A 57671-nucleotide genomic window follows, 5' to 3' on the forward strand; every position below is an offset into this window, starting at 1 on the left:
CCGTCCACAGATGACAGCACCTCATCGAGAGCGTCAGAACGTTCGATGATGCAGGGCGGCGGATTTGGGCCCGCTATCTGGACGAGGCCAGAACGGCGTCTTGATGGTCGATGTCCAGTCTTGATTAAACGGACGATATAGTCCATTTAGAGGCATGGCCCGTAAACGCACAGAGCGGAGCGACGCCGTGCGCCACCGCGAGCAACGGCGCTGACAAGTTAACCGGTCTGAGCAAAAACCAGACCTCCCCTTGCCGATTTTAGACCATTTGCGTCGCTGCCGACCAAGCGGTTTCGGCCTGACGTCGCAGTACGCGAAGACCGGGTCGAGAAATCAGATGCGGTTGAAGATTAAAGGCGTTGTAGATTGGGCCGTGGCTGGAGAGAAATCGTTGGGCCGAACCTTGGCTTTTGAACCTCTGCTGCTTTCGTTCTCGTCGACGAATGACGAGGTGAGAATTCTCGGCCCGATTGTTCTCACGCATCCCACCCGGCTGGTGACGCCCTTGAAGATGCAGGTCTTTTATCGCCGCACGATACGAGGCCAGTTTGTCCGTCACTATCGCTTCAGGATGAATGCCGGTGTTGCGAAGTAAGCGTCGTAACAACTTCAAAGCCGCGTGCTTATTACGTCGCTTTTGAACCAGCACATCAAGCACTTCGCCTTCGTCATCAACCGCGCGCCACAGATACATGCGGCGACCACGTATCCTGACAACTGCCTCGTCCAAATGCCATCGCCCCGTCGGACGATCGCGATTTCGGCGGATGTTTGCAGCAATCAGCGGACCAAACTTGTTCACCCAGCATCGGATGGCTTCACGGCTGACCTCAACCCCGCGTTCCGCCATCAACTCTTCAACGTCGCGGAGGCTCAGTGTGAAGCGAAAATACCAGCGTACCGCCTGACAGATGACCGACCCCGAAAACCGATGACGCTTGAACGATAAGCCAGACATAAAAACCTCCCTCTTTACCCCAAGTGGAGACTTTTTAGCGTTAGACTGTCAGCACCCCAGTGGCTACGATCAGGTGCCTGTGGTCGCCGATCAGGAACGCGTCGACAGCTATCACCAATTCGACGCCTATCTGGGCTGGGCCGCGACCGAGAAGGTCCGCCTGTACGCAAAGGTCGAGAACATCTTCGACGAGGCCCCGCCGCACGATGCCTCCTTCCCCGGTGTGCGCGCGCCTTATGACTTTGGCCAATACGATCTGCGCGGGCGCTATTTCCGCGTCGGCTTCGACGTCGCCTTCTGATCCAGACCGTCATCGAGAAACGAGAACCACGCGTGAAAAACGCCCGAAACATTGCCAAACGCTCCGCCGCCGCGGTACTGTTCGGAGCCGCCTTGATGGCGGCTCCGGCTCCGGTCCTCGCCCAGTCGCTGGATTACTATTTCCCGCAGGCCTCGGCGGCGGATTTCGATCCGTCCATTCCGACACCCGAGGCCTTCCTCGGCTATCCGGTCGGCACCCACTTCACCCGCCACGACCAGATCATTGCCTATCTTCGCGAACTAGCCCGCCTGTCGGACCGCGTGACCTTTGAGGACATCGGTCGAAGCTACGAAAACCGCACCCTCGCCTCGGTCGTCATCAGTTCGGCGGCCAATCAGGCGCGCATCGGCGACATCCAGCGCGCCCATGCCGAGGTGGCCAATCCCAACGGCGGCGCGATCAGCCCCGACCAGCCCGTCGTGGTGGGTCTGTTCTACAGCGTCCACGGCAATGAGACTTCCAGCGGCGAAGCCGCCCTGCTGACGGCCTATTACCTCGCAGCCAGCCGCTCGCCGGAGGTTCAGGACTGGCTCGACAAGGCCGTCATCGTCATCGATCCATCCCAGAACCCCGATGGCCGCGACCGCGCCGCCAACTGGCACAATGCGTGGCACAGCAATCCGCCATCATCGGACCCGCTGGACAAGGAACACGTCGAGGCGTGGCCCGCAGGGCGCGTGAACCACTATTTCACCGACCTGAACCGCGACTGGCTGGCCGTGACCCAGCGCGAAACGCGTGCCAAGCTGGAAGCCTTCCACCGCTGGAAGCCCAACTTCCAGATCGACTTCCACGAGATGGGCGCGGGCAGCACCTATTATTTCGAGCCGTCCCCGTCCTCGATGGAAAGCCCGCTGCTGCCCAAGGCGGCCTATGAGTGGAACGTGACCCTCGCCAAATACCACGCACAGGCGCTGGATGGCCTCGGCTCGCTCTATTACACCCGCGAGACATTCGACAATTTCTCGCCCGTCTATGGCTCCACCTATCCCGACTTCCACGGCGGCATCGGCGTAACGGTCGAACAGGCATCGTCGCGGGGGCTGGTTCAGGACACGGCCAACGGGCCGCTGACCTTCCCTTTCACCGTGCGTAATCAGGCCAATATCGGGTTGGCGACCATTCGCGGTGCCGTGGCCGAACGGGCGGGCCTGCTCCAGTTCCAGCGCGACTTCTTCCGCTCGGCGGTTGAACAGGGTCGCCGCCACACGGCACAGGCCTTTGTGTTCGGCGATGCGGCCAACCCAGGCCTGACGCGCCAGACGCTGGACCTGTTGCTGACGCACCGGATTCAGGTCTATCCCCTGACCGAGCGCGTCACACAGGATGGCCGCACCTATGAGCCGGGCACGGCCTATGTCGTCCCCTCGGCCCAGCCGCAGTTCCGGCTGATCCACTCCATCTTCGACAAGACCCCGCCCACCAATGGCGGCGTCTATGGCAGCACCTCCTATTCGGTGGCGCTGGCCTATAATCTCGGATCGAGCGGCCTTCGACGCGTCCCCGCCTATGGCAGCGCGGTAACCGCCGTTCCCGCCGCACAGGGCGGTGTCAGCGGCCCTGAAGCCGCCTATGCCTATGCCATCGACTGGCGCGACCTGAACGCACCCAAGGTGTTGGCCGCGCTCCTGAAGCAGGACATTCGTGTCCGCAACGCCTTCGAGCCGTTCACCAGCCGCACCCAAGGCGGCCAGACGGAATTCCAGCGCGGGTCACTGGTGATCACCACCGCTGGCCAGACACTGGACGCCACCCGGCTTCGCCAAGCCATCGACAAGGCCGCGCGTGATGCCGGTGTTGTGGCCCATGCCCTCACCTCCGGCCAAAGCGTGTCGGGCGTCGATCTGGGCAGCGACAACGTCCGCGTCGTTCGCGCACCGCGCATTGCCCTGATCGCGGGCGAAGGCGTCAACGCGACCGAGATCGGCTCGACGTGGTTCGCCCTCAGCGAGCGCCTGCAATATCCGGCCACGCGCCTTGATCCGTCGCAGATCGCCCGCGTTTCGCTGGACAACTATGACAGCATCGTCCTGTCGGGTGGGCGCTATGACAACCTCGGCCAGCCGACGGTCGACGCGCTCAAGGCATGGGTGCGTCGCGGCGGCTCTCTGGTGGTGTTCGGCAATGCTGCCCGCTGGGCACAGGCCAACGGTCTGGCCCCGCAGGCGGAGCGCGAGGAACGCGAACGCCCCGCGCCCGAGCGCCGCGACTATTCCGACCGCCAGTCGGTTCAGGGCGAACAGCGCACCGCCGGCAACGCCCTTTCCGCCGATGCCGACATCAGCCACCCGCTGGCGTTTGGCCTGACGCGCCGCGACCTGTTCGTGAACAAGGAGACGGATGTCACCCTGTCGCCTGTCGCCGATCCGTTCGCCAACGTCATCCACATCGACGCCACCCCGCAGGTGAACGGCTATTTACCCGAGAGCCTGCGCAAGGCCGCCGCGGGAACGGTATGGGCACAGGTCAATCCGGTTGGATCGGGCAATGTGGTCCTGTTCGCAGACGATCCGGCCCACCGCAAATACTGGCTGGGCACCGAGCGCCTGCTGATCAACAGCCTGTTCTTCGGCAACCACCTGTCCGCCAGCGGACGCCGCTAAAACACAAAGGCCGGACGAGTTGATCGTCCGGCCTTTTTCTTATGGGTTCGGCACCTCGGGTCGATAGCCCGTATCGAAGCGACAGGGCATGTCATAGCGGGGTGCCGCAACCCCACATGCCGCCGCGATACTGTCCGGCGAAGGCTTGGCCCCGCCATCCAGCCACGCGCTCAAAGCCTGGAATACCGCCACATATTGCGGCGCGCTCAGCAGGCTATGGGCGCTTTCCTCGGTATAGGTCTGCACCAGCAGGTCACCGCGCCCTGCGGCCTCGACACGATCACGATAGGCTGCCTGATGCCAGACAAAGGCGGTCGGATCGTATTTGCCGTGGATAGTCACGGTGGGCGCCACGATCATCCCCGACAGGTCGGCGTCATAGGCCAGTCGGGCGACCGCGGCTGGGTCTGCGGAAAAACGCTGTACCCCTGCATTCAGGGCCTGATCGTCGTCGGAGCCCGTGTAAACCGTGCGGCTGTTGTCGAAGGGGTTCAACCCGTCCAGACGGCGCTGCACCAGATCGCGGAACAGGAAGGTGCCCCATGCGAGGTGGCCCACCAACTGGTTCTCGCTGATACCGACCACATTCAGGATATTGGCCAGTCTGCGCTTTTGCTCATCGGTGCGTTGGCGCTCGGGCAGGCCGACGCCGGTGCAGGCCTTCACCCGTTCCTCCAGCTGGGCGCGGGTCAGTCGATTGCCTTCGCCCAGTCCCTGCCACAGCGGATACCGAGGCTCGTTGGCCGCCGGGTGGTTCTGGCAATAGTACTGATAGACCGCACGCAGGTCGGCGCGGAAGGTATAGGCCTTCGTGCCGCCCGCCAGAACGCCGCTGCTCAGCACAACGCCATCCCAGACCACCTGCCCCTCGGCATCGCGGGCATACAGTTCCGCCGCCTTGGCCGCGACGTTCCCGCCCCAGCTCTGGCCATGCAGTATGGTGCGCTTAGGGCGTCCGAAGGCATCCCAGAAAACCTGACGCACGTCATCGGTGTCCTCGGCGGCCATACGAACGCCATAGCCCCCGCGACGATAGGTCGAGCCCGTCCACGCATAGCCTTCACGCACCGTCATGGAGAAACGTTCAAGGTCCTCCAGCGGGTCATCGGCCCGGGGTGTGGCTGTGCGCGGACCACCGTGGGCATGAACCACCAGCGTCCCGTTCCAGTCCGCAGGAATAGCGGTCCAGTAGTAACCGCCCTTGGGTCCCTGCCCTTTGAAGCATCGCGTTCCATCCGGCAGATAGCTCGGACAGGTTGCAGGGGCGGGAGCGCTCGCTCCCGCCTGCTGCGCCACGGCGGGTGCCGTAGCCAATGCCGCAAGGCCTGACAGGGCCGAGATCCACAGACGGCTCATACCCTCACTCCCTCGATCGATCAGAACGACTTGGTGGCGCTGACGTACCAATAGCGGCCCCACGGACTGTGAACCGAGCCACGATAGCCGTTATCGGCCAGCGGCGGTCCCTGATCCGTCAGGTCACGGACACCCAGACGCACGCGGGTGTCGAACGGGAAAGCATAATCGACATACGCGTTGACGGTCTGGCGGCTGTCCACCTGCCACGGCTCACCGGATGTCCCCAGCAGGCCGGGCTGTTCAAAGCCGTCGATGTATTGGCTGGAAACCCCTGCGCGCCACGAGCCCTTGCGCCACGTCAGGCTGGCGTTGACGCGCCATTCCGGACGCCCGTTCTGGCCGATCAGTTGGGCGGAGTCCGGAAGGGTCGTGCCCGCATTGATCGTGCCTGCCGCCCGCGCCGCGTAAAGGGCGTTGACGATATCGCCCGGATCGCGCGTGAACTCGTCCAGCTTGCTGGCATTCACATTGACGATGAAGGTGCCGTATCTGGTCCGGCGCAGCGACCAGTTCATGCCGAGGTCCAGACCGCTGACGGTCTGCGGCTGCAGGTTGATGAAGCGGTCGTTGATCGACACCACTTCGCCAACCGGCGTCAGCCCCGTACCGTCAAACAGCGCGATATCCTCGGGCGTCGGTGCGCGGCGGTTCACCAGCGGATTCTCGCCACCCTCGACGCGGTTCAGATAATCCAGCGCCAGCGCGGTTTGCGCACCCAGCAGGCCGACGATCTTTTCCTGTTCGATCTTCCACTTGTCGATGGTGAAGGTGAACTGGCCAAAGCGGTCGGGAATAAAGCCCGGTTGCAGGACCAGACCGTACGAGCTGTTGGTGCTCTCTTCCGGCTCCAGATCAGGATTGCCCGCGACCAGCAGCGACGCGCCCGAGGTGTTCTGCGAACAGGCCGCGAAGTTGGCGATACGTCCTGCACGCAGGTCGGCCTCACAGCGCACATAGTCCACGCCGCTGGCCAGACGCGCATATTGGGTGGCGTTGGTCTGTTCCAGGTTCGGGGCGCGGAAGCCTTCGGAATAGGAGCCGCGGACACGTACGCCGGGGATCACATCCCAAGCAGCCGCGATCTTGGGCTTGGCCACCGAACCGAAGTCCGAATAGTGCTCGTAACGGCCCGCCAGCTGGACATCCAGCTGATAGACCAGCGGGATGTTCATCTCGGGCGAGACGACTGGAACGGCAAACTCCACATAGGTAGAGAAGACCTCGCGGCTGCCCTTGGTGTCAGGGTTGGGGCTGACGGCAGAGACGTTCGACAGATTGGTTTCACCCGTCACCATGTCGGTGAAGGTGAAGGTGCCGTCGAGGTTCTCGTCGCGGTCATCGCTCTGGGTTTCGCGGCGGGCCTCGATACCGAAGGCCATACCGACCGGACCTGCCGGAAGGTTGTAAATGTCACCCTTCGACAGCTTGAAGTCGGCCATTGTCAGCGTGGTACGCGACAGGCGGCGCATATCGAACCTGATGGCGTCGATCGCGGCCTGCGAACTGGGCGTGCAGTCACCGAAGCTGGTGGTTACCACACAACCGCCGCTGAACGGGTTGTAGGCATCCGGCGTGGACAGGGACAGCTGCTTCTGCAGCGCCGTCATGTTGATATTGGGCGAGATGTCCTCGGCCTCGGCCTCGGAATAGACCAGCGCCGTTTCCCAATCGAAACCGCGCCATTCACCCCTCAGCCCCGCCAGCACACGGGCCTGGTAATTATCGACCTTCACCACCTGCATGCCGGTATCGACAAAGCGGTAGTTGGTCATCAGCACCGGCAGGCCCGCCGCCGGAACATTGGTCAGCCCCGGCAGGCGGTTCGGGTTGGCTGTGCCATCCGCAAAGGTGACCGGACCGAACGGGTTGTAATAGTTGCTGGCCGGAATCCAGATCTGGTTCAGGTTCACGACCGGCGGCTGCACCGCGCGGCTGTGTGCCCCGTAATAGCCGATCTCGCCAAAGGCCTCGACGCCGTTGTCGAACTGATAGCGCCCTGTGGCGAAGACGTTGTAACGCTCGACCGAAGGGCGCACCGTCGTCTCGTGACGGGTGTCGTAACGCATCTCGCGGTTGGTGGTGTTGAAGTTGTGGTTGCCACTGGCGATGCAGATGTCGCCGCCCACATTCACGCCGCAGCCAAAGCTGGACGGCTGATAGCGGAAAGCGCCCGCCGAGTTCGTCAGTGCCACACCGTTCGACCGGATGACGGCACGGCTGCCGACCGACAGACGCGCCCAGGGCGTGTGCGAGGATCGGCCATCCAGCGCCTGCACACCGGCAAAGTCCGGATAACCGGCAAACAAGCCGCGCAGATCGTCGGTGTAGGTGAAATCCTGATCCGAGGCCCACAGCGCCGTACGCGAGGCATAGTTGGCGAACAGGGAGATATTGCCGCGGTCAAAATTCCTGCCCGCAAAGATATTGGCCTCGAGGTCGCGCATCTGCGTGCCCTCTGCCCCGCCGTAGCGGGTGCTGACGGTCACGCCGTCGATATCACTGCGAAGGACCGTGTTGACCACGCCCGCAACGGCATCGGCACCATAGATGGCCGCCGCGCCATCCAGCAGGACTTCCATCCGCTCCAGTCCCGAAACCGGAAGCGCGTTCGAGTTGTAGCTGAGGACAGGAACCGTACCGGTGTCCGACGTCCCCTGACTGGTCGGGTGCTGGACCAGACGACGACCGTTGAGCAGCACCAGGGTGTTGCCCACACCCAGCGAGCGCAGGTTCACCGAGTTCACATCGCCGCGCGCCGAGTTCGACGTCTGCGGATTATTGGCGCTGTCGAACAGAACATCGCCCATCTGTGGGATAGTGCGCAGCAGCTCGTCACCCGTCGTTGCGCCCGTCGCCTCGATCTGCTCGCGGTCGGCCACCACCACAGGCAGGGCCGCCGTCGTGCGGGCACCGCGGATGTTGGTGCCCACGACGACGATGTCCTCGACCTGGGTCACCGTTTCGGGCTGGGCCTCCTGCGCATGGGCAGCGCCGGACATGAGCAGCGCCGAAGCCGTGCTCAGCAACAGCATCTTGGTGTGCATCTTCATTTTCCTCTCCCTCGCCGCCCTTTGCGGGCGGTCCTGTATTTTGTGCGCGTCGCGATCAGTCGTCGGTCAGCGCCAGATCATCCCCCGGCCCCGCCGCCGGATCCGGCGCTGCGGCCAGAGGTTGCGGTTTGCCGTTCAGCGCTGCGGTCAGCGCCTCCTTATCCAGACGGTTTTCCCAGCGGGCGACAACGACGGTCGCAACGGCATTGCCGATGAAGTTGGTCAGTGCGCGGCATTCGCTCATGAAGCGGTCGATGCCGAGGATCAGGGCCATGCCCGCTACCGGAACGCCGGGCACCACCGACAAAGTCGCGGCCAGAGTAATAAAGCCGGCTCCCGTAATGCCGGCCGCCCCCTTGGACGACAGCATGGCCACCAGCAGAAGGGCGATCTGGTCACCAAGGCTCAGTTCAATGTTCAACGCCTGTGCGATGAACAGGGCCGCCATCGTCATATAGATGTTGGTGCCGTCCAGATTGAACGAATAGCCGGTCGGGACCACCAGTCCGACGACGGACTTTTCGGCGCCAGCACGCTCCATCTTCTGCATCAGGCTGGGCAAGGCGGCTTCGGACGACGAGGTGCCCAGCACCAGCAGAAGCTCTTCCTTCAGATAGCGTATCAGCTTGAAGATATTGAAGCCATTGAACAATCCAACAAGGCCAAGCACCACCACCACAAACAGCAGCGACGTCAGATAGAAGGTACCGATCAACGCCGCCAGATTGGCAATGGAGCGGATGCCATAGGCACCAATGGTGAAGGCAAAGGCACCGAAGGCCCCGATGGGTGCGGCCTTCATCAGGATGGCCACCAGTTTGAACACCGCGACACTGATGTTCTCGAACAGGTTCAGAACCGGCTTGCCGTGATCGCCCGACATCGCCAGAGCGATACCGAACAGGATCGACACGAACAGAACCTGAAGGATGTCACCCTTCACGAAACCGCTGATCAGGGTGTCGGGAATGATGTTGATCAGAAAGCCCGTGATGGTGCTGTCGTGAGCAGCCTGGGCGTACTGGGCCACAGCCCCTGCATTCAGGGTGGCAGGGTCGATGTTCAGACCGCGACCCGGCTGGATCACATTGGCCGTAATCAGTCCGATGATCAGCGCCAACGTGGAAAAGACGAGGAAATAGCCGAACGCCTTGGCAGCCACGCGGCCCACGCTGCCCAGATCGCGCATACCGGCAATGCCGGTAACGATCGTCAGGAAGATCACCGGCGCGATGACCATCTTCACCAGCTTGATGAAGGCATCACCCAGCGGCTTGAGGCTCTCGCCGAAGTTCGGCCAGAAGTGACCGATGAAGGCCCCCGCCACAATGGCCACAAGGACCTGAAAATACAGGTGGCGATAGAACGGCCGACGAACGACCACGGGGTCCGATGCTACAGGTATCAACCGTATGCCTCCTGGTGCGAAAACTCGCTTACTTCCTCACTGGCGCGATCTACGCCGCGTTGGAGGCAAGTATGCGGGGTCCATATATCGCCACAAACCAGAATGCGTGATTTCAGTAGATATTGTTTTTGTACAGAAAAATTAAATACGGCCGCTCTGAACGCTGATCATTGTGCGGATTTCCGCACACGAATATAGCCATGTTGTGCGATATTCCGCATAACTGGCGACATGAGTGATTTGTCTGCTGTCACCCACCGCCGGAAATCCCAACGCGCATGGATCGCCATGATTCTGGCGTGGCTGTTTGTGACGGCCACGGGGGCCTGGGTATGGGGCGAGCAGGCCCGCCGCGAGGCCTATTCCGAACTGTCCCGTCAGGCAGACGCTTCGGCGGCTCTGCACGCCTCGGTCCTTCGCAGCGAGATGGAGAAGTACCGCGCCCTTGCCCCCGCGATGGCCAGTGATCCGGATGTGATCGCCACACTGCGCACAGGCTCAAAGTCCCGTGCTGAGATCCTGAACCTGCGACTGGAAGAGCTTTCAAATCGCACGCGGACCTCGGCCATCTATGCCGTGTCCGCCGACGGCATCACACTGGCGGCCAGCAACTGGAACACCCCCGTCAGCTTTGTCGGCGCAAACTACAGCTTCCGGCCCTATTTCATCCGCGCCCTGCAATCGGGCTATGCCGAGTTCTTTGCCCTGGGCACGGTATCGCGCCAGCCGGGCCTGTATCTGGCGCACAGGGTAATAGACAGCGACGGCACCCCCTTGGGCGTGACGGTGGTGAAGGTCGAGTTCGACGCCCTTGAGGCCGAGTGGCGCGCGGCGGGCGAGCCTGCCTATGTGGTCGATCCCGGCGGCGTGGTGCTGGTTACCAGTCAGCCCGAGTGGCGTTTCCATACCCTGCGACCGATGGATGCGCGTATGCGCCAGCTCACTCTGGCCGATCAGACCTTGGGCAAGGACGCCCTGACGCCCCTGCCCTTCCAGACCCCGCAAGACCATGACGCACGGGTGGTCACGGCCTCTGTCGACGGCGTGGCGCAGGACTGGATGCACGCCAGCTCCCCCACATCCTCGCCCGGATGGACGCTGCATCTGCTGATGCCTTCACGCGGCGCTGTCGAAACCGCCATAGCCAATGCGCGGATACTGGCCGCCCTGTTCCTGACGCTGGCTTTCGGTATTGCCGGTGTGCTGCTGCGTCGGCGCCAGAGGCAAGCCGCCCAGCAACGCGCCGCCGAGCGGAACCGGCTTGAGCTGGAACGTCGCATCGAGGAGCGGACCCGCGACCTGCGAGACGCCAACGCCGCCCTCAACAACGAAATCGAAGAGCGCGTCCGCGCAGAGGCCAGCCGCGAAGCCATGCGCCACGAACTGGTACAGGCCAGCAAGCTGGCGGCACTGGGACAGATCGCTGCCGGTGTCGCCCACGAGATCAACCAGCCTGTAGCGGCCATCCGCACACAGGCCGAAACCGCAACCGCCTATCTGGATCAGGGCCAATCGCCCAAGGCTGCCGGTGCCCTTGAAAGAATAGGTGCCCTGACCTCGCGCATCGGGGCCATAACCCATGAACTGCTGTCCTTTTCGCGAAAGACAGAGCCCAAACTACAGCCCATCGACCTGAATGAAGCCATAGACGGCGCCCTGTTGCTGCTCGGCGGGGCCTTGCGACAGGCGGATGTGCGGCTGGAACGCGATACCGCCAATGTCGGCTATGTGATCGGGGACCGTTTCCGTCTGGAACAGGTGATCGTCAACCTGATGCAGAATGCGATGGAGGCGCTGGAAAACACGCCTGCCCCCGCCATCGTCCTCAAGGCCGAACAGAGCGGTACTCAGGTTGTCGTCACCATTACGGACAATGGCCCCGGTATCGACGCGGATCTTATCGGGCAGCTGTTCACGCCCTTTGTCACCAGCAAGCCGAACGGCGTGGGCCTGGGTCTTGTCATCTGCCGCGACATCATCGCGGGCTTCGGTGGCGAGCTGAGCCATGTGCCGACACCCAGCGGCGCACGTTTTGCGATTGTCCTGAAATGCACGACATGACCCCGCCCCTGACAGTGACCGGACATGGGGGACTGAACCACATCGCCCTGATCGAGGATGATGATGACTTCCGATCGGCCCTTGGCGAACGTTTGGAGCTGGCCGGTTTCAAGGTCGAGGCCTATTCCCGCGCCGAACAGGCGCTGTCCTCGCTCAGCGATGACTTCGCCGGCGTCGTCATCAGTGACCTGAGAATGCCGGGGCTGGACGGCCGTCAGGTGCTCACACGTCTTCAGGCGCTTGATCCGTCCCTGCCGGTGATCCTGATCACCGGACACGGTGACGTCGCCGATGCGGTCATGGCCATGCGCGAGGGGGCCTATGACTTTGTCACCAAACCCTTCGCCTTCGAGCGCCTGTTTGAAAGCCTGAAACGGGCACTGGAGAAACGGGCTCTGGTTCTGGACAACCGACGCCTCGCCGCCCTGGCCGCCGACGCGGATGTCGAACTGCCCCTGCTGGGAGACAGTACGGCGATCCGGAAGCTGCGCGCGACCATCACCCAGATCGCCGATGCCCGTATGGATGTGCTGATCGAGGGCGAGACTGGCACAGGCAAGGAAGCTGTGGCCCGCGCCCTGCACAGTGGTGGACGTCGCCGCCCCCACCCCTTTGTGGCGGTCAACTGCGGGGCCCTGCCCGAGGGTTTGATCGAGAGCGAGCTGTTCGGCCACGAGATGGGGGCCTTTGCCGGGGCCATGCGCCACCGCATCGGCCATGTGGAGCGGGCCCACAACGGCTCCCTGTTCCTCGATGCGGTCGAGAGCATGCCGGTTCCCGCGCAGGTCAAACTGCTCCGAGTGCTCGAAGAGCGCGAAATCCATCCCATCGGGGCGCACCAGCCACGTCATGTTGACCTGCGCGTCATGGCCTCGGCCACGGGCGACCTGCAACAAGCCGTCGCCCAGGGCCGTGTCCGAGAGGACCTTTATTACCGTCTGAATGTCGTAAGGCTGTTCGTGCCCCCCCTGCGCGAAAGACGCGAGGACATTCCCCTGATCTTTGCCAGCCTGCTGGCCCGTGTACCCAGCCGCCCGAAGGGCGAGATGCCGCAGATCACGGATGCCGTCCGTGCCCACCTGATGGAACACGACTGGCCGGGCAATATCCGCGAGCTGTCACATTATGCCCAGCGTTTCGCTCTGGGGCTGGAAACAACCGCGTCCGTTCCGCTGGCAGATGCAGGTGGCCTTGCCGAGCGTGTCGCCCGCTTCGAGGCCAGTATATTGAACGACACGCTTCAGGCGACGGGGGGCAATGTCGCCGAGGCCATGAGCCTTCTGCAACTGCCCCGCAAGACCCTGTACGACAAGCTGAAGAAATACGGCATCCAGCCCTCGCGGTTCCGCGCCAGCGATTAGCCGGCCATCAGTGCCTTTGCAGTTCCAGCTGGATGACGTCCGTACGGCGCGAGCGGAAGCCCGCTTCGCAATAGGCCAGATAGAACAGCCACAGACGGCGGAAACGTTCATCGAAGCCCGCATTGTCACGGACTATGCCACTCCAGGCGGCTTCGAATCGGCACGACCATTCGGCCAGTGTCCGCGCATAATCCAGACCGAAACGCTCGATCCGGCCTCTCTCGAGGCCTGTCCTGTCTATCACTTCGGCCAGTCTGGCTTCGGAAGGCAGCGAACCGCCGGGGAAGACATATTTCTGGATGAAATCGGTCCGCGCCTCGTATTCTTCGAACAGTTCGTCCTGGATGGTGATGATCTGCAGGCCCGCCCGTCCGCCGGGCTTCAGGACGTCATGCAGCTTGCCGAAATAGGTCGGCCAGTATTCACGCCCCACCGCCTCGAACATCTCGATCGAAGCGACACGGTCAAACCGGCCCTGAACGTCGCGGTAGTCCTGAAGACGGATATCGACCTTATCGGCCAGACCGGCCTTGAACACACGCTCGCGGGCGAACTCATATTGCTCCACCGAAATGGTGACGCCTGTCACATGCGCACCGACCTGCGCCGCAGCGAACTCTGCAAAGCCGCCCCAGCCGCAGCCGATCTCGAGGACTTCGTGACCGGCCTGCAAATCCATTATCCTGGCCAGCGACGCATATTTCGCAGTCTGGCCATCGCTCAGGGACTGTTCATCACCGGCGAAACGCGCCGACGAATAGGTCATGCTCTCGTCCAGCCATGAGGCGTAGAAGCGATTGCCCAGATCATAGTGGGCGTGGATGTTGCGCCGTGCGCCGCGACGGCTGTTGCGGTTCAGCTTGTGGGCAATGCGGTTGAAGACATTCACCAGAGGATTGCCGTCGAACAGCCGCCGGATATGGTCATAGTTGTTGACCAGGGTTTCCAGCAGAACCGGAAGATCGGGACTGTCCCACTCTTCGGCCATAAAGGCCTCGGCAAAGCCGATGTCACCGCTTTTCAGAACCCGCGCCGCCAAGCGGTAGTTGCGGATACGCAGCACGGCCGAATGGCCTTCATCCGGACCGGCCAACTGACGGGTGGACCCGTCAGGCAGGATGATGGTCAGCCGTCCCCATGACCAATTGGCCGACAGAAGCTTCAAAAACAGATCAAATACCGAAAACCCGACGGACGGGTTGCCGGATGCGCCTTCATACACGGTCGACATAGCAATCCTTGAAAATAGGGGTTTATCAGCGGCCCAGACGGCTCTCGTGCGGTACCCTCTGGGGGGACACGGGATCCCGGGCGGGCTGGGGCTGTTGGGTCAGCGGCACACGCTTCAACCACAGTTTAAGCGCTTCCCAATGGATGGCCGCCACGACCTTGACCGTCAGGAAGGGCATGGCCGAAGCCGCGCCCAGAACAGCCCTGTCTGTCAGGTCCACCCTTCGCCCCTTCATGGCCGCTACGATCAGCACACCCTCGGCATCCAGACCGTTGATCGTCATATCCAGCCCTTCGGCCGGCGCGTGGCCGCGAAAGGTGTAGTCCATCTCCATACCCATAAAGGGCGAGACATAGAGGGCCTTGGCCGCGCCCTGATGTATGCGCCCCGCCGCCCGATCCTGTTCGGGTACCGGAACCACATAGGCATGGCGGATGCCGAAGGTACTGGTCACCTCATAGACCATCGCCCTCAAACGCCCATCGGCATGATAGGCGTAGTACAGGCTGATGGGATTGAAGACGAACCCCAGTACGCGCGGCATGGTCAACAGCCGCACCGCCCCGCCCTCAAGATCGATACCGGCCCGCGCCAGCCATGCATCCACCTGTCCGCGCAGGTCGATCCCCGAACGGTCGCCATAGTCGCGGTCATAAAATGACAGCAGGTTGAATCGATTGCGGGAGAACAGCTTCAGGCGCCGGTCCAGCGCATCCAGTTCCGACAGGTCCAAAGACAGCCAGAATACGCGATAGTTCAGCCTGTGCTCACGCGGTCGCAAACGCCGGTGCATGACCTCGCCGCGATAGAGGGCAGACTTCAAGCCGCCGTCTCCATCTCCACCGAGTTGCCAAGCACAATACGGCCGCTCTCATCGGGAACGGTCCACGGACGACGCACGCCGCCCAATTGTTCGGCCACGGCCAGACCGGACTGGATACCGTCTTCATGGAAGCCTGCGCCGAAATGCGCCCCGCAGAACCAGACCCCGCCCTGCCCTTGCAGGCTCCACAGCTGCTTCTGTGCGTTGATCGCCGCAGGATTGAAGACGGGGTGCTCATAGACCTCGCTACGCAGCAGGGTATCGGGCCGTGGCGGACGCGGCGGGTTCAGGGTCACGAACAGGTCCTGTCCCTTCAGTCCCTGAAGACGGTTCATCCAATAGGTCACACAGAGACCGCCACCGACACCGATATAGTTCCAGCTGGCCCAGGCCTTGCGACGGCGCGGCATCAGCGTCTCGTCGGTGTGCAGGACCGTCAGGTTGCGGCTGTATTTGAACGCGCCCAACAGTTCGCGCTCGCGCGCGGTTGGCTCTGCCAGCATGCCCAGAGCCTGATCGGCATGGGTACCGATGACCACATGGTCATAACGTTCGGTCTTGCCCTGGGTGTCGTGGATGACAACCTGACCGTCAACCCGGCGAACGGACACCACACCGCAGTTCAGGCGCACATCGTCAAGGCTGCGGGCCATCTGCTGCACATAGGTGCAACTGCCCCCCTCGACGGTACGCCACAGGGGGCGACCCACCAGCTTCAACAGGCCGTGGTTGCCGCAGAAACGGATAAAAGCCTCTGCAGGATAGTCCATCAGGGTATGCGCCGGCGAAGACCAGATCGCCGCAGCCATCGGCAGCAGGTGATCATCCCGGAACGCTTCGCTAAAGCCCCGATCCTTCAGGTATTGGCCCAGGGTCAGATCCGGATCGCCCAGACGGGCCAGATCGACGGGAGCCTGACGGTAGAAGCGCATGATCTCCGTCAGCATCTTCCAGAAGCGCGGGCGCACGACATTGCGCTTTTGCGCAAACAGACCGGGTGCCGCGTACTCGAAGCGTCCCTCATCCAGCGAAACGGCAAATGACATGTCGGTTTCGCGGGCCTTGATGCCCAGATGGGCAAACAGGGCGATCAGATTGGGATAGGTCGCATCATTGAAACAGATGAAGCCGGTATCGACAGGCACCTGACCGGAAGCCGTGCGGGCCATCACCGTATTGGTGTGTCCACCCAACCGCTCGGCTTTTTCATAAACGGTTACATTGTGCTTGCCCGCCAGAAGCCAGGCCGAGGAAAGAGCCGCAATGCCAGAGCCGACAACCGCAATCTTTAGCGGGGCTTGCGTGGCATTCACTGTAGGCTGGCGCATAAGAACTCCTGGTGCCGCGTCAGGTGCGCGGTGCATTCCGGCTATCTACGAGCCTCGCCATATTTTGGATCAGCAGTGATCCACTCTATTGCGGCAAACGTAAGTGTATGCATGCATGTTCCAACTGTCGCCATTGCGCCGTCAAAGAAGAGTTCCGGGATGACATCCGATTCCTCGGATTCTTTCTTGCACGACCGTCTTATCGAGGCAGTAGCCCTACATCGCGACCGCGACGCCTTTGCCCGCCTGTTCGAATATTTCGCGCCCCGTCTCAAGGCATGGCTGATGAAGTCGGGCGCGACCGCCGCCGCCGCCGAGGATTTCGCACAGGACACCCTTCTCACCGTCTGGCGAAAGGCTGATCTGTTCGACGCCCGCAAGGCCCGCGCTGCGACCTGGATTTTCACCATCGCCCGCAATCGCAGGCTGGACATGCTGCGCCGTGACAACCGCGCCGCACAGGTACCGGAAATCGAACTGACCTTCGACGAGGTTGAACGGCCTGACGATATACTGGTCGCTTCCGATGAAGCCCGCCGCGTCCATCGCGCTTTGGCCCAGCTCAAGCCGGATCAGGTCGAGATCCTGAAACTGGCCTATTTCGCCGAAAATCCGCACTCCGTCATCGCCGAGCAGCTCAACCTTCCGCTCGGTACCGTCAAGTCCCGCATTCGAAACGCCGTGATCAAACTGCGCACCCTTCTGGAGGTCCAGGAGGAAGCTTCCCAATGATACAGACCCACAATCCTTCCGAAGAGCGTCTGCTGGCGTATGCCACAGGGACGCTCAGCCCTCCCGAGGCCGTCGTCGTGGCGACCCATCTGTCCCTGCGCCCTTCCAGTGACCGCTTTGTACGCAAGCTGATGGCTATAGGCGGCAACCTGCTTGAGGACAGCCCCCCTGCGCCGATGGCACAGGATGCGCTGGACCGCGCGCTCGCCCGTATCGAGACCGATACAGGATCGTGCGAGGCGCCGCCTGCCCTCAACGATATGCCCGAACTGCCCGAGCCCCTGCGTCGCTATGCGCTGGGCAAGTGGCGCTTTGTCGGCCCCGGCATCCACGCCCGTGCCGTGCATGCCCCGCGTGACGGCAAGACACGCGTATTGCTGCTTAAAATCGATCCGGGCCGCTTTACGCCGCGCCACACCCACTGTGGCGTCGAGCTGACCTGTGTCATCTCGGGGGCCTATGCCACCGAGACACAGCGCTTCGATGTCGGTGACCTTGAAGAAGCCGACGAGTCCATACTGCACCAGCCGCGCGTCGTTTCCGACGAGCCGTGCCTGTGCGTGGTGGCGCTGGACGGTGAAATCCAGCTGGAAGGCTTTCTCGGTCGGCTGATGCAGCCGTTTGTGAAGCTTTGACCGCCCTGCTGCTGCCTTGGGCTGTGGCGGCGGCGCTGATGGCAGCGGTCATGTCCGCGGCCTTCGTGACCCAGCAGAAAACAGGCCAGGGCGGCTGGGCCGATGCCTTCTGGGCATTCGGCCTCGGGGCCGCGGGCGTGCTCGTATCGCTCTGGCCCGTTGAGGGCGCACCGGATGTGCGTCAGTACCTCTGCGCCGCCCTGATCGGTATCTGGGGCCTGAGGCTGGGTACACACATCGCCGGACGCGCCGCGAAAGAGGACGAAGACGCCCGCTATGCCAAGCTGCGCTCGGAATGGGGCGAGGCGTATGCGGTCAAAATGTTCGGCTTCCTGATGCTTCAGGCAGGCGCGGCTTCGGTTCTGGTGCTCGGTGTCTTGGTGGCCGCGCACAATCCTGCGCCGGCGCTCTCGGTACAGGATGTGCTGGCGACGGTCGTATTCATCGTGGCGATCGGCGGCGAAGCCTTGGCAGACCGTCAGCTGGCCGCATTCAAGGCCGATCCTGCCAATCGTGGAAAAATCTGCGACAAAGGCCTGTGGGCATGGTCGCGCCACCCCAACTATTTTTTTGAATGGCTCGGCTGGTGTGCATGGCCCGTATTCGCCATCAATCTTGGCGGGGGCTGGCACTGGGGTTGGGCCGCGCTGATCCCGCCGCTCTATATCTACTGGCTGCTGAATGCCGTATCGGGCGTCCCCCTGGTAGAAGCGCATATGAAACGTACGCGCCCGGAGGCTTTCGCCGCCTATTCGGCGCGTACCAGCCGCTTCTTTCCCCGCCCTCCGCGCAACTAGAACATACGGATCAGACGCGAAGCGATCAGATAGGCCAGAACCGACGAACCGGCGCTGACCACCGTGCCCCAAGCGATGTCGATCACCACCAGTTTCACGCTCCAGCTCTTCAGCGTCGCCAGATTGGTCAGGTCGTAGGTGGCATAGGCGAAAAAGCCGAACAGACCGCCCCATACCAGGGCCTTCTTCCAGTCCATTCCCGATAGACCCGGCAGAACGGCAAACACGGTCAGGCCCGCCGCATAGATGGCATAGAAAATGACAGCCGGTGCAATACGGAAATTATCCGCCAGCATCGTGCCGATCAAAGGACGGTATACCCTGTCCCCCATTGCCCCCAACCAGGTGGTGTCGATGATCGCAAACACGACCAGCGTCACCAGATAGGCAATCGCTATAGTCATTCTGTCACTCCTTGAGGTTTGATCCATTACGCCTGCACAGTAGTGATGGATCAACAGCAACGGCCGCGAAGAGCGCGCCCTTGGCCCGCAAATGAGCCGCTCGATCATAGGGCGAACAGCGATAAATCTGTCTACAGCCAAGCTGAGTCATGCCATATTCCCGACTGCATGCCGGCGGTTGAACGGCCCCTGCAATCTTGTTGAATGTCAGTAGGCTTTCCATGACGCGTTTGCAGTTGATGACCTGGAATGTGTCGACCGCAACCCTGCCCGATGCCTATGACCGATATGTTGTGGGAATGGCCGACATCTATGATGTCAGTGGCGTCAGCGAATACGATCGCGCCAATTTCTATAACATCGCCCACAGCGTCATGAGCCCGTTCGGCGCTATCGGAGACGGTCGCTCGGTACGCCAGACCCTCTCGCGGGATACCGCCCTTGTCCGTCGTTCGGGCCTGGATGGGCTTAACCTGTTCATCAATGCCTCAGCCACGGTGGGCGAGGCTGCGGGCAAGACCGTTCTTGCCGAACCGTATGCCCTGCAATTTCGCGATATGGGCCGCCCCTCCGCGGCCCGTCAGGACTATCTGGACGTCATGAGCCTGATGATCCCGCGCAATCTGGCCCCGGCGGCCCTGTTGACGAAGGAGATGCACGGCGTCGCCCTGTCACCGTCCGTGTCCGGCGTCGGGCTGGTCCGCAAACATATGCGCTCGCTCATAGACGAGTTGCCCAACCTTACAGAAGACACGCTGGACACCTCGATCCAGGCCCTGTTGCTGATTGCCTCGCGCGTCTTGGGCATTGAAATACGCCCCAATGCCCCTGAGCTGGCGTCGATACAGCGCACAGTGCGACGCGGGGCCATCGATTATATCGAAAAGCGGCTTCAGGCCGGTGAGATGGTCATCGATGTCGATGCCATGTCGGCCTCATTGGGCGTTTCGCGCGCCACCCTTTACCGCGCCTTCGATGGCGATGCGGGCGGTGGAGTGAGCCGATATATCCAGAACCGCAGACTGCACTATTCCCGCGAGGCTCTGCGCCATCGCCAGCGTTCGCAATCCGTCGCCGAGATCGCCGCCACCCACGGCTTTTCCTCGTCCAGCCACTTCAGCCGTCTGTTCAGGGAAACCTATGGCTATTCGCCATCGGAGGTGGAACCACGGCGAAATGACGTGAAAGTCACCAGGAGCGAAGGCCCGATCCGCCACGATCTGCTCAGCGCATGGCTGACGGAACTGGGGCGCCAAAAGACCGGTTGAACCGAAGAAAAGGCGCAGCCGGTGATCCGGCTGCGCCCATTCCCATCGCGCTTAGCGCCCGCGCAGGAAGCTGCGGACGTCCGCCGAGAGTTTGCGTAAATCCTGCTCGCGCACATACATCATGTGGCCGGATTCATAGTAGTGGTATTCGATGCGGCCATCGGTCGGGAAACCCGGACGGTTCAACGAATATTCCGCGCCATAGAATGGCGTCGCAAAGTCATAATACCCCTGCCCCACAAACACCCGCAGGCTGCTGTTCTCGCGCAGGGCACGACCGATATAGGGCGCGACGTTCAGATAGCTTCGTCCACCACCGGAACCGGCAATCTCCCATTCCCAGCCACGCACACCGCCAATGGATGAATACGGCATGGCCGGCGAGTATTTCAGACCTTCGCGCGCCCAGTCATTCATCGCAGCCGTATAGGCCCCGTCGATACCGTAGAAGCTCGGGTCATTGTCTGGCTCCTCACCGGCATTGTCATAGTCGACACCCGTGTAGCGCCCGTCCAGACGGCCTATGGTCAGGCCGCGGTCCCGCAACAGCTCCTTGTAGAAACGGCCCAGCGGAACACGCAGGTTCGACTGGCGCAGATACCGCTCTGACAAGCCGGTAAAGCGCATCAGATCCGGAAGGATGGCCGCGATTTCCGGCTCGCTCAGAGCATTGCCCTTGATCAGCGCTGAGGCATAGGGACCGATCGCAAAGGTCCGGGCCTGATCGACAAACTCGGCCACGTTTGCAGGCTTGTTGCGGACCACGTCATGGTACCACGCTGCCGCCGCCATCGAAGGCAGATTGGTGACGAAGCCGAGTTCATTGCCCTGCGCCTCGGAGGCCTGGCTGAAATCCAGAATGGCCGAGATCAACAGGATGCCGTTGATGGACACATCCGAATAGCCGCCCTCCAGTTCATTGATCACAGCCGCCGCACGGGTGGTGCCATAACTTTCACCCCCGATGTATTTCGGCGAGTTCCAGCGGCCATGTTCGCTCAGCCACAGGCGGATAAACTCCGCCACCGAACGGGCGTCCTTGGTCACGCCCCAATAGTCCTTGGGATCCGTATCGCCCAGAGCGCGGCTGAACCCCGTGCCAATCGGATCGATGAAGACCAGATCAGTCACATCCAGCAGGGACTCGGGGTTGTCCACGATTGGAAATGGCGCGGCCCCGTCATCACGGGCATCGGACGGCACCACCACCCGCTTCGGCCCGAACGCCCCCATGTGCAGCCAGACCGAGCCTGACCCCGGGCCTCCGTTCCAGAGGAAGGTCACCGGACGGTTCGGATCGCGCGGGCCGTCCTTGATATAACTATAGGACGTCATGGCCGCTAAAGGCTTGCCGTTCTTGTCCTTGAGATAGGTCTCACCGGCAATGGCGCGATAGCTGATACGCTGTCCGCCAAACACGCCGGTGTGCTGGGTGACCGACACCACCGGAGCCGGAATCGCACCCGCCCCTGCCTCGCGCGGTGGCGTATCCGGACGTGACGCACTCTGCGAGAGCGCAGGTCCCGCCAAGGCTATTGCCGATGCGGCGACGGCCAGAAAATGTCGCATGAAAACTCCCCCTCAGGACATTACAGGCCCAGATACAGGGAGTCTTGATGTGTCATGCAAGGAAGAAATAGCCACGGCAGGCACTGTGCCGAATAAATACAAGTGCGCGGTCTGGCGGAAAGCAAATCTAGTTGGGCCACCCACTCCCCCAAGCGGGTGGCCCAACCACTGGATCAGGTGAACCGGGTGTCTTTCGACAGCGACTGGTTTTCCCCCTCCAGCTGCTCGACGTCAGACGCCGTGCAGGTGTCGAAAAGCCTGTAGCATCAAGCCACAAGCCAAAAGCAGACCTGCTACCAACGTCAGGATGATCACCATCCTGGCGTTCCGGTGCAGGAAACAAAAGACGGTCCCCACCATCTCTGCCCCCCTCGCAAGTGCGTGGATATGAAACACAACACTGCGAGAGCCGCAAGCTGTATGCCACCCTAAAATAGTTGCGATTTGGGAAACAACACGCGTTTTAGACGAGACGACTCTGAACAATCGCGGCTTGCACGAAACTGGCGAACAGGGGGTGCGGCTGGAACGGACGGCTCTTGTACTCGGGGTGGTACTGGACGCCGATGAACCACGGATGGTCCCGACGCTCGACCGTTTCCGGCAAGACTCCATCCGGTGACAGACCGGCAAAATACAGCCCGCCCTTCTCCTCGATGGCCTCACGATAGTTGATGTTCACCTCATAGCGGTGACGGTGACGTTCCGATATGGAAGTCGTGCCGTAAACGCGTGCAATCAGCGAGTCGTCGGACAGGGTAGAGTCGTATGCACCCAGACGCATGGTACCGCCCAGATCGCCGCCCTGCTGGCGCAGAACGCGCTGGTTGCCCTGCGTCCATTCCGTCATCAGACCGACCACCGGCTCTGCCGCAGGACCGAATTCGGTAGAGGTCGCATTGGGGAAACCGGCCAGATGGCGGGCTGCCTCGATAACCGCCATCTGCATGCCGAAGCAGATGCCAAAATACGGGATCTTGTTTTCGCGGGCATAGCGGGCCGCCTGAATCTTGCCCTCGGCCCCGCGCTCGCCAAAGCCGCCCGGCACCAGAATGGCGTGGGCGTCCTGCAGGCGGTCTGCGCAGGCCTGCGGATCGCCTTCAAAGGTGTCGGCCTCGACCCAGTCGATGTTCACCTTGACGCGGTTGGCCACGCCACCGTGCATCAGGGCTTCGATCAGCGACTTATAGGCGTCCTTCAGGACCGTGTACTTGCCGACGACGGCGATGTTCACTTCACCTTCCGGCTGCAGGCGGCGGCGGACGATCTCTTCCCAGCCCGACAGGTCCGGCTCGGCCGCGTCGTTCACGCCGAAATGCGCCAGGACCTGCGTGTCCAGACCTTCGCGGTGATAGTCGATCGGCACGGCATAGATGTCTGCCGAATCCATCGCCTGGATGACGCTGTCCGGACGGACGTTACAGAACTGGGCGATCTTGCGCTTTTCGTCGGCGGGGATTTCAGCCTCGCAGCGGCACAGCAGGATGTCCGGCTGGATACCGATGGAGCGCAGCTCCTTGACCGAGTGCTGGGTCGGCTTGGTCTTCATCTCGCCGGCCGTCTTGATGAACGGCAGCAGCGTCAGGTGGACAAAGCAGGACTGGCCGCGCGGCAGGTCCTGACCGAGTTGGCGGATGGCCTCGAAGAACGGCAGGCCCTCGATATCGCCGACCGTGCCGCCGATCTCGACCAGCACGAAGTCCACGTCCTCGCCCTCGTCGGTCTTGGCCGGATTGAGGACGAACTGTTTGATCTGGTCGGTGACGTGCGGAATGACCTGTACGGTCGCGCCGAGGTAATCGCCACGGCGTTCCTTCTCGATGATGGTCGAGTAGATGCGGCCGGTGGTGATGTTGTCGGACTTGGCCGCCGAAACGCCGGTGAAACGTTCGTAGTGGCCCAGATCGAGGTCCGTCTCCGCGCCGTCGTCGGTCACGAACACCTCACCGTGCTGGTAAGGCGACATCGTACCGGGGTCGACGTTCAGATAGGGGTCGAGCTTTCGCAGTCGAACCTTGTAACCGCGCGCTTGAAGAAGCGCGCCAAGAGCGGCGGAAGCGAGGCCTTTACCAAGGGAGGAAACCACGCCGCCAGTGATGAACACATATCTAGGCATGGGAGGGAACCCTAACCTATTTGGCGCAGCGCGTCAGTCGAAATTCGCTGGCTGTAACGCTTGTTCACAACAAAAAAGAAGCGCGCCCCGATGGAGCGCGCCTCATAAACCATAGGTTTTCCAGAATTTTACTGTGCCGGTGCCGCCGGAGCCGGTTGAGCCGGAGCTGCCGAAGGCAGGCTGGCTTCCAGATCGTCCAGCGACAGGGTGGACGGCTGGGTCGGTGCCGGAGCCGCCGGGGCATTTTCCTGCGGCTGGGTCGGTTCACCCAGGGCAATGGAGCCGACAGCGTCAGCATCGATCACCGAACGCGAACCGCGCTCCATGTTACCGGCTACGGTCAGCGCGATGGCGCAAATGAAGAAGGCCGCGCCCAGAATGGCGGTCGTACGGGTCAGCAGGTTGCCGGCACCGCGCGCGGTCATGAAGCCGGAGTTACCGCCTCCCATGCCCAGGGCCCCGCCCTCGGAGCGTTGAAGCAGGATCACCCCGGTCAGTGCGACCGAGATAACAATCATTACGACGAGCAGGATGGTCTGAAGCATGGCGTCATTCATGTGGGCGCGTAAGTGCGCCGATCAAGGGGCGGCGTCTAACATTGATAACGGCGGGGAGCAAACCCCGCCGCAATATTAGACAGCGCGAATAATACCGAGGAAGTCTTCGGCCTTCAGCGAAGCACCGCCGACCAGTGCGCCGCCGACTTCGCTGACATTGAGAATTTCCTTGGCGTTCGACGGTTTCACCGAGCCGCCGTAAAGGATCGGGGCCTTCTCGCCCCCGGCCCCCAGACGGGCGACGATGGCGGCACGAACGGCCACGTGGACTTCTTCGATCTGTTCCAGCGTCGGGGTCAGGCCCGTACCGATAGCCCACACCGGCTCATAGGCCACGGCAAATGCCTTGCCCGCCAGAGATTGCGGCAGGGACTGCATGACCTGTTCGCTGACGACGCTCACGGCCTGTCCGGCTTCGCGCTGTTCCAGCGTTTCGCCGACGCAGATGATGGGCTCCAGACCGGCTGCCAGCGCGGCTTCGGCCTTGGCGGCCACGTCTTCGCTGGTTTCCCCAAAGCCCGTACGGCGTTCGGAGTGGCCCAGAATCACAAGGCTGGCCCCCGCATCCACGATCATTTCGGCAGAGATGGAACCGGTATAGGCACCACTGCTCGCGGCGTGGCAGTCCTGACCGCCCACTTCGATAGCGGATCCACCGACAGTGGTCGACATACGCTCGATCAGGGTTGCGGGCGGGCAAAGTGCGACACGGCAGTTTGCGGCTTCGGCATCCAGAGCAATGCGCAGGGCAGCAGCCTCTACAAGGCTCTCCCCGACGCCGTTCATTTTCCAGTTGCCAGCGATCAGCTTCAGAGATTCGGTCATGGCCTCTTTAAGCCACACCCCCCGCCCCGAGCCAAGACACCGTAACCCCGACTTGCGCGCAATGGCCCCAACCAAAACGGCCTCTGCGACGTAAAGGAGGGTCCTGCGTCATGTTTTATGGGTATGCGGTGCTTGCAGCGCACTATCGACTAACCCTATACGCGAGCATAGCGCCCTTCTGACGCTGGTTTCCGACAGGTTTCCCGAAACATGATTACCCTGTTCCGCAACTTTTCTAAGTCGAAATGGGCTGTGGGCCTCTTCGCCCTCATTATTCTGAGCTTCGTCGTTGTCGGCGCACAGTCTGACATTTTCGCCAATCTTGGCCCGCGGCACGTCGTATCTGCCGGTGAGCGCAGCGTCGATGCTGCCCGCTTCCGTGCAGACATGGAACGCGTCCGCGCCAATATCAGCGAGCAATCCGGCCAAACGGCTTCCTTCGACGACCTCGCGGCCCAGGGCTATGTGAACCAGTTCCTCGAAAGCCAGACGATGCGCATGGGCTTTGCCGCATGGGCCTATAAGGCCGGCATCCGTCCGGGCAAGGACCTGATCATCGCTGAGATCCGCAAGATTCCGGCCTTCTTCAACCAGATCACCGGCCGTTTCGACCAGACGTCCTACGAGCAGGCTCTGGCGCAACAGAACATGACCCCGGCCATGCTCGAGGAAGAGCTGCGCGATCAGTTCACCTTCCAGCACTTCGGTTCGGCCATCGCTGCCGGTACGCGCCTGCCCAAGGCCTATTCGGCCCTGATGGCGGCTGCCTCGACCGAGACGCGCGATGGTGCATGGTTCACCGTGACGCAGGCGATGGCCGGTACCGCCGGTGCGCCGACCGATGCCCAGCTGACCGCCTTCATGAAGGAAAACGAAGCCCAGCTGCGCGCTCCGGAATTCCGTCAGGTGTCGCTGGTGCTGTTCACCCCCGGTCCGAACGATCCCCGTCCGGCTGTCACCGAAGAACAGCTGCGCGAGCGTTTCGAATTCCGTAAAGACACTCTGGCCCAACCTGAAAAGCGTAACTTCGTCCTGCTGACCGTCCCGACCCTGGAAGCGGCCCGCAAGGTTGCTGCCGAGCTGCGTGCCGGCAAGCCCGCGACCGAAGTGGCCGCCGGTGTCCGCATCCAGCCTGCGCCGTATAACAACACCCCGCGCACGGCTCTGGGCGATGCCAAGATTGCCGAGGCCGTTTTCGGTATGGCCGCTGCGGGCGTCACCGATCCGGTTCAGGGCACCGTTGGCTATACCGTTGCCCAGGTCACCGCCATCCAGCCGGGCCAGGGCATGTCGTTTGAACAGGCCCGCCCGCAACTGACCCAGGAACTTCAGGCCGAAGCCGCCAAGAAGATTGCCTATGATCGCGTCAAGGCGTTTGAGGACGCCCGCACCGAAGGCAAATCGATTGCCGATGCCGTGACCGCCTCGGGTGCCCGTATCGCGCAACTGCCGCCGTTCACCCGCGACGGACTGCTGCCGAACGGTCAGCCGTACAACCTGCCGCCTGCGATCCTGCAAACCGCCTATGCCCTGTCGAAGGGCGGCGAGTCGGACGTTATCACCGCTTCGGAAGGCGAATATTTCGCCCTGCGCGTCGATGATGTGCGCGAGTCGAAGCTGCCGGAACTGGCCGAAGTTCGTCCGATGCTGGCCCAGGCCTGGACCCAGCGCGAGAACGCCCGCCTTCTGGCCCAGAAAGCCGATGAACTGACCAGCCGCCTGCGCGCCGGTGAGGACATCACCGCCGTTGCCGCCTCGGTCAACGCAACCGTACAGGTCCGCACCAATGTGGCCTCGGACCGCGCCGCCCAGGACACATACGGCATCACCGCCTTGCGTGGCCTGTTCACCACCGCCAAGGGCCAGCCGTTCTCGAACGCTGGCGAGCAGGGCTTCGTCGTGGGTAAGGTCAACGCCATTCATCCGGCGAACCCGGCCACTGCCGCACCTCTGGTGGCTCCGATCAACCAGCAAATGACGGAGGCCTGGACGAACGAGGCTGTCGAAACGGCCCTCAAGGCCGCCGCCGCCAAGATGAAAGCCAAGAGCGATCTGGGTGAAGCCTACCGCGCCCTGGGCGTGGAGGCTCCGGCCCCGACGGCTACCGCAGCCCCGGCGCAATAATGCAACAGGCGGAGCGTACCGACTTTGTTACCGGACTGGCGGCTGGCAAGACCCAGCTGCTGGTCCGCCGCCTGATCAACGATCTGGAGACGCCTGTCTCGGCCTATCTCAAGGTCGCGCACGGGCGTCCCTACGCCAGCCTTCTCGAATCCGTAGAGGGCGGCGCGGTTAATGGTCGTTATTCGATCGTCACCCTCTCGCCGGACACGGTCTGGCGCTGCCTTGATGGCAAGGCGGAAATCGCCCGTGGCGATGCCATCCTCTCCGACACCTTCACGCCCGAAGAACTGCCCGCGCTGCAATCGCTGCGCGCGCTGATCGCGGCCAGCAAGTTCGACCTGCCCTCTGATCTGCCGCCGATGGCCGCAGGCCTGTTCGGTGTGTTCGGCTATGACATGGTGCGTCTGCTGGAGCCACTGGGTCCGGCAAATCCCGATCCGCTGAACCTGCCCGATGCCGTACTGGCACGCCCTAGCCTGATCGCCATTTTCGACTCGGTGAAGCACGAGATCGTGCTGGTGGCCGCCGCCTATGCCGACACCGCTACCGATCCCGAAGCGGCCTATGCCGCCGCCGTGGCCCGACTTGAAGAGTTCGAGGACCGCCTTCGCAGTCCGATGCCGATCCAGCGCGAGCCGCAGCCCGTCCCCGCCCCCGACTTCAAGTCGCCGGTCAGTGGCGAGGGCTATGCCGCCATGGTCGCCAAGGCCAAGGACTACATAACCGCTGGCGACATCTTCCAGGTGGTTCTGGCGCACCGTTTCTCGGCGCCGTGGTCACAGGACCCGTTCGCCTTCTATCGGGCGCTGCGTCGCGGCAACCCGTCGCCATACCTCTTCTATCTGGATTATGCGGGCTTCCAGCTGGCTGGCTCCAGCCCGGAAATCCTCGTACGACTGAAAGATGGCCGCGTGACCATCCGTCCGCTGGCCGGAACGCGCCCGCGCGGTGCCACGCCGGAACTGGACAAGCAGCTTGAGGCCGAACTGCTGGCCGATCCGAAGGAACTGGCAGAGCATCTGATGCTGCTGGATCTGGGCCGCAACGATGTGGGCCGCGTGTCCGCGCCGGGTACGGTCGAGGTGACGGAAAGCTTCGTCGTCGAACGCTATTCGCAGGTTATGCACATCGTCTCCAACGTGAACGGTCAGGCCGACCCGAAGCTGGACGCGGTGGACACCCTGCTGGCCGCCCTGCCCGCAGGCACGCTTTCGGGCGCGCCCAAGGTTCGTGCGATGGAGATCATCGACGAGCTGGAAACCGAAAAGCGCGGCGTCGGTTACGGCGGCGGCGTGGGCTATATCTCGGCCAATGGCGAGGCGGACATCTGTATCGTCCTGCGCACCGCCATGTTCACCGACAACAAGATCTTCGTGCAGGCCGGTGCCGGCGTTGTCGCCGACAGCGATCCGGCAGCCGAATACGCCGAGACGCTGGCGAAAGCCCGCGCCCCGATGAAGGCCGCCGAAGAGGCATGGCGATTCAGCGCAACAACCCACGCGCAACCCTTGGCAACGGCCAAGGGCGCGGCGGGATCAAGCGACGTCGCCGCTTAAGGCGTTCTGGTGATGTCGGTTTGGTCCCTGCGATCCGGACCGGCATTCACCGTTCCGATCAGCAATAATCCCATAGCGGCTGCAAAGGCTGCAGCGACCAGCATGGGCGGTTTGGAGGGCGCTTCCATGCTCGATTCTTCGAGCAAACGACGCGCGTCGTGGATGGCTTCAATGATTTTCACAGCGGACTTCTTCCGATGGCGATGCTCGATCATCGCGCGGATTGTTTAACGACCGCTTGCTTCCACCCATTCCACGGCTAAAGCTGTGCATAACAGCGACCGCCGACCTCCCGTATTGAAAAGCCTTCCCATGATCCTCGTCGTCGATAACTACGACAGCTTCACCTACAACCTCGTCCACTATCTGGCGCAGCTGGGCGCCCGGACGCACGTCATCCGCAACGATGACCTGACGGTAGAGGAAGCGCTGGCGCTGAAACCCGAAGCCATCCTGCTGTCCCCCGGTCCGTGCGATCCGGACCAAGCGGGCATCTGCCTGCCCATCCTTGCCCAAGCCCCTGAAGACATGCCGATCTTCGGCGTCTGCCTCGGCCACCAGTCGATCGGTCAGGCGTTCGGCGGTCAGGTTGTGCGTGCCAAAGCCCTGATGCACGGCAAGACCTCGCAGATCCATCACGAGGGCGGCGGCGTGTTCAAGGGCCTGCCCCAGCCGTTCACGGCCACGCGCTACCACTCGCTGGCGGTCAAGCGCGAGACCCTGCCCGACTGCCTCGAAGTCACCGCATGGACCGAGGACGGCGAGATCATGGGCCTGTCGCACAAGACGCGCCCGATCCACGGCGTTCAGTTCCACCCCGAGTCCATCGCCACGGAAAACGGTCACGACCTGATCGGCAACTTCCTCGATTTCGCCAACATCAAACGCACGGCGATGGTCTGAGACCATGGACAGTTTCAAACCGCTTCTGGCCAAGCTGGTCGCCGGACAGGTGCTGTCCAGCGATGAGGCCCAAGACTTCTTCGCCGCCTGCCTGCGGGGCGAACCCACCCCCGCACAGGTCGCCGCCGCCGTCACCGCCCTTCGTCTGCGTGGTGAAACGGTAGAGGAAATCACCGCCTTTGCCCGCGCCATGCGCGCGGCAGCCCTGAAACTCGACCACCCGTTCGAAGACGTGGTGGATACCTGCGGCACGGGCGGCGACGGGGCGCATACCTATAACATCTCCACCGCCGCCAGCTTCGTGCTGGCCGGTGCGGGCCTCAAGGTCGCCAAGCACGGCAACCGCGCCATGAGCTCAAAGTCCGGCTCTTCGGACGTGCTGGCCGCTCTGGGCGTGAACCTCGATGCCACGCCCGCCCAGCAGGCCGTGTCGCTGAACGATGCCGGCATCGCCTTCCTGTTCGCCCCCACCTATCACGGGGCCATGCGCCATGTGGGTCCGGTACGAGCCGAGCTGGGCTTCCGCACCGTGTTCAACCTCTTGGGTCCGCTGTGCAATCCGGCGGGGGCCAACCGTCAGGTCATGGGCGTCTATGACCCGAACCTGCTGGAACCTCTAGTCGAGGTGCTGGGCCGTCTGGGTGCCAAGCGCGCCTGGACCGTCAACGGCAGCGGCCTTGATGAACTGACCACCACAGGCCCGACCGAGATCGCCGAGTGGAAAGACGGTACCATCAACCGCTTCACCATCACGCCGGAAGAAGTGGGCCTGCCCCGCGCCACTCTGGCCGATATTCAAGGCGGCGATGCCGAGGTGAACGCCGCGGCCCTACGCGCCCTGCTGAACGGTCAAACCGGCCCTTACCGCGATATCGTCCTGCTGAACGCCGCCGCCGCTCTGGTGGTGTCGGATGTGGCCGATGATCTGAAATCCGGCATCGCACAGGCCGCCGCCGTCATCGACGATGGCCGCGCCCTGGCCGCACTTGACGCCCTCGTCCGCGCCTCCCACACGCCCGTAGAGTCCGAAGCATGAGCGACATCCTGAACCGCATCGCCGATTACAAGCGCGAGGAAGTCGCCGCCCGCAAGGCCTCCATCAGCCTCGATGCACTAGAAGCCAAGGCCAAGGCCGCATCCGCCCCGCGCGGTTTCCGCGACGCGCTGGCCGCCACGGCTGCGAAAACGGGCCGCCCCGCCCTGATCGCCGAGATCAAAAAGGCCAGCCCGTCCAAAGGCCTGATCCGCCCGGACGATTTCGATCCGCCCGAATTGGCCAAGGCCTATGAGCGCGGCGGAGCGACCTGCCTGTCCGTGCTGACCGATGGCCCCAGCTTCAAGGGTGATGACAGCTATCTGGTCGCTGCCCGCGCCGCCGTGGCCCTGCCCTGCCTGCGCAAGGATTTCCTCGTTGATCCGTGGCAGGTGGCCGAGAGCCGCGCCCTAGGCGCCGACTGTATCCTGATCATCATGGACATGATCGACGACGCCCTTGCCGCTGACCTGCTGGCCGAGGCCGACCGCTTCGGCATGGACGCCCTGATCGAAACCCACGACGCGGATGAAATGGCCCGCGCCAGCGAGCTGGTGGGCGACCGCGACAATGCGCTGGTGGGCGTCAACAACCGCTCGCTGCGTACCTTCGAGGTCGATCTGGCCAACACCGAGACGTTGGCCCTGCTGGCCCCGCCCCGCGCGCTTCTGGTGGCCGAAAGCGGCATCTTCACCCCGCAAGACGTCGCCCGCGTCGCCGCCGCCAACTCCAAAGCCATCCTCGTCGGCGAAAGCCTGATGCGTCAGGCCGATGTAGAAGCGGCGACCAGGGTGTTGATTGGCTAAGTCACCAAAGCCCCTTCAGTAATGAAGGGGCGACATAGCTCCTCAACCTGAGCAATTGTTTGGTCTATGCTCTGTTGAATGGGGTCCGGTAGCGGCTCTCCGTCGTCGCCAACTGCTGCGACACTAAATGCAATTCGCCGCATTTCGCGGACAAACTCAGTCTCAGTTTGCGCGTGTCGAGCATCAAGGATCGCCTTACCCGCGAACCATATGCGGTTGTAAATCCGTACGATTTCATCAAATAGCTCGACCGCATTAGGGCCAAAAAGTGCGGCACACTTGAACTTTGAGGTCTCGAGTTCGTCGAACTTATGACGATGTTCCCTCATGCGTCGCATGACCCCATAGCCCGCATTTTGGACTACCTCATCTGGAACGCCATCCTCGGCAATCATTTCGCTAGCCCAAACCATTGGAGAGCGAATAAGTTGGAGAGTGAACGATATTTGATAAAAATCGTGAAGTACTTTTTCGGCTAGTTCAGCCTTCTTTTGGGCAAGCGTTGCTTTGCGCTCCAAATCAAACTTACGAGCCAGATTTTCGCGCTCAGCAATGTCACGCTTTTCTGCCAATTGCTTATCTAGTTTGATTTTGTCTTTGTTGATTTTCAGCGCCGTGCGCGCCGAAATCCAAGCGACGATCACACCAACCACACCCGATATGATTGCCGCAAACACAACGGATTTGAGTAAATCCATCGCCCCCTCCGGATTATTATTCAGTACGGCCTAGAGATCATCCACGATCTGCTCGGCCGCCTGCGCTTCTTCTCTCAGCCACTTCACGAACAGACGCGCAGGTTCGGACACGCTGCTGCGGCGGGTGAGGACATGGTAGGCCATGTCGGTCGTTAGCGCCCCATCCGCGAACGGCGCGACGAGGCGACCCGCCGCCAGATCGTCCGCCACGAAGGCATAGGGAGCCAGCGCCACACCCTGGCCGTGGATGGCGGCATCAATGGCCAGCGCGGTCTGGTCCACGCGGGTGCCCTGTGAGGCATCCACATCCTTGATCTTCTGCGTCTTGAACCACATCGCCCAGTCGGGGCGCGTCTCTTCCAGCTCGCTGGGGCGCAGGTGGATCAGGACGTGGTTCTTAAGGTCCGAAGGCTTCTTCAGCGCCTTTTCGCCCACCATCAACTGCGGCGCACAGACGGGGATCACATCGGCCCCGATCAGGCGTTCCGAGCGCACCCCCGCATACGGCCCACGGCCATAGCGCACGGCCACGTCCACGCGCCCGCCCGCCACATCGGCCAGCCGCATATCCGCCGACAGCCACAGCTCGACCTCGGGGTTCTGGGCCTGAAAGCGCGTGATGCGCGGCGTCAGCCATTTGGAGGCAAACGACGGCGGCACCGACACCGACAGGGCAAAGCGGCGGTCGGGGCGATACAGCAAATCCCCTGCCCGCTTCAGATAATCAAACCCGTCACGCAACAGCGGATAAAGCTCGGCCCCCAGTTCGGTCAGGGCGATCTGGCGCCCCTCGCGATAGAACAGCGGCGCGCCCGCGTGTTGTTCCAGAATGCGGATTTGCTGGCTGATGGCACCGGGCGTCACCGACAGTTCCTCGGCGGCGCGGGTGATGTTCAGGCGACGCGCGGCGGCCTCGAACGCCTTCAGCGAGTTCAGCGGCGGAATACGGCTGTCCAGCGGGCTGTACTTGGCCATCTCAGTTCATCCAATCCGCGGTCGGCAACCCGCGCGAACGCAGGAAGGCCGGGTCATAAAGCTTGCTGGCATAGCGTTGGCCGGGGTCGCACAGCACGGTCACGATGGTGTGGCCGGGGCCCATTTCCTTGGCCATGCGGATCGCGCCCGCGATGTTCACACCGCTGGACGCGCCAAGGCACAGGCCCTCGTCCCGAACCAGATCGAACAGGATGGGCAGGAACTCGGCGTCCTCGATGCGATAGGCATAGTCCACCGCATCCAACCCCGTCAGGTTGCCGGTAATCCGGTTCACGCCGATGCCCTCGGTGATGGAGCTGCCCTCGCCCTTCAGCACGCCTTCCTTAAAGAAGGAATACAGCGCCGCGCCCGGCACGTCCGACAGGCCGACTTTCAGGTTCGGGTTCTTCTCTTTCAGGTACAGGGTCGTGCCGACCAGCGTACCGCCCGAACCGACCGCGCAGATAAAGCCGTCCACCTTGCCGCCCGTCTGTTCCCAGATTTCGGGGCCGGTGCCTTCATAGTGCGCCAGACGGTTCGACAGGTTGTCGAACTGGTCCGCATAGAATGCGCCGTGCGGTTCGGTTTCGTTCAGTTCTTCTGCCAGTCGGCGCGAGAAATGGACGAAGTGGTTCGGGCTGCTGAACGGGGCTGGATCGACCTCGATCAGCTTGGCGCCGTGCAGACGCACCGCCCGCTTCTTTTCCTCGGTTTGGGTGCGCGGCATCACGATCACGACCGGATGGCCCAGCGCCGCCCCGACCATGGCCAAGCCAATGCCGGTATTGCCCGCCGTGCCTTCCACGATCGTCCCGCCGGGCTTCAGCGCCCCGCTGGCCCGCGCTTTCAGGATGATGCTGAGGGCAGCCCGATCCTTGATCGACTGCCCCGCATTCAGAAACTCGGCCTTGCCATAGATGTCACACCCCGTCGCCTCCGACGCAGCCTTAAGCCGCACCAACGGGGTATTGCCAATCAGGCCCAGGACATCAGACGCGACACGCATTTAGAATTCCGCACTGCAAAAGGAGCTTTGCTCCTTTTAGGCAGGTTTTAGGATTTCTAACAAGCGATGAGCATATAAATGCCGCGCCTCCCTATTGATTACACCGTTATCTAAGGTAAGTTTATTTCGAAGAAAGCGGGGGACCAAGTTGGCCGAAACGAAACAAATTTCTGAAGAAGAAGTTCAAACACTCCTAAAAGAGAGGGAGCGTCACTTTTTTGATTTTAAAGCCAAAGCGCTTACTCCTGCAAAAATGAGCCGCGCAATATCTGCATTCGCTAACGCTAGCGGTGGCGAACTCATTATTGGCATGGAAGAAGTTGCAGGACCAAACGGCACGGAATGGCACTGGGACGGATTCGAAAACGAAGAAGCTGCAAATGATTTTTTGCAGGTAATCCATCAGCTTGACGATCTACAGAATACAATTTTTGCTCAATTTTTAGAAGCAAAAGACAAAAATGGTTTGTTGCTACATCTTACGATTTCAAAATCTGCCGACATAAAATATTCAACTGATGGAAAGTGTTACATAAGAAAAGGTGCCCAAAGCCTTTTATTAAATGATGCTGCTCTGGAAAGACTTAAGTTTGAAAAGGGAATACAGTCTTACGAAGACCAGATAGTTAATGAAAAATTGGATGAGATTACCAATTCAGCAACCATTATTGACTTTATGCTCCAAATAATTCCATCCGGAGAACCAAAAGATTGGCTTGATAAGCAGAAACTTATAATTGACGAGAAACCAAACGTAGCCGGAATACTGCTATTTTCTGACAACCCTCAATCAATTTTACCAAAAAGATCTGCAGTTAAAATACTTAGATATAAAACCAAAGAGGGTGCTGAAAGAGATTTTTTGGATGCAGACCCAGAAACAATTGAAGGTCCAATATATTCTTTAATATACGATACAGTTGATAGAACAAAAAATATTATCGAAGGTATAGAAAAGCTCGGTCCAGAAGGGATGGAAAAAGTCATATACCCCCAAGAAGCATTACACGAACTTGTCACTAATGCCATCTTGCACAGAGATTATAGCATACCTCAAGATGTTCAAATTCGTATATTTGACAACAGAGTAGAAATTGAAAGCCCTGGGAAACTTCCAGGACACGTAACAACTCAGAATATTGCCAAAACTCAGTTTGCAAGAAATCCAAAAATTGTTCGGTTAGTAAATAAATTCAAGAATCCTCCCAACAAAGACGTTGGTGAAGGTGTAAACACAGCATTTGAAGCGATGGAAAAGTTAAGACTTAAGAAGCCAGAGTTTTTAGAATCTGAATCCGGTCTTCTTGTGACTTTGAAACACGAAAGCCTAGACTCTCCTGCCTCAATGGTTCTTGAATACTTATATAAGAACGACGAAATCACAAATCAACAGGCTCGCGAGCTAACTGGTATCAGATCTGAAAACACAATGAAGAATGTCTTTTACAAGCTGAGGGACGCTGGAAAAATTGAACCGGTTCCTAAGATTGCTGGTAAAAAATATTCTTGGAGAAAAACGAACAGTGCATCCTAATTATAGGGATTTCGACATAAGAAAAGCCCCCGAGCTTCTCGGGCTCAGGGGCTTTTGTCGTTTAGTGCTCTCGCTGTGATCAGATGTGGATCACTCGGCCGTAGGCGTCGAGGGCGGCTTCGTGCATGGCTTCCGACATGGTCGGGTGCGGGTAGACGATGCCGTGGATGTCCTCCTCCGTCGCTTCCATGGTGATGGCGGTGACGTAGCCCTGGATCATCTCGGTTACTTCGTGGCCGATCATGTGGGCGCCGATCAGGGCACCCGTCTTGGCGTCGAAGATGACTTTGACGAAGCCCTCGGTTTCACCCGAAGCGATGGCCTTGCCGTTCACGCGGAACGGGAAGCGGCCGATCTTGACCTCGCGCTTTGCTTCGCGTGCGCCCTGCTCGGTCACGCCAACCGACGCGACCTGAGGCTGGGCATAGGTGCAGCCAGCGATGGGCGAATGCACGTTCGGGGTTTTAAAGCCCGCGATGTGTTCCGCCGCGTGGATGCCCTCGTGCGAGGCCTTGTGGGCCAGCCACGGTGCACCGGCACAGTCGCCGATGGCATAGAGGCCCTTCACATTGGTCTGGCAGTGGCTGTCGGTCTTGATGTGACCGCGGTCCAGCTCGACGCCCAGAGCCTCCAGCCCGATGCCGTCGGTGTTGGCCGTAATGCCGACCGCCGAGATGCAGACCTCGGCTTCAAGCGTCTCGGCCTTGCCGCCGACCTCGATGGCCACCGACACGCCCTTGGGCGTCTTGGTGACCTTGGTGACCTTGGCACCGGTCTTGAACTTGATGCCGCGCTTCTCGAAGCCCTTCTGGGCGGCCTTGGACACTTCCTCGTCCTCGACCGGCATGATGCGATCCACGGCCTCGACCACGGTCACTTCGGAACCCAGAGCGCGATAGAAGCTGGCGAATTCGATGCCGATGGCGCCCGAACCGATAACCACAAAGGTCTTGGGCAGCTTCTTCGGAGCCAGCGCGTCGCGGTAGGCCCAGATCTTGTCGCCGTCAGCCTCAAGGCCGATCTGCGGCAGGGCGCGGGCGCGCGCACCCACAGCCAGCATGACGTTCTTTGCGTTCAGAACCTGCTCGCCGCCCTTGTTCAGGGTCACGACCACCTTGGGAGCGGCTGAACCCTTTTCGAGTTTAGCCGTGCCCTCGATGACCTCGATCTTGTTCTTCTTCATCAGGAAGCCAACGCCCTGATTGAGCTGTTTGGCCACCCCGCGCGAACGCTGGATGATGGCGTCGAAGTCGAAAGACGCGCCCGACGCCGACAGACCATAGTCCTTGAGGTGCGACAGGCTCTCGAACTTCTCGCCCGACTTCAGCAGAGCCTTGGTCGGGATACAGCCCCAGTTCAGGCAGATACCGCCGAGGTTCTCACGCTCGACGATAGCGACCTTCTGGCCCAGCTGGCTGGCGCGGATGGCCGCGACGTAACCGCCGGGACCAGAGCCGATCACTACGAGATCAAAATCACTCATGCGCTTGATCCTTAGGCCAGCATCGACAGCGGGTTTTCAAGCAGCGGCTTGAAGGCTTGCAGGAAGCGGGCACCCGTCGCGCCATCGACCACGCGGTGATCGCAGGTCAGGGTCACGGTCATGACGGTGGCCACGGTCAGCTCGCCGTTCTTGACGACCGGACGCTGCTCGCCCGCACCCACGCTCATGATGCAGCCCTGCGGCTCATTGATGATCGAGGTGAACTGCTTGATGCCGAACATGCCGAGGTTGGAGACCGAGAAGGTGCCGCCCTGGAACTCTTCCGGCTTCAGCTTGCGGTCGCGGGCACGCGAGGCGAGGTCCTTGGACTCGGTCGCGATCTGGGCCAGACCCTTGGTCTCGGCCTTGCGGATGATCGGGGTGATCAGGCCGCCATCGATCGCCACGGCCATCGACACATCGGCATTGTGGTGCATGGCAATGCCTTCCGGCGTGTAGGAAGCATTGGCTTCCGGCACGGCCTTCAGGGCCATCGCAGCGGCCTTGATGACGAAGTCGTTGACCGACACCTTGATACCGCGCGGCTCCAGCATCTTGTTGATCTGGGCGCGGGCCGCCATCAGGGCGTCCAGCTCCACATCGATGAACAGCGGGAAGTGCGGGACGTTGTTCACGCTCTCGACCATGCGGCGGGCAATCGCCTTACGCATGCCGTCCAGCGGGATCAGGTCATAGGTGCCATCGGCAATACCCATCTGGGCCAGCGACGGCGTGGCCTTGGCTTCGGCAGCCGCCGGAGCCGCCGCCTGAGCCGGAGCCTTGGCACCGCCAGAGGCCTGAGCAGCCTCGACGTCGCGCTTGACGATACGGCCATGCGGGCCGGTGCCCTTGATAGCCTTCAGATCAAGGCCAGCCATGGCCGCCAGACGGCGGGCCAGCGGCGAGGCAAAGATGCGCTCGCCCGAAGCCGCGACCGGAGCCGGAGCAGCCTTGGTCTCAGCCTTCGGGGCCTCGGCCTTGGGCGCTTCCTTGGGGGCTTCAGCAGCCGGAGCCGCCTCGGCCTTCTTCGGCGCAGGCGCGGCATCGTCGCCAGCCAGACGGGCGATCGGCGTGTTCACCTTCACACCTTCGGTACCCTCGGCGACGAGGATTTCCAGAACCTCGCCCTCGTCCACGGCCTCGACTTCCATAGTGGCCTTGTCGGTTTCGATCTCGGCGATGACATCACCGGCGGAAACGACGTCGCCCACCTTGATGTGCCATTTGGCCAGAACGCCCTCCTCCATCGTCGGAGACAGGGCGGGCATCAGGATGTCGGTCATCAGGCATTCCCCCCTTCCGGCTCGATCGGCTCGGCAACGGTGCGGACGTTGTCTGCCTTGATCACATTGCTCAGGCCTTCGAGGATGCGGTGATAGGCGGCGGTTTCGTTGTGACCGTGACGGACGGCATAGCCGTGAGCCATGTGACGCGCGGCATAGGCCAGCATCTCACCGAATTTGATCGGGTCGCTGAAGGCAGGCTTCACCGACATGACCGGCTCGTCCTTAGACCACCACATACGCAGCAGCTCGATGGCGTTCTCGTCAGCGGCCACGCTGTCCGGAACCGTCATTTCATACTCGGCGCTCATGCCATCACCTGCTTCACTGCGGCCACGATCTTGTCCACGCCCGGAAGCGAAAGCGCTTCAAGGTTGGCGGCGTACGGCAGCGGAACGTCTTCCTGGTGCACGCGCAGCGGCGGGGCATCCAGATAGTCGAACGCGTGCTCGATCACGCGGGCGACCACTTCGGCCCCCACGCCCATCGGACCCCAGCCCTCTTCAGCCGAGACCAGACGGTTGGTCTTCTTCACGCTCTCGACGATGGTTTCGTGATCCAGCGGACGCAGGGTGCGCAGGTCCACAACCTCGACCGAAATACCCTCTTCGGCCAGCTGCTCTGCGGCCTGCAGGGCAAAACCGACCATGCGGCTGTGGGCCGTGATGGTCACATCGGTGCCTTCGCGGCGGACCTTGGCCTTGCCGATCGGCACGACATAGTCCTCGACGTCCGGCACGTCGAACTCGAGGCCATACATCATCTCGTGTTCGAGGAAGACGACCGGGTTCGGGTCACGGATCGCGGCCTTCAGCAGGCCCTTGGCGTCTGCGGCGTCATACGGCGCGATGACCTTCAGGCCCGGAATCTGGGCGTACCAGGCCGAGTAATCCTGAGAGTGCTGGGCCGCCACGCGGCTGGCCGCACCGTTCGGACCACGGAACACGATCGGGCAACGGATCTGGCCGCCCGACATGTACAGGGTCTTGGCCGCCGAGTTGATGATGTGGTCGATGGCCTGCATGCCGAAGTTCCACGTCATGAACTCGACGATGGGCTTCAGACCGGCCATGGCCGCACCGACGCCCAGACCGGCAAAGCCGTGCTCGGTAATCGGGGTATCGACCACGCGCTGGTCACCGAACTCCTGAAGCAGTTCGCGGCTGACCTTATAGGCGCCCTGATACTGGGCGACTTCCTCGCCCATCAGGAACACGGCGTCGTCGCGGCGCATTTCCTCGGCCATCGCGTCACGCAGGGCGTCACGGATGGTGGTCTTCACCAGCTTGGCACCCTCGGGGATTTCGGGGTCACGCAGTTCGACCTTGGGGCCTTCCTTGGTGACGTTCTTCTTTTCCGGATCGCCGGAGGATTCCGCCTTGGCCGGAGCCTCTTGCGTGTTTTCTTCGGCCTTGGGCGCATCGTCCTTCTTGGAAGGAACAGGCGCAGCATCGTCCCCAGACAGGCGGGCGATCGGCGTGTTCACCTTCACACCCTCGGACCCTTCGGCCACAAGGATTTCAAGCACTTCGCCCTCGTCCACGGCCTCGACTTCCATCGTGGCCTTGTCGGTTTCGATCTCGGCAATCACCTGACCGGCAGAGACGGTATCACCCGCCTTGATGTGCCATTTGGTCAGCGTGCCTTCTTCCATCGTGGGCGACAGCGCCGGCATCAGAATGTCGGTCACGGATCAGGCCTCCACGTAAACGTCAGTGTAGAGTTCCGAAGCGTCCGGCTCCGGGCTCTCTTGGGCAAATTGGACAGCTTCGGCAACGATGGCTTTCACCTCGTTGTCGATAGCCTTCAGTTCTTCTTCGGTGGCCTTGGCTTCGGCCAGCAGCACCTTCAGGTGGTCGATGGGGTCGCGGGTCTTCTTGACCTCGTCCACCTCTTCCTTGGTGCGGTATTTCGCCGGGTCGGACATGGAGTGACCGCGATAGCGATAGGTCTTCACCTCGAGGATGTAAGGGCCCTCGCCGTTGCGGGCGCGCTCGACCGCACGGGCGGTGGCGTCACGCACGGCCAGAACATCCATGCCATCGACCTGCTCGCCCGGAATGCCGAACGAGGCACCGCGCATGTAAAGCTCGGTCGTCGAGGAGGCGCGCTCGATGGAGGTCCCCATAGCGTACTGGTTGTTCTCGATGATGTAGATGGCCGGCAACTTCCAAAGCTGCGCCATGTTGAAGCTCTCGTAGACCTGACCCTGGTTCGAGGCACCGTCACCGAAGTAGACGAAGCTGACCGAGTCATCGCCACGGTACTTGCCCGCAAAGGCCAGACCCGTGCCCAGCGCGACCTGCGCACCCACGATGCCGTGACCGCCATAGAAGCCGGTCGGCACGTCGAACATGTGCATCGAGCCGCCCTTGCCCTTGCTGGAGCCGCCGATGCGGCCCGTCAGCTCGGCCATGACTTCTTTCGGGTCCATGCCCGCCGCCAGCATGTGGCCGTGGTCGCGGTAACCCGTGATGATCTTATCGTGGCCCTGTTTGACGCTCTCCTGAACGCCGACAGCAACGGCTTCCTGACCGATATACAGATGGCAGAAGCCCCCGATCAGGCCCATGCCGTACAACTGTCCTGCGCGCTCTTCAAAGCGGCGGATCAGGACCATCTCGCGATAGTAACGCAGCAGATCTTCTTTCGAAGCCTGAGGCGTGTTCGGAATCTTGGTGTCGCCCTTGTCGGACGAAGACTTCTGAACCGTGGCTTTCGCCATCCGGCATCTCCCGGTTGCGCCCCTGTCGCGGGGACTCTTTTCATTACAATGAAAAGGGGTTTAGCAGCCTTGGTTCCGGGTTAGCAAAGCGCAGTTTCGTGTTGTAACACGAGTTTAGCCGACGCGGGTCTCGCTCTGGTTGCGCGGCTCGAGGTCGTTCATGCGCACCACATAGTCACGCGGATCGGTAAAACCGATCACAGCGCGGGCGCGTTCTTCCAGCAGATCGCGCGACAGGCTGCCCGAGCGCAGATAGCGGACACGCACTTCAAGGTCCTGCTTTTCCTCGGCCAGATGGCGCAGTTCGGCCTGTCGCTTCTCCAACAGCTCCGCGCGCGCCTTGCTGCTCAGCAGGCCGCGTTCACCCGTCAGGCCGTGAACTCCGAAATAGAGAACCGCGAACAAGATCAAAACTGACGGTAGGTACGGCTTCATCTGCTCAATCACTGACACCGCTCCTTCTGAGCGTCGGCACGAATCCAACCCCTGCATGAAAATGGTTAGCCAAGAATTAAAAACTCCGCCGCCAGAGAACCGGCGACGGAGTTTTTGAATTTCTTTGCAATTCGAAAGGGCCAACGGCCCTACAAAGCTTAACGCAGCAGCATGCCGTCGCCGTAGTAGACACCGTTGTCGCCCAGCATTTCTTCCAAACGCAGCAGTTGGTTGTACTTGGCCACCCGGTCCGAACGGGCCAGCGAGCCGGTCTTGATCTGACCGCAGTTGGTCGCCACGGCCAGATCGGCGATGGTGGCGTCCTCGGTCTCGCCCGAGCGGTGCGACATGATGGCGGTGTAGCCTGCACGGTGCGCCATATCGACGGCGTCCAGCGTTTCCGACAGGGTGCCGATCTGGTTGACCTTCACGAGGATGGAGTTGGCCAGACCTTCGCCGATACCGGCTGCCAGACGGGCCGGATTGGTCACGAACAGGTCATCACCCACCAGCTGGACGCGGTCGCCCAGACGCTCGGTCAGCAGCTTCCAGCCCTCGAAGTCGTCCTCGGCGCAGCCGTCCTCGATCGAGACGATCGGGAAGCGTTCGACCAGATCGGCGAGGTAGGACACCATACCGTCGGCGTCGAACTTCTTGCCTTCACCCGCGAGGTCGTACTTGCCGCCCTTGAAGAACTCGGTCGAGGCAACGTCCAGCGCGAGGTGGAAGTCTTCGCCCGCCAGATAGCCAGCAGCCTGACCGGCCTTGGTGATGAAGCTCAGGGCTTCCTCGGCCGAGGCGAGGTTCGGAGCGAAGCCGCCTTCGTCACCGACGTTGGTGTTGTGACCGGCATCCTTCAGCTGCTTCTTCAGCGCGTGGAAGATTTCAGCGCCCATACGCAGACCATCCGAGAAGGTGGCCGCGCCGGTCGGCATGATCATGAATTCCTGAATGTCGATCGGGTTGTCGGCGTGTGCGCCGCCGTTGATGATGTTCATCATCGGGGTCGGCAGGATGCGGGCCGAAACGCCACCGATATAGCGGTGCAGCGGCAGGTTGGCCGAGATGGCCGAAGCCTTGGCCACGGCCAGCGACACGCCGAGGATGGCGTTAGCGCCGAGGCGGGCCTTGTTCTCGGTGCCGTCCAGTTCGATCAGGGTTTCATCGATACGGCGCTGATCTTCGGCGTCAAAGCCCGACAGGGCGTCGAAGATTTCGCCGTTTACGGCGTCAACGGCCTTCTGGACGCCCTTTCCCAGATAGACGTCCTTGTCGCCGTCGCGCAGTTCGACAGCTTCGTGCGCGCCGGTCGAGGCACCCGACGGCACAGCGGCGCGGCCGAACGAGCCGTCTTCCAGGATTACATCTACTTCGACCGTCGGATTGCCACGGCTGTCGAGAATCTGGCGGGCAACGATGTCTGCGATATCGGTCATATGACGACGCTCTGTATGGAAAAGGAGAAGCTAGGGGCGGGTTTAGACCAGCCGCCGCCGAATCGCCAACCTTCGTCGTAGATTTCCTCGCCCGACGTTAGGCGCAGCCTTCGACCAGCTGGATGCTGGGACCGCCCGCATGGACGAACTTCACCCTTCCCTCGCCGCCGACCTCATAGACCACGCCCCTAGCTGTGGGGTCCTCCACATAGTCATCGTCGGGCCGGACCCTGTCGCTCCACACGGTAAAATATCCCGCCGGTGCCGCCTCATAGGCATGAAGGCTCCAACGCCCCTGATCGCCATAGGCGGCCCTGATGGCGGCGGGGTCGTCGCCCACACCAAACCCTTTATCCGTCTTGATGTCCGCAGGCTGGCGCAGGGAAATGCGCGTCAGTCGCCCGTCCTGCACCATCACCATCATCCCCTCGGGTGCCCTTGGCGGATGATAATACAGGCACTCATCCGAAACCTGGCTTGAGGTGTCAGGCATTGGACCGTATGCGCGGTCGATCTCTTGCTGCCCCATGCCGATGCGAAGCGCGCCATAGCCCGCAGAAGTCAGCGTATCGACGCCCGAAGCGGTCGCCGCCTCAAGGGTCTTTTCACCCGACAAAGCCTCAGTCGGTTCCCGATAAGGCGCCGGGCGCTCTGGCGAACAGGCTGCGAGCGTCAAGGCCGAGACAGCGAGCGCTATGGATTTTGCGGACAGGGACAAGGCGTTGGCCTCCTCGGATCTTCGGAACCGGAACGGTACAGGCCAGAACGCGCAAAAACGGCACGCGATGCAATCGCGTGCCGTTTTCGAAAGTCAGTGCTCCGGCCCTAAAACCGGATGACCAAGGTCCGAGGATTAGTCTTCGGCTTGGGTCAGGACTTGACGACCGCGGTACATGCCGGTCTTCAGGTCGATGTGGTGCGGACGGCGCAGCTCGCCGGTGTCCTTGTCTTCCACATAGGTGTTTGCGCCCAGGGCGTCATGCGCACGGCGCATGTTACGACGGGACGGGGATACTTTGCGCTTCGGAACGGCCATGTCCGTCTCAATCTCTAAGTCGGTGCGCCGGAAGGCGCGAAAAACAATAGCGGCGGCCACGAAACCGGACCGCCACACGAGGCCGCGCTTATGCATGAACCCGTGGATGATTTCAAGAGGTGCTGAAGAATGAGGTGAAACACCGCATTATAGGCCTCTGGCAGCCGCTTTTACGCCTTTGATCACGCGATGTCAGGTCAGAATTGCCGCCGAATCAATCACAGAGGCGCGCCGCCACGACCTCACCGATCGCCATCGAACTGGTCAGGCCCGGACTTTCGATCCCGAAAAGAGCCATCAGCCCCTCAAGGCCGTGTGCCTCTTGCCCATGAAGCTGGAAGTCCGGTTGGGCCTGGCCCGCACCATGCAGTTTGGGCCGGATGCCCGCATAGTCCGCCGACAGCGCCTCCACGCGCACATTTGGCCAGAAACGGCGGATGTATTCGGCGAACTCCTGCGCCTTGGCCGGATCGACCGAATAGTCCTCGGCCTCCACATAGACCAGATCAGGGCCGAACACGCCCTGCCCGCCCAGATCCTTGCGGTAATGGGTGCCCAGCGCCCCCGGAATGGGCGGCGGATAGATCAGGCGGTTGAACGGTGCCGGCCCCGAAAGACGGAAATAGACGCCCTTTCCATAATGCCCCTGCGGAATATCGACGGCGGGATAGCCCTCGATGGAAGCCGCGACCACCTGTGCCGACAGACCCGCCGCCGTCACCAGCAGACGCGAGGTGACCGTCGTCGCCCCCTCGCCGCCGACGCGGATCGAGAAGCCGCCGCCGCCCAGCGGTTCGGCCCCTTCGAACGGCGCGGCGGTCACCACCGATCCGCCCGCCGCTTCGATCTCGCCTTCCAAAGCGGACATATAGCCATGACTATCAAACACGCCGCTCTCGGGTGACAGGATGGCCGAGACGGCGTTCAACTGCGGCTCCAGCGCCCGCGCCTGCGCGCCCGTCAGCTCTTCCAGACCCTCGACGCCGTTGATGCGCCCCTGCTCCAGAATGGCTTCGATGCGCGGGATTTCGGCATCCTCGGTCGCGACGACCAGCTTGCCGCATTTCCAGTGATCGACCTTGTGGCTGTCGAGGAAATCGTACAGCAGCCGACGCCCCTCGACGCAGACCTGCGCCTTGAGCGATCCCGTGGGATAGTAGAGTCCTGCATGGATGACTTCGGAGTTTCGCGACGAAACCCCCTGTCCGATATGCGGTTCCTTTTCAAGAACCAGCACAGTCAGCCCCCGCTTTGACAACGCCCGTCCGCAGGCCAGCCCCACAGCCCCTGCACCCACCACGGTCGCGTCAAAGTCAAAGGTCATCTCGTACCGTATCTCCGCGCCGCTTCGCTCTCGAAACATTCGATGAGCTTGCGCACCGCCAGATCGAAGTTCGCGTGCAGCATCATGTCGAGCATTTTCGATTTGAACGCGAAGTCGATCATGAACTCAAGCCGGGTGCCGTCTTCGTGAGGGAAGAACTCCCAACGGTTCTTCAGGTGCTTGAACGGCCCGCGCAGCAGGCCGACCTCGACCTTGGGCGCGTTACGGTCATACCGTACCCAGGTGGCGAACTTCTCGGTCAGAAAAGAAAAGCCGACCCCCGCCTCCGCATCGCGCACAGTCACACCCTCGGCCTCTTCGCGCGCATTCCAGACGCGCATGGAGGTGATCCACGGCACGAACCGCGGATAGGTCTCGATATCGGCGACCAGTGCTGCAAGCTGATCGGGCGCATAGGGCAATATGCGCGTAAGGCGATGGACAGCCATTACAATCTTAGCGGCGCAGTTGGGCTTCGCGGGCCGCCTTCAGGCGGGCGAAGTCGTCACCCGCGTGGTGCGACGAACGGGTCAGCGGCGAGGACGATACCATCAGGAAGCCCTTGGCACGGGCAATCGCCTCATAGGCCTTGAACTCTTCGGGCGTGACGAAGCGGTCGATCGGCGCGTGCTTGCGGGTCGGCTGCAGGTATTGGCCGATGGTGATGAAGTCGACACCCGCCGAGCGCATGTCGTCCATCACCTGCATGACCTCTTCCTTGGTCTCGCCAAGGCCAACCATGATGCCAGACTTGGTGAACTGGTTCGGATCGCGCTCCTTGACCATCTGCAACAGGCGCAGGGAATGGAAGTAGCGGGCACCCGGACGGATCTTCAGATACAGGCGCGGAACGGTTTCGAGGTTGTGGTTGAAGACGTCCGGCTGGGCGTCGATCATCACCTCTGCGGCGCCGTCCTTGCGCAGGAAGTCCGGCGTCAGAATTTCAATGGTCGTGTTCGGCGCCTGAAGGCGGATCTGGCGCACGACCTCGGCAAAGTGGGCGGCGCCACCGTCCTGAACGTCATCGCGGTCCACCGAGGTGATGACGACGTGGTTCAGACCCATCTGCTGGACAGCCAGACCGACCTTGGCCGGCTCTTCGGGGTCCAGCGGTTGCGGCAAGCCCGTCTTGACGTTGCAGAAGGCGCAGGCGCGCGTGCAAGTGTCACCCATGATCATCAAGGTGGCGTGCTTCTGGCTCCAGCACTCGCCGATGTTGGGGCACGCGGCCTCTTCACAGACGGTATGCAGACCCTTCTCGCGCACGATCGCCTTGGTGGCGTTGTACTCACCCGAGCCGGGCGCCTTTACGCGCAGCCAGTCGGGTTTGCGCAGCACGGGGCTCTCCGGGCGATTCTGCTTTTCCGGATGCCGAAGCTGCGACGGCGACGTCTTGAGGGTGTCGATCAGGGTGACCATGAGGGGCTATTTCGTCGTTTGTTGCCCAATAGGCAAGGCAAACCCTGCCTCACCTTGCGTTACGTTGTGCCAAAAAGCGTGAAAAAACGTTGCAATCCTCACGGATCATTTCAGAGTCTTTCCAAACTGGACCCGCATCTTTAATGAGGTCCGCCCTGATAGACCGTGAGGGCATCCTGCCCTCCGAAGGAGGAACGCCTTGCGGCAACCGCTGGATCCCAAGCTGTACAACAGCTCGCTTATCGACGCCCTGATCGACGCGCGCGCAAACTACGGCGACAAGGAAATCCTGGAAGATCAGGACCGCAATCCCCTCACCTATACCGGTTTGATCCGTGCCGCCTTCGTGCTGGGCCGCAAGATCGCCGGCATGACGGGCAAGGGCGAGCGCGTCGCGATCCTGTTGCCGTCTTCGATGGGCACGGTCGTCACCTTCTTTGCCCTGCACGCGCATGGCCGCGTTCCGGTGATGCTGAACTTCACGGCGGGCGAGACCAATGTGAAGGCCGCCATCAAGGCCTCGGGCGTCCGCAAGGTCCTGACCGCCAAGCGCTTTGTCGAACAGGCCACGCTGGATAACCTTATCGCCGCCATCGAGACCGTCGCCGACGTCGTGTGGCTGGATGACGTGCGCAAAACCATTGGCCTGAAGGACAAGCTGTACGGCCTGTCGGCGGGTCTGGCCCCCAAGCGTTTTGCCGTCAAAACCAATCCGGACGATCCGGGCGTGATCCTGTTTACCTCGGGCAGCTTCGGCAAACCCAAGGGCGTGGTGCTGAGCCAAAAGAACCTGATCGCCAACTCGCGTCAGGTGGACGCCCACATCGGTCTGGACAAGGACTGGGTGCTGTTCAACCCGCTGCCGACCTTCCACTGCTTCGGCCTGACGGCGGGGGCCATCCTGCCGCTGCTGCAAGGCCTGAAGTCATTCCAATACCCGTCGCCGCTGCACGCCAAGCAGATCACCGACCTGCTTCCTCAGGTTAAGGCCACCCTGCTGTTTGCAACCGACACCTTCCTGAACCAGTACGCCCGTGTGGCTGAACCGGGTGACTTCGCCACGGTGAAGTTCGCCGTCGGCGGTGCCGAGAAGCTCAAGGATGAGACCCGCGCCCTGTTTGAAAGCAAGTTCGGCAATGTCGAACTGCTGGAAGGCTATGGCGCATCGGAAGCGGCCCCTGTCGTGGCCGTGAACCAGCCGGGCAACAACCACCCGGGTACGGTTGGCCAGATCCTGCCGGGCCTCGAGTACAAGCTTGAGCCGGTCGAAGGCGTCGATGCCGGTGGCCGCCTGTTCCTCAAGGGCCCGAACATCATGTCGGGCTACATCACCAACGGCGACCCGCTGCGCTGGGAGCCGGTCGAGGACGGCTGGCTCGACACTGGCGACATCGTCGATGTGGACGCCGAGGGCTATGTCACCATCAAGGGCCGCGCCAAACGCTTTGCCAAGATCGGCGGCGAGATGGTGTCCCTGACCGCCGTTGAAGGTATCGCAGGCAGTGTGTGGCCTGATAACCGCCACGCCGTCGTGGCGGTGCCGGACACCCGCAAGGGCGAGAAGCTGATCCTGATCACCGATCGACACGACGCCGAACCGTCGATCCTGAGCGCATGGGCCCGTGCCAATGGCGCGCCGGAACTGGTGGTTCCCAAGAAGATCATGAAGGTGGACGAGATTCCGGTGCTGGGCACCGGCAAAACCGACTACGTCTCGCTTCAGAAAATGGCCGAGGCGGCCTGATAGACTTCAACAAAAGGCCGCCCCCGCAAAGGCGGCCTTCTTTGTTCGCGGAGCATGTGAGATGGCGAAAGCCAACATCGACTGGTACGGCATCGCGCTGGGTGCCATGCGTATCGCCTCGGGCCTGCTGCTGGTGCAGCACGGCACGCAGAAGATTTTCGGCTTTCCCGCGCCCAAGCCCGCGCCGATTGACCTGAATACCCTGATCGGCTGGTCCGGCCCGATCGAGCTGGCGGGCGGTATCCTGCTGATCCTCGGCCTGTTCACGCGGCCTGTGGCCTTCATCCTGTCGGGCTTCATGGCCGCGGCCTATTTCATAGCCCATGCGCCCAAGGGTCTGTATCCGCTGCTGAACGGCGGCGAACTGGCGGCGCTTTACTGCTTCACCTTCCTTTTTCTGTCGTTGGCAGGTGCCGGAAGCTTCGCTCTCGACAATCGCCGTCGCTAACAAAAAAGGTGCGGGCCGCAGGGTCCGCACCTTTTCCATTTCTAGGTAGGCCTTCGGATCAGCCGATCCGCACGCCCGTCATGGAAATCGAGCCGCCCACGACCTGATCGTTAAAGAAGGTCAGGCTTTCGCCCTCGTTCTGCTGGGCCGCGACATAGAGCAGCGGCAGGTAATGCTCGTCGGTCGGAACCGACATCTGCGCATTCTCCGCCAGATCGACCCAGTTGATCAGCGCCTCATGATCTCCGCGTACGAAGGCGGCCTTTACCGCCTCGTTAAAGTCATTGGCCCAGTCATAGGCCTCGCCGCCCTCGCGCTTCCACGTACGAAGGTTGTGAACGAAGTCACCCGATCCGGCGATGATATAGCCCTCGTCACGCAGGGGACGCAGCTTTTTGGCCAGTTCATAGTGACCGCGCGCATCAAGCTCGCGGTCCAGCGAAAGCTGCACCACCGGAACGTCGGCATCAGGCCAGACGTGGGCCAGAACCGACCATGTGCCGTGGTCCAGACCCCATTGGTCCGTCATCACCGCGCCGGTCAATTCAGACACGCGCTTGGCCAGTTCGGGCGAGCCGGGTGCCGGATACTGCATGGCGTGCAGTTCGGCCGGAAAACCACCGAAGTCATGGATGGTCTCCGGCCGCTCCATCGCGGTCACGCCCAGCCCGCGCGTTTCCCAGTGCGCGGACACCATGACCACGCCCTTGGGCTTGGCAAGTGACGCTCCCACGGCCTTCCAACCGTCAGCGAACTCTCCCCCCAGAGCGTTCATGGGCGAACCGTGCCCGAAGAAAATGGCAGGCTGGGTCATTGGTCTTACCCGTGCAGTTTCTTCGCGATTTCCGCGATGTGTTTGCCTTGGAAACGTGCGCCGCCCAGATCGATCTCGCTGGGCATACGCGAGCCGTCACCCTTGGTCAGGGTCGTGGCACCATAGGGCGAACCGCCGACGATCTCGTCCATATTCATCTGATCGGCATAGGCATAAGGCAGGCCGACCACGACCATGCCGTGGTGCAGGAAGTAGTTGTGCAGGCCGGCAAAGGTCGTTTCCTGACCGCCGTGCTGGGTGGCCGAAGCGGTGAACGCACCACCGACCTTGCCCAGCAGGGCACCCGATGCCCACAGGCCACCAGTCTGATCGAGGAAGGCGCGCATCTGCGAGGCCGCCGTACCGAAACGGGTGCCCGCGCCGATGATGATGGCGTCATAGTTCGGCAGGTCCGAAACCTGGGCGATCGGGGCTTCCTGATCCATCTTGTAGTGCGCGGAGATGCAGACCTCTTCCGGAACGGTTTCCGGTACGCGCTTAATATCGACGACAGCGCCCTCGACCAAAGCAGCCCCTTCGGCAACGGCCTTGGCCATGGCTTCGATGTGGCCGTAGGTCGAATGATACAGAACGAGAATCTTGGGCAACGCCAACTCCAATACAAAGGGTAATCACGCTTTAGTAACAGCGTCGGTATCGGATTTAGTCTTTACTCAGGATTCTGCAACCGGCAATCGTCAAACAATTTTGGGATTTGCGACTAAAGGACAGACACGGTCATAAAACGCGCTGTCCGCCGGGACGTTCATTCCCCGGGACAGGCGGAAGCGGTGCTCGACCACCATCGCCTGCTGTTCGATATTCAGCCCGTCCCAGTGGCAGCTGTCACTGACCTCGTAGTGATAGGATGAGGCGCTATCACCCGCCTTCAGCTTGGCGAACAGCAGGTTCACGCCCCGCTGCGCCTGCCACACATGGACCAGCTCATGCACAAAGGTCGATTGAATGGCCAGCGACGCCAGGGCCATGTCGCTCTCGTAACGAAGCGATGGCCAGAGCACCCATTCACGACCGAACCAACGCCCCGGTACAAAGGCCCGTGTAAAGGGCCACGGCGTACGCATGATGCGGACCGTTTCGACCCTGAGGTCAGACCCGAATACCTCGCGGGCCAGGGCGATTTCGTTTGGTGTCAAACGCCTGACACGCGGCGGTTTCATTGGGCGTAACCCTGGGGCGGGCCGACCCATTCCCAGTGCCACGGCTCGAAAGCATAGGGCACAAAGCCGAACCGCTCCGCATTCCTGACCAGCCAGCGATAGGTCGGGGTCTGGCTCATATAGCGGCGGTTATGGGTGTGGGTGGAATCCACACCATATCCCAGCAGATGGCCGACATAGATATCCAGTGCCGTCCCCGTGCGGTGGGCAGAGCACGAAGCCCGACGCACGCCGTCACAGTTGCCGTCACGCGCACAGCGGGCGGCATCCGCCTCCGGCTCGCGGAAAGACGAGAAGATTTGCAGCAGTTCGGGTTGCTGGGCGATTTCGGGAACCTCCGCCCGCGCCGCCGCCACCATTGCGCGATAGGCCTCCAGAACATCTCGACGGGCCATGCGGGTCATCCGCTCGGCATGCTCTTCGCCGGCCGTCAGATAGGCCAGCTCGGAAATCGGCGGAGGATTGGGGCATTCGCCGCGAATGCGCGCCAGGATAAAGGGACGACGCTCCTGCCATAGCCCACGGAAAACGGTAAAGGTGGCCACATCCAGCTGTCCCGTCGCCGGAACATTGTGCAGGGTCTGGAAAACCGACAGCTTTTCCGCAAAGGCCGGAGAGGATGGATCACACCCTGTACCCAGCTCTTTCTGGATCAAGGGCGCATAGGTTTCCCACCCCATCTCCGCAGGGCCGAAAGGGGCCCACTGCATGGCATACAGGTTTATCCCGTTCGCTTGGGCCGCATCGGTGAACACGCCGGGCTCGCGGTCGCAGATCTCTGCCTGGGGAGCAGATTTCGCAGAGGCGGTATCTACGCCCGCTGCCGCGGCCAGTCCCAGACCGATCACCGCACCCACGACGGCTCGCCACTTGAATCGCAAAGACATTTGCTCAAATGGCCCCATCGCGCCCGTAATCGCAACCCCGTTCAACGAGCCAAAGTCATCAGATCGCTCGCGTCCGGCGCCTGTTCGGGCCATTGTGGAGCCCGTTGAATCACCCTGATGTGCGTGTGCCATGACGACCAGCCCCCGACGCTCCAACGCCGTACTGGCCGCCTTTTCCGGTCCCTGCCTGCCCTTGGCGGCGTTCGGGGTCGCCCTGCCCGTCACCCTGCCGGAATATTACGCCACCCATATCGGGCTGGAACTGGGCGTGGTGGCGGCGGTCTTCATGATCGTTCGCCTGATCGACATCGGCTTTGATCCCTTCATCGGCTGGGCGATGGACCGCACGCGTACGCCTATGGGTCGCTATCGCCCGTGGATGCTGGCCTCGGCCCCCATTCTGATGGTGGCGGCGCTGATGATGTTCGTCATGGCCAAGCCGGGGGACGGCCCGCTTTACCTGTTTGGCTGGCTGCTGTTTCTCTACCTCGGCTTCTCGATGGGCACGCTGGGCCAGATGGGCTGGGCCGCCGTTCTGGCCCCCGAATACAACCAGCGCAGCCGTGTTTATGGCTGGTGGCAGGTGTTCAACATCATCGGCGTCATCCTCATCCTCGTGCTGCCGACCATTGTGGTGCGCGGCGGGTTCGGCACCTATGCCGACGGGGTGCAGTGGATGGGATGGGGCATCATCATCGCCCTGCCCGTTACCCTCGCCATCGCCTATTTCGCTGCACCCGAGCCCGACAATGCCCCGCCCAAACCGCATGGCGGTATCAAGACGTGGTTGGGCCTGTTCAAACTGAAGACCGTGCAGAAACTGCTGTTGGCCGATCTGCTGCTCGGCATTGCGCCCGGCATCACCGGCTCGCTGGTGTTCTTCTTCTTTGGACAGGTGAAGGGCTACGACCACGCTGCGGCATCGATCTTCATGCTGCTTTATTTCGTGGCAGGGCTTTTCGGCGCACCTTTCTGGGCGTGGCTGGCTACGCGGATCGGCAAGCACAGGACGCTGGCGGTATCGTCCATCGTGTTCGCCGTCTTCTATGGCTTTGCCTGTCTGGTACCGGGCGGCAACTTTGCCATCACGGCGGCGGCCATGTTCGTTGCGGGCCTGCCCTATGCGGCGGCGCTGTTCCTGTTGCGGGCCATGATGGCCGATGCGGGGGATGAGGTCCGTCATGAAACGGGCGAGGATATGACCGGCCTAATGTTCTCCATCCTCGCGGTCACGACGAAGCTGGGTCACGTCTTTGCTCTGATCCCCTATGCCATCTTGCAGATCGTCGGCTTCAAGCCCACGCAGACGCCCGCCGAAAACGGCGAGTTTGCCATCCTGATGTTGCAAATCCTGTTTATTGCCGTGCCCGCAGTGCTAATGGCTGCGGCGGCCTTGGCCATGCGGAACTATCCGCTGACGGCCCAGCGCCATGACCAGATACGCGCCGAACTGGCGCTCAAAGATGCGGAAGCTACCCGATGACCCACCCCGTCGATCGCCTGAAAGAGATCATGGTCTGCCTACGCGACCCGAACGGCGGCTGCCCGTGGGATATCGAACAGACCTTCCAGACCATCGCCCCTTATACGATCGAGGAAGCCTATGAGGTGGCCGACGCGATCGAGAACAACGACATGGCCGAACTCAAGGCCGAGCTGGGCGATCTTCTGTTTCAGGTCATCTTCCATTCGCGCATGGCCGAGGAAGCAGGTCACTTCAAGTTCGAGGACGTGGCCGAGGCCATGGAGAACAAGCTGATCCGCCGCCACCCGCACGTCTTCGGAGACGAAGCCGCCCGCCCCGACGGCGTGTCGCAAAAGGCCCGCTGGGAAGACATCAAGGCCGCCGAGCGCATCGCCAAGGCCCAGACCAGCGCCCTCGACGACGTGCCCGTCGGCATGCCTGCCCTTAGCCGCGCCGCCAAACTGACCAAGCGCGCGGGTCGCGTCGGTTTCGACTGGCCGTCCACCGACGAGGTGTTCGACAAGCTGCACGAGGAAGTCGGCGAACTGCGCGCCGAGATCGCCAGCGGCGACAAGGCCAGGATCCGCGAGGAACTGGGCGACCTGCTGTTCGTCATGGCCAATCTGGCCCGCAAGCTGGAGATCGAACCGGAAGACGCCCTGCGTAACGCCAACGCCAAATTCGTCCGCCGCTTCCAGTTCATCGAGGCCGAACTGCAAAAGGACGGTCGCACGCCTGAACAATCCGATCTGGCCGAAATGGACGCCCTGTGGGATGCCGCCAAGGCTGCCGAAAAGACCGACAAGGCCGCATGAGCAAGCGTCTGGCCGAACAGCTCGACCTGATCCCGCGCGATCCCGACCAGCACGATCCGGGCGGCAAGGTGCGCCTGAACCTGATGGCGGGCGTTCGGGGCGATGCGGTGTTCAGCGAGGATGGCCGTCATCGCACCCTGATGCGCCGCTGGATCGGCGAGACCTTCCCCGAGCGATACATCCTGTTCATCGGCATGAACCCGTCCACCGCCGACGCCATGGTCAATGACCCGACCTGCGCCCGCGAATGGACCTTTGCCCAGCGCGAAGGCTTTGACGGCATGGTGAAGGCCAATGTCGGCGACTATCGCGCCACCCACCCGAAGATGCTGCTGGCTGAAGGGGTCGTCGCCTCCTCGCCCGCCAACCTGCCCGCCATCCGCGAACAGGCCAGAGGCGCGGCTCGCGTGGTCCTGTGCCACGGCAGGCTGAACAAGGCCCTGATCCCCGCAGGCAAGGCATTGGTCGAGGCCATGCGCGAGGACGGCATCGACCTGTGGTGCTTTGGCACCAACGCCGACGGCAGCCCCAAACACCCGCTCTACCTGCGTGCCGATACCCCGCTGGTGCGGTGGGAGCCCTAATCGAAGCGTAGCTCGGCCAAGTCGATTTCGCGGATCAGCTTCTTGGCCGTTTCCTCGTCCAACAGGTGGGTGCGGGCCAGTTTGATCATCTCCTCGCGCTGGGCCTTGAAGCACAGGATGCGGAGGTCTTTCTCGATGGCGTCCAGCTTCTTGGTGCGCTCGACCTGATCGGGCGCATTGCCGGAGTGCAGTTCGATCTGCTGACGATAGTCTTCCATCAGGCGGGCGACCACCTCGGCGTGCTCGTCGGCGCGGGCGTGGACGGCGGCCACGTCGTGGGCACGTTCGGATTCTTCCAGTGCACGGATCGCCGCCGCCGCCGCTGCGCGACGGGCGCGTTCTTCGGCAGTCTGCACGTGGGTGTCCGGAGGAAGCTCAACCCCCTTGAGCAGGATGGGCAGCGCAATCGAGGCCACGACCAGCGAGACGATAATCACCCCCGCCGCAAGGAAGATGGCGAGGTTACGCGCGGGCAACAGGCTGCCGTCCGCCGTAAAGAACGGCAGGGTCAGGATACCGGCCAGCGTGATCGCCCCCCGCACCCCCGACAGCGCCATGACGGCCACCAGACGCCAGCGCAGGCGCGGACGCTTGCCTCCCGACAGCTTTCCACTGAACAGCGTCAGCTTCAGCGTCGCCCACACCCAGATGAAGCGCAGCGCGGCCAGAACCGCCACAATGGCGAATACATAGATGGCCAACCACCAGACCTCGGTACGCTCGGTCGTGCGGATCACCTCGGCGGCGCGGGACATGATGGACGGCAGCTGCTCGCCCAGAATGACAAAGATCAGGCCGTTGGCCGTGAACTGCACCGTGTCCCACACCACCGCGCGGCGGATACGGGTGGCCGCCATGGCCGTGCCGCGTCGCTCGGTAAAGCTCATGGTGATACCGGCAGCGACCGCCGCCAGAATACCCGAGGCATGGATGGCTTCCGCCGCCAGATAGGCCGCAAACGGGATCAGCAGGCTTATCAAGATTTGACCACCGACATCCTCGCCCCAGCGCTTGCTGATAAAGGCCTTGGCGAGGTTGATAGCCAAACTGACCGCCACACCCACGGCCAAACCCGCAAACGCCAGCCACGCGAAGGTGCCCACGGCACTGGTCAGCGAGAAAGCCCCCGTCGTCGCCGCGATCACGGCAATCCGCATACAGGTCAGGCCCGTGGCATCATTCAGAAGGCTTTCGCCCTCTAGGATGTGCATCAGGCGTTTGGGCATCCCTGCCCGCCCCGCAATGGCGGAAACGGCAATCGGGTCGGTCGGCGACAGGATGGCCGCCAGCGCGAACGCGACCGCCAGAGGCATGGCGGGGATCATCCAGTTGATGAAGAAGCCCAGCCCCAGCACCGTGAACACCACCAGCCCCAAGGCCAGTTCAAGGATGACAGCGCGGTCCTTGTACAGTGCCTTCTTGGGTATCCGCCACGCATCCACGAACAGCAGCGGCGGCAGGAACAGCAGGAAGAAGATTTCCGGCTTCAGATCGACACTCTGACCCGTGATCAGCACCACACAGGCCCCCAGCGCGATCTGGACCAGGGGCAACGGCAGGCGGCTGATACGCGCCACCCACCCCGAAAGCACAACGGCCAACAGGAGGAACAGCGCGGTTTCGATCAGGTGCATCTTAACTCAGGATGTCGGGATAGGAGCGTTCGAAACGGCCAAGGGCCGCAGGGTGCAAACGAACGGTCACGCGGATGGTGCCGTCCTCTTCGGTGTAACGTTCGGTCACACGGCCATTTTCATAAAGCCATGCCAGAACATCACCGCGCGAAGCCGGAATAAGGATGACGCTTTCGGGGTCATCATCGATCAGGCTGGCGATGGTTTCACGCAGAGCCTCGATGTTCTCGCCGGTCCATGCCGAGACAGCCACGGCCTCGCCTTGGGCGGCGAGACGCTCGGCCTGACCCAGCACGCTCTCGCGCACATCCTCGTCCAGCAGGTCGATCTTGTTCCAGACCTCCAGCACGCGGCGGGTGCGGCCCTCGGGCGTGGGAATCTGGCTGAGAACTTCCTCGACGTCCTTGCGCTGCGCCTCGCTGTCGGGCGAAGCGATATCGCGCACGTGCAGGATCAGGTCGGCCTCGCCCACCTCTTCCAGCGTTGCGCGGAAGCTTTCCACCAGTTCGTGCGGCAGGTCCGAGATAAAGCCCACGGTGTCGGCGATGATGGCGGGGCGGCCCTGCGGCAGCTTGATCGTGCGCTGTGTGGTATCCAGCGTCGCGAACAGCAGGTCCTTGGCGAAAACCTCCGAGCCGGTCATACGGTTGAACAGGGTGGATTTGCCCGCGTTGGTATAGCCCACCAGCGCGACCGCAGGGAAAGGCACGCGCTTGCGCGCCTTGCGGTGCAGGCCACGGGTACGGCGCACCTCTTCCAGTTCGCCTTTCAGCTTGACGATCTTGTCGGCGATCAGGCGGCGGTCGATTTCGATCTGGGTTTCACCCGGACCGCCGGTCGATCCGGTGCCACCGCGCTGGCGCTCAAGGTGGGTCCATGTGCGAACAAGACGCGAGCGCTCATATTCCAGACGCGC

Annotated in this window: 53 protein-coding genes (1 of these 53 running past the window's edge); 19 read left to right on the top strand and 34 right to left on the bottom strand. The window is 61.9% G+C overall.

What is annotated here, in order from left to right; translation table 11 throughout:
- Positions 1-259: 259 nt before the first annotated feature.
- Positions 260-958: an IS6 family transposase gene (locus tag B3H86_RS09905; protein WP_292053421.1), complete on the bottom strand. Its 699-nt coding sequence runs from the start codon at positions 956-958 to the stop codon at positions 260-262.
- 73 nt (positions 959-1031) lie between these two features.
- On the opposite strand from B3H86_RS09905, the gene B3H86_RS09910 reads away from it, so the two are divergent.
- The gene (locus B3H86_RS09910; RefSeq protein ID WP_292053422.1) at positions 1032-1259 is read left to right on the top strand and encodes a TonB-dependent receptor; all 228 of its coding nucleotides are present in this window, start codon (positions 1032-1034) and stop codon (positions 1257-1259) included.
- A 32-nt stretch (positions 1260-1291) separates the two neighbouring features.
- A complete protein-coding gene (locus B3H86_RS09915) occupies positions 1292-3883 on the top strand; it encodes a M14 family zinc carboxypeptidase (protein ID WP_292053424.1) in 2592 nt (863 codons plus the stop codon).
- A gap of 39 nt (positions 3884-3922) precedes the next feature.
- Here the strand turns inward: B3H86_RS09915 and B3H86_RS09920 are convergent, their stop codons facing one another.
- The 3 genes from B3H86_RS09920 to B3H86_RS09930 are packed head-to-tail and all read right to left on the bottom strand — an operon-like array spanning position 3923 to position 9700.
- Positions 3923-5239 (bottom strand): hypothetical protein, encoded by a 1317-nt coding sequence (locus B3H86_RS09920; RefSeq protein ID WP_292053425.1) that lies wholly within the window; start codon positions 5237-5239, stop codon positions 3923-3925.
- A 20-nt stretch (positions 5240-5259) separates the two neighbouring features.
- Positions 5260-8292 (bottom strand): TonB-dependent receptor plug domain-containing protein, encoded by a 3033-nt coding sequence (locus tag B3H86_RS09925; RefSeq protein WP_292053427.1) that lies wholly within the window; start codon positions 8290-8292, stop codon positions 5260-5262.
- A gap of 55 nt (positions 8293-8347) precedes the next feature.
- Positions 8348-9700 (bottom strand): dicarboxylate/amino acid:cation symporter, encoded by a 1353-nt coding sequence (locus B3H86_RS09930; RefSeq protein ID WP_292053429.1) that lies wholly within the window; start codon positions 9698-9700, stop codon positions 8348-8350.
- A 231-nt stretch (positions 9701-9931) separates the two neighbouring features.
- Here B3H86_RS09930 and B3H86_RS09935 point away from each other — a divergent pair, with 231 nt between their 5' ends.
- A complete protein-coding gene (locus B3H86_RS09935) occupies positions 9932-11761 on the top strand; it encodes a sensor histidine kinase (protein WP_292053431.1) in 1830 nt (609 codons plus the stop codon).
- Entirely contained in the window at positions 11758-13122 is a 1365-nt protein-coding gene (locus B3H86_RS09940; protein ID WP_292053433.1) for a sigma-54-dependent transcriptional regulator, read from the top strand. Before B3H86_RS09935 ends, B3H86_RS09940 begins: the two co-directional genes overlap by 4 nt.
- 7 nt (positions 13123-13129) lie before the next feature.
- On the opposite strand, the gene B3H86_RS09945 is transcribed toward B3H86_RS09940, so the two are convergent.
- From B3H86_RS09945 to B3H86_RS09955, 3 genes are read right to left on the bottom strand one after another with little or no spacing between them, the layout of a single operon-like run.
- Complete coding sequence (locus B3H86_RS09945; protein ID WP_292053434.1) at positions 13130-14353, bottom strand: SAM-dependent methyltransferase; 1224 nt, start codon at positions 14351-14353, stop codon at positions 13130-13132.
- Positions 14354-14378: 25 nt separating this feature from the next.
- Positions 14379-15176, bottom strand: coding sequence for a DUF1365 domain-containing protein (locus tag B3H86_RS09950; protein WP_292053436.1), 798 nt, complete (start codon positions 15174-15176; stop codon positions 14379-14381).
- The gene (locus tag B3H86_RS09955; protein ID WP_292053438.1) at positions 15173-16504 is read right to left on the bottom strand and encodes an NAD(P)/FAD-dependent oxidoreductase; all 1332 of its coding nucleotides are present in this window, start codon (positions 16502-16504) and stop codon (positions 15173-15175) included. Before B3H86_RS09955 ends, B3H86_RS09950 begins: the two co-directional genes overlap by 4 nt.
- A gap of 186 nt (positions 16505-16690) precedes the next feature.
- On the opposite strand from B3H86_RS09955, the gene B3H86_RS09960 reads away from it, so the two are divergent.
- Genes B3H86_RS09960 through B3H86_RS09970 form a run of 3 tightly spaced genes read left to right on the top strand, consistent with a single transcriptional unit; the run spans position 16691 to position 18668 of the window.
- Complete coding sequence (locus tag B3H86_RS09960; RefSeq protein WP_292053440.1) at positions 16691-17236, top strand: sigma-70 family RNA polymerase sigma factor; 546 nt, start codon at positions 16691-16693, stop codon at positions 17234-17236.
- Positions 17233-17871 (top strand): ChrR family anti-sigma-E factor, encoded by a 639-nt coding sequence (locus B3H86_RS09965; protein WP_292053442.1) that lies wholly within the window; start codon positions 17233-17235, stop codon positions 17869-17871. Before B3H86_RS09960 ends, B3H86_RS09965 begins: the two co-directional genes overlap by 4 nt.
- Complete coding sequence (locus tag B3H86_RS09970) at positions 17868-18668, top strand: DUF1295 domain-containing protein (RefSeq protein WP_292053444.1); 801 nt, start codon at positions 17868-17870, stop codon at positions 18666-18668. The genes B3H86_RS09965 and B3H86_RS09970 overlap by 4 nt, the downstream gene beginning before the upstream one ends.
- On the opposite strand, the gene B3H86_RS09975 is transcribed toward B3H86_RS09970, so the two are convergent.
- On the bottom strand, positions 18665-19072 hold the full coding sequence (locus B3H86_RS09975; protein ID WP_292053446.1) for a DUF2177 family protein: 408 nt from the start codon (positions 19070-19072) through the stop codon (positions 18665-18667). The genes B3H86_RS09970 and B3H86_RS09975 overlap by 4 nt on opposite strands.
- 221 nt (positions 19073-19293) lie before the next feature.
- On the opposite strand from B3H86_RS09975, the gene B3H86_RS09980 reads away from it, so the two are divergent.
- Positions 19294-20340 (top strand): helix-turn-helix transcriptional regulator, encoded by a 1047-nt coding sequence (locus B3H86_RS09980; RefSeq protein ID WP_292053448.1) that lies wholly within the window; start codon positions 19294-19296, stop codon positions 20338-20340.
- Positions 20341-20391: 51 nt separating this feature from the next.
- Here B3H86_RS09980 and B3H86_RS09985 read toward each other — a convergent pair whose 3' ends face one another.
- The 4 genes from B3H86_RS09985 to tpiA form a co-directional block, all read right to left on the bottom strand.
- Complete coding sequence (locus tag B3H86_RS09985; RefSeq protein WP_292053449.1) at positions 20392-21909, bottom strand: S10 family peptidase; 1518 nt, start codon at positions 21907-21909, stop codon at positions 20392-20394.
- A 463-nt stretch (positions 21910-22372) separates the two neighbouring features.
- A complete protein-coding gene (locus B3H86_RS09990) occupies positions 22373-24025 on the bottom strand; it encodes a CTP synthase (protein WP_292053450.1) in 1653 nt (550 codons plus the stop codon).
- Between the two features lie 128 nt (positions 24026-24153).
- Positions 24154-24570: a preprotein translocase subunit SecG gene (gene secG / locus B3H86_RS09995; protein ID WP_292053452.1), complete on the bottom strand. Its 417-nt coding sequence runs from the start codon at positions 24568-24570 to the stop codon at positions 24154-24156.
- An 87-nt stretch (positions 24571-24657) separates the two neighbouring features.
- Positions 24658-25407, bottom strand: coding sequence for a triose-phosphate isomerase (gene tpiA / locus B3H86_RS10000; RefSeq protein ID WP_292053455.1), 750 nt, complete (start codon positions 25405-25407; stop codon positions 24658-24660).
- A gap of 210 nt (positions 25408-25617) precedes the next feature.
- Here tpiA and B3H86_RS10005 point away from each other — a divergent pair, with 210 nt between their 5' ends.
- Positions 25618-27531, top strand: a complete 1914-nt coding sequence (locus B3H86_RS10005; protein WP_292053456.1) for a peptidylprolyl isomerase — start codon at positions 25618-25620, stop codon at positions 27529-27531.
- Positions 27531-29087 carry an anthranilate synthase component I gene (gene trpE, locus B3H86_RS10010; protein ID WP_292053457.1) on the top strand — a complete coding sequence of 519 codons (1557 nt, stop codon included), beginning with the start codon at positions 27531-27533 and terminating at the stop codon, positions 29085-29087. The genes B3H86_RS10005 and trpE overlap by 1 nt, the downstream gene beginning before the upstream one ends.
- Here trpE and B3H86_RS10015 read toward each other — a convergent pair.
- The gene (locus tag B3H86_RS10015; protein WP_292053458.1) at positions 29084-29302 is read right to left on the bottom strand and encodes a hypothetical protein; all 219 of its coding nucleotides are present in this window, start codon (positions 29300-29302) and stop codon (positions 29084-29086) included. The genes trpE and B3H86_RS10015 overlap by 4 nt on opposite strands.
- Positions 29303-29399: 97 nt before the next feature.
- Here B3H86_RS10015 and B3H86_RS10020 point away from each other — a divergent pair, with 97 nt between their 5' ends.
- The 3 genes from B3H86_RS10020 to trpC are packed head-to-tail and all read left to right on the top strand — an operon-like array spanning position 29400 to position 31829.
- Positions 29400-29990, top strand: coding sequence for an anthranilate synthase component II (locus B3H86_RS10020; protein ID WP_292053460.1), 591 nt, complete (start codon positions 29400-29402; stop codon positions 29988-29990).
- A gap of 4 nt (positions 29991-29994) precedes the next feature.
- Positions 29995-31026 carry an anthranilate phosphoribosyltransferase gene (trpD, locus tag B3H86_RS10025; RefSeq protein ID WP_292053461.1) on the top strand — a complete coding sequence of 344 codons (1032 nt, stop codon included), beginning with the start codon at positions 29995-29997 and terminating at the stop codon, positions 31024-31026.
- Positions 31023-31829 carry an indole-3-glycerol phosphate synthase TrpC gene (trpC, locus tag B3H86_RS10030; RefSeq protein WP_292053463.1) on the top strand — a complete coding sequence of 269 codons (807 nt, stop codon included), beginning with the start codon at positions 31023-31025 and terminating at the stop codon, positions 31827-31829. Before trpD ends, trpC begins: the two co-directional genes overlap by 4 nt.
- Here the strand turns inward: trpC and B3H86_RS10035 are convergent.
- Genes B3H86_RS10035 through B3H86_RS10045 form a run of 3 tightly spaced genes read right to left on the bottom strand, consistent with a single transcriptional unit; the run spans position 31826 to position 34508 of the window.
- Complete coding sequence (locus B3H86_RS10035) at positions 31826-32527, bottom strand: hypothetical protein (protein ID WP_292053465.1); 702 nt, start codon at positions 32525-32527, stop codon at positions 31826-31828. The genes trpC and B3H86_RS10035 overlap by 4 nt on opposite strands.
- Before the next feature lie 30 nt (positions 32528-32557).
- On the bottom strand, positions 32558-33502 hold the full coding sequence (gene gcvA / locus B3H86_RS10040) for a transcriptional regulator GcvA (protein ID WP_292053467.1): 945 nt from the start codon (positions 33500-33502) through the stop codon (positions 32558-32560).
- A 1-nt stretch (position 33503) separates the two neighbouring features.
- Positions 33504-34508, bottom strand: coding sequence for a cysteine synthase A (locus tag B3H86_RS10045; protein ID WP_292053469.1), 1005 nt, complete (start codon positions 34506-34508; stop codon positions 33504-33506).
- A 148-nt stretch (positions 34509-34656) separates the two neighbouring features.
- On the opposite strand from B3H86_RS10045, the gene B3H86_RS10050 reads away from it, so the two are divergent.
- Entirely contained in the window at positions 34657-36042 is a 1386-nt protein-coding gene (locus tag B3H86_RS10050) for an ATP-binding protein (RefSeq protein ID WP_292053470.1), read from the top strand.
- 79 nt (positions 36043-36121) lie between these two features.
- Here B3H86_RS10050 and lpdA read toward each other — a convergent pair whose 3' ends face one another.
- The 12 genes from lpdA to lipA form a co-directional block, all read right to left on the bottom strand.
- On the bottom strand, positions 36122-37525 hold the full coding sequence (lpdA, locus tag B3H86_RS10055) for a dihydrolipoyl dehydrogenase (protein ID WP_292053472.1): 1404 nt from the start codon (positions 37523-37525) through the stop codon (positions 36122-36124).
- An 11-nt stretch (positions 37526-37536) separates the two neighbouring features.
- Complete coding sequence (locus B3H86_RS10060) at positions 37537-38808, bottom strand: pyruvate dehydrogenase complex dihydrolipoamide acetyltransferase (RefSeq protein ID WP_292053474.1); 1272 nt, start codon at positions 38806-38808, stop codon at positions 37537-37539.
- The gene (locus B3H86_RS10065; protein ID WP_292053476.1) at positions 38808-39119 is read right to left on the bottom strand and encodes a DUF5076 domain-containing protein; all 312 of its coding nucleotides are present in this window, start codon (positions 39117-39119) and stop codon (positions 38808-38810) included. Before B3H86_RS10065 ends, B3H86_RS10060 begins: the two co-directional genes overlap by 1 nt.
- Positions 39116-40498 carry a pyruvate dehydrogenase complex E1 component subunit beta gene (locus B3H86_RS10070; protein WP_292053478.1) on the bottom strand — a complete coding sequence of 461 codons (1383 nt, stop codon included), beginning with the start codon at positions 40496-40498 and terminating at the stop codon, positions 39116-39118. The genes B3H86_RS10065 and B3H86_RS10070 overlap by 4 nt, the downstream gene beginning before the upstream one ends.
- Before the next feature lie 3 nt (positions 40499-40501).
- A complete protein-coding gene (gene pdhA / locus B3H86_RS10075) occupies positions 40502-41533 on the bottom strand; it encodes a pyruvate dehydrogenase (acetyl-transferring) E1 component subunit alpha (RefSeq protein WP_292053480.1) in 1032 nt (343 codons plus the stop codon).
- Positions 41534-41647: 114 nt separating this feature from the next.
- Positions 41648-41980 carry an FtsB family cell division protein gene (locus B3H86_RS10080; protein WP_292053482.1) on the bottom strand — a complete coding sequence of 111 codons (333 nt, stop codon included), beginning with the start codon at positions 41978-41980 and terminating at the stop codon, positions 41648-41650.
- Positions 41981-42126: 146 nt separating this feature from the next.
- Positions 42127-43404 (bottom strand): phosphopyruvate hydratase, encoded by a 1278-nt coding sequence (gene eno / locus B3H86_RS10085; RefSeq protein ID WP_292053484.1) that lies wholly within the window; start codon positions 43402-43404, stop codon positions 42127-42129.
- A gap of 97 nt (positions 43405-43501) precedes the next feature.
- Entirely contained in the window at positions 43502-44020 is a 519-nt protein-coding gene (locus B3H86_RS10090; protein ID WP_292053486.1) for a hypothetical protein, read from the bottom strand.
- A 237-nt stretch (positions 44021-44257) separates the two neighbouring features.
- Positions 44258-44440, bottom strand: coding sequence for a 50S ribosomal protein L32 (gene rpmF, locus B3H86_RS10095; RefSeq protein WP_292053488.1), 183 nt, complete (start codon positions 44438-44440; stop codon positions 44258-44260).
- A 214-nt stretch (positions 44441-44654) separates the two neighbouring features.
- Positions 44655-45764, bottom strand: coding sequence for an NAD(P)/FAD-dependent oxidoreductase (locus tag B3H86_RS10100; protein ID WP_292053491.1), 1110 nt, complete (start codon positions 45762-45764; stop codon positions 44655-44657).
- Complete coding sequence (locus B3H86_RS10105) at positions 45761-46213, bottom strand: type II toxin-antitoxin system RatA family toxin (protein ID WP_292053493.1); 453 nt, start codon at positions 46211-46213, stop codon at positions 45761-45763. The genes B3H86_RS10100 and B3H86_RS10105 overlap by 4 nt, the downstream gene beginning before the upstream one ends.
- Before the next feature lie 7 nt (positions 46214-46220).
- A complete protein-coding gene (lipA, locus tag B3H86_RS10110) occupies positions 46221-47183 on the bottom strand; it encodes a lipoyl synthase (protein WP_292053495.1) in 963 nt (320 codons plus the stop codon).
- Positions 47184-47382: 199 nt separating this feature from the next.
- On the opposite strand from lipA, the gene B3H86_RS10115 reads away from it, so the two are divergent.
- Together B3H86_RS10115 and B3H86_RS10120 are read left to right on the top strand one after the other, a co-directional pair.
- Positions 47383-48927 (top strand): AMP-binding protein, encoded by a 1545-nt coding sequence (locus B3H86_RS10115; protein WP_292053496.1) that lies wholly within the window; start codon positions 47383-47385, stop codon positions 48925-48927.
- A gap of 61 nt (positions 48928-48988) precedes the next feature.
- Complete coding sequence (locus tag B3H86_RS10120; protein ID WP_292053498.1) at positions 48989-49375, top strand: DoxX family protein; 387 nt, start codon at positions 48989-48991, stop codon at positions 49373-49375.
- 58 nt (positions 49376-49433) lie between these two features.
- On the opposite strand, the gene ygiD is transcribed toward B3H86_RS10120, so the two are convergent.
- The 4 genes from ygiD to B3H86_RS10140 form a co-directional block, all read right to left on the bottom strand.
- Positions 49434-50189 carry a 4,5-DOPA dioxygenase extradiol gene (gene ygiD, locus B3H86_RS10125; RefSeq protein ID WP_292053500.1) on the bottom strand — a complete coding sequence of 252 codons (756 nt, stop codon included), beginning with the start codon at positions 50187-50189 and terminating at the stop codon, positions 49434-49436.
- A 5-nt stretch (positions 50190-50194) separates the two neighbouring features.
- Complete coding sequence (wrbA, locus tag B3H86_RS10130; protein ID WP_292053502.1) at positions 50195-50797, bottom strand: NAD(P)H:quinone oxidoreductase; 603 nt, start codon at positions 50795-50797, stop codon at positions 50195-50197.
- A gap of 90 nt (positions 50798-50887) precedes the next feature.
- Positions 50888-51346, bottom strand: a complete 459-nt coding sequence (locus B3H86_RS10135; protein ID WP_292053503.1) for a hypothetical protein — start codon at positions 51344-51346, stop codon at positions 50888-50890.
- A gap of 20 nt (positions 51347-51366) precedes the next feature.
- Positions 51367-52257 (bottom strand): D-alanyl-D-alanine carboxypeptidase family protein, encoded by an 891-nt coding sequence (locus B3H86_RS10140; RefSeq protein WP_292053504.1) that lies wholly within the window; start codon positions 52255-52257, stop codon positions 51367-51369.
- Between the two features lie 130 nt (positions 52258-52387).
- Here B3H86_RS10140 and B3H86_RS10145 point away from each other — a divergent pair, with 130 nt between their 5' ends.
- The 3 genes from B3H86_RS10145 to B3H86_RS10155 are packed head-to-tail and all read left to right on the top strand — an operon-like array spanning position 52388 to position 55121.
- A complete protein-coding gene (locus tag B3H86_RS10145; RefSeq protein WP_292053506.1) occupies positions 52388-53740 on the top strand; it encodes an MFS transporter in 1353 nt (450 codons plus the stop codon).
- Positions 53737-54537 carry a nucleoside triphosphate pyrophosphohydrolase gene (gene mazG, locus B3H86_RS10150; RefSeq protein WP_292053507.1) on the top strand — a complete coding sequence of 267 codons (801 nt, stop codon included), beginning with the start codon at positions 53737-53739 and terminating at the stop codon, positions 54535-54537. The genes B3H86_RS10145 and mazG overlap by 4 nt, the downstream gene beginning before the upstream one ends.
- Entirely contained in the window at positions 54534-55121 is a 588-nt protein-coding gene (locus tag B3H86_RS10155) for a DUF1643 domain-containing protein (protein ID WP_292053509.1), read from the top strand. Before mazG ends, B3H86_RS10155 begins: the two co-directional genes overlap by 4 nt.
- On the opposite strand, the gene B3H86_RS10160 is transcribed toward B3H86_RS10155, so the two are convergent.
- Positions 55118-56755: a Na+/H+ antiporter gene (locus B3H86_RS10160; protein WP_292053510.1), complete on the bottom strand. Its 1638-nt coding sequence runs from the start codon at positions 56753-56755 to the stop codon at positions 55118-55120. The genes B3H86_RS10155 and B3H86_RS10160 overlap by 4 nt on opposite strands.
- A 1-nt stretch (position 56756) precedes the next feature.
- Positions 56757-57671: the 3' portion of a GTPase HflX gene (gene hflX / locus B3H86_RS10165; RefSeq protein WP_292053511.1), read on the bottom strand. The gene runs 399 nt beyond the window's last position; the window shows 915 of its 1314 coding nt (coding positions 400-1314); the start codon falls outside the window, past its right edge; it ends in the stop codon at positions 56757-56759.

The organism is Brevundimonas sp. UBA5866, assembly GCF_002432125.1.
Classification (GTDB): domain Bacteria; phylum Pseudomonadota; class Alphaproteobacteria; order Caulobacterales; family Caulobacteraceae; genus Brevundimonas.

Bases quoted from the DNA above. Each gene is read 5' to 3' on its own strand.
- B3H86_RS09965 (WP_292053442.1), top strand. From the start codon at position 17,233: ATGATACAGACCCACAATCCTTCCGAAGAGCGTCTGCTGGCGTATGCC.
- B3H86_RS09975 (WP_292053446.1), bottom strand. From the start codon at position 19,072: ATGACTATAGCGATTGCCTATCTGGTGACGCTGGTCGTGTTTGCGATC.
- B3H86_RS09905 (WP_292053421.1), bottom strand. From the start codon at position 958: ATGTCTGGCTTATCGTTCAAGCGTCATCGGTTTTCGGGGTCGGTCATC.
- ygiD (WP_292053500.1), bottom strand. From the start codon at position 50,189: ATGACCCAGCCTGCCATTTTCTTCGGGCACGGTTCGCCCATGAACGCT.
- eno (WP_292053484.1), bottom strand. From the start codon at position 43,404: ATGACCGATATCGCAGACATCGTTGCCCGCCAGATTCTCGACAGCCGT.
- B3H86_RS10120 (WP_292053498.1), top strand. From the start codon at position 48,989: ATGGCGAAAGCCAACATCGACTGGTACGGCATCGCGCTGGGTGCCATG.
- lipA (WP_292053495.1), bottom strand. From the start codon at position 47,183: ATGGTCACCCTGATCGACACCCTCAAGACGTCGCCGTCGCAGCTTCGG.
- B3H86_RS10035 (WP_292053465.1), bottom strand. From the start codon at position 32,527: ATGGATTTACTCAAATCCGTTGTGTTTGCGGCAATCATATCGGGTGTG.
- rpmF (WP_292053488.1), bottom strand. From the start codon at position 44,440: ATGGCCGTTCCGAAGCGCAAAGTATCCCCGTCCCGTCGTAACATGCGC.
- B3H86_RS10145 (WP_292053506.1), top strand. From the start codon at position 52,388: ATGACGACCAGCCCCCGACGCTCCAACGCCGTACTGGCCGCCTTTTCC.
- B3H86_RS10005 (WP_292053456.1), top strand. From the start codon at position 25,618: ATGATTACCCTGTTCCGCAACTTTTCTAAGTCGAAATGGGCTGTGGGC.
- B3H86_RS10065 (WP_292053476.1), bottom strand. From the start codon at position 39,119: ATGAGCGCCGAGTATGAAATGACGGTTCCGGACAGCGTGGCCGCTGAC.
- B3H86_RS09945 (WP_292053434.1), bottom strand. From the start codon at position 14,353: ATGTCGACCGTGTATGAAGGCGCATCCGGCAACCCGTCCGTCGGGTTT.
- B3H86_RS09990 (WP_292053450.1), bottom strand. From the start codon at position 24,025: ATGCCTAGATATGTGTTCATCACTGGCGGCGTGGTTTCCTCCCTTGGT.
- B3H86_RS10140 (WP_292053504.1), bottom strand. From the start codon at position 52,257: ATGTCTTTGCGATTCAAGTGGCGAGCCGTCGTGGGTGCGGTGATCGGT.
- B3H86_RS10015 (WP_292053458.1), bottom strand. From the start codon at position 29,302: ATGATCGAGCATCGCCATCGGAAGAAGTCCGCTGTGAAAATCATTGAA.
- B3H86_RS10020 (WP_292053460.1), top strand. From the start codon at position 29,400: ATGATCCTCGTCGTCGATAACTACGACAGCTTCACCTACAACCTCGTC.
- trpD (WP_292053461.1), top strand. From the start codon at position 29,995: ATGGACAGTTTCAAACCGCTTCTGGCCAAGCTGGTCGCCGGACAGGTG.
- B3H86_RS09940 (WP_292053433.1), top strand. From the start codon at position 11,758: ATGACCCCGCCCCTGACAGTGACCGGACATGGGGGACTGAACCACATC.
- B3H86_RS09955 (WP_292053438.1), bottom strand. From the start codon at position 16,504: ATGCGCCAGCCTACAGTGAATGCCACGCAAGCCCCGCTAAAGATTGCG.
- B3H86_RS09920 (WP_292053425.1), bottom strand. From the start codon at position 5,239: ATGAGCCGTCTGTGGATCTCGGCCCTGTCAGGCCTTGCGGCATTGGCT.
- B3H86_RS09985 (WP_292053449.1), bottom strand. From the start codon at position 21,909: ATGCGACATTTTCTGGCCGTCGCCGCATCGGCAATAGCCTTGGCGGGA.
- B3H86_RS09980 (WP_292053448.1), top strand. From the start codon at position 19,294: ATGACGCGTTTGCAGTTGATGACCTGGAATGTGTCGACCGCAACCCTG.
- lpdA (WP_292053472.1), bottom strand. From the start codon at position 37,525: ATGAGTGATTTTGATCTCGTAGTGATCGGCTCTGGTCCCGGCGGTTAC.
- mazG (WP_292053507.1), top strand. From the start codon at position 53,737: ATGACCCACCCCGTCGATCGCCTGAAAGAGATCATGGTCTGCCTACGC.
- B3H86_RS09925 (WP_292053427.1), bottom strand. From the start codon at position 8,292: ATGAAGATGCACACCAAGATGCTGTTGCTGAGCACGGCTTCGGCGCTG.
- pdhA (WP_292053480.1), bottom strand. From the start codon at position 41,533: ATGGCGAAAGCCACGGTTCAGAAGTCTTCGTCCGACAAGGGCGACACC.
- B3H86_RS10060 (WP_292053474.1), bottom strand. From the start codon at position 38,808: ATGACCGACATCCTGATGCCCGCCCTGTCTCCGACGATGGAGGAGGGC.
- trpC (WP_292053463.1), top strand. From the start codon at position 31,023: ATGAGCGACATCCTGAACCGCATCGCCGATTACAAGCGCGAGGAAGTC.
- tpiA (WP_292053455.1), bottom strand. From the start codon at position 25,407: ATGACCGAATCTCTGAAGCTGATCGCTGGCAACTGGAAAATGAACGGC.
- B3H86_RS10160 (WP_292053510.1), bottom strand. From the start codon at position 56,755: ATGCACCTGATCGAAACCGCGCTGTTCCTCCTGTTGGCCGTTGTGCTT.
- trpE (WP_292053457.1), top strand. From the start codon at position 27,531: ATGCAACAGGCGGAGCGTACCGACTTTGTTACCGGACTGGCGGCTGGC.
- B3H86_RS10105 (WP_292053493.1), bottom strand. From the start codon at position 46,213: ATGGCTGTCCATCGCCTTACGCGCATATTGCCCTATGCGCCCGATCAG.
- gcvA (WP_292053467.1), bottom strand. From the start codon at position 33,502: ATGGCCAAGTACAGCCCGCTGGACAGCCGTATTCCGCCGCTGAACTCG.
- B3H86_RS09935 (WP_292053431.1), top strand. From the start codon at position 9,932: ATGAGTGATTTGTCTGCTGTCACCCACCGCCGGAAATCCCAACGCGCA.
- secG (WP_292053452.1), bottom strand. From the start codon at position 24,570: ATGCTTCAGACCATCCTGCTCGTCGTAATGATTGTTATCTCGGTCGCA.
- B3H86_RS10045 (WP_292053469.1), bottom strand. From the start codon at position 34,508: ATGCGTGTCGCGTCTGATGTCCTGGGCCTGATTGGCAATACCCCGTTG.
- B3H86_RS10155 (WP_292053509.1), top strand. From the start codon at position 54,534: ATGAGCAAGCGTCTGGCCGAACAGCTCGACCTGATCCCGCGCGATCCC.
- B3H86_RS10100 (WP_292053491.1), bottom strand. From the start codon at position 45,764: ATGACCTTTGACTTTGACGCGACCGTGGTGGGTGCAGGGGCTGTGGGG.